The sequence below is a fragment of the Paraburkholderia sp. SARCC-3016 genome (assembly GCF_031119615.1).
Lineage (GTDB): Bacteria > Pseudomonadota > Gammaproteobacteria > Burkholderiales > Burkholderiaceae > Paraburkholderia.
In genome coordinates this window covers 1-41,659 of record NZ_JAVHZD010000048.1, presented here as the reverse complement: position 1 = coordinate 41,659, position 41,659 = coordinate 1, and the positions used below count along the sequence as shown (strand labels likewise).

General features: G+C 62.6%; 43 protein-coding genes and 2 pseudogenes. 20 read left to right on the top strand and 25 right to left on the bottom strand.

Annotated elements, in window-relative coordinates:
• Both QYH69_RS32905 and QYH69_RS32900 read left to right on the top strand, forming a co-directional pair.
• Window positions 1–133 (top strand): annotated as a pseudogene (locus tag QYH69_RS32905) (electron transfer flavoprotein subunit alpha/FixB family protein); the annotation flags it as partial.
• Window positions 134–436: 303 nt separating this feature from the next.
• A complete protein-coding gene (locus QYH69_RS32900; RefSeq protein WP_308835853.1) occupies window positions 437–3,010 on the top strand; it encodes a hypothetical protein in 2,574 nt (857 codons plus the stop codon).
• Between the two features lie 108 nt (window positions 3,011–3,118).
• Here the strand turns inward: QYH69_RS32900 and QYH69_RS32895 are convergent, their stop codons facing one another.
• The 6 genes from QYH69_RS32895 to QYH69_RS32870 all read right to left on the bottom strand — a co-directional run bounded on the left by QYH69_RS32895 (window position 3,119) and on the right by QYH69_RS32870 (window position 10,306).
• On the bottom strand, window positions 3,119–4,522 hold the full coding sequence (locus QYH69_RS32895) for an MFS transporter (RefSeq protein WP_308835852.1): 1,404 nt from the start codon (window positions 4,520–4,522) through the stop codon (window positions 3,119–3,121).
• A gap of 171 nt (window positions 4,523–4,693) precedes the next feature.
• Window positions 4,694–5,518: a CoA ester lyase gene (locus tag QYH69_RS32890; RefSeq protein ID WP_308835851.1), complete on the bottom strand. Its 825-nt coding sequence runs from the start codon at window positions 5,516–5,518 to the stop codon at window positions 4,694–4,696.
• Window positions 5,515–6,957, bottom strand: coding sequence for an MmgE/PrpD family protein (locus tag QYH69_RS32885; RefSeq protein ID WP_308835850.1), 1,443 nt, complete (start codon window positions 6,955–6,957; stop codon window positions 5,515–5,517). Before QYH69_RS32885 ends, QYH69_RS32890 begins: the two co-directional genes overlap by 4 nt.
• Window positions 6,958–7,026: 69 nt before the next feature.
• Window positions 7,027–8,205, bottom strand: coding sequence for a CaiB/BaiF CoA-transferase family protein (locus tag QYH69_RS32880; protein WP_308835849.1), 1,179 nt, complete (start codon window positions 8,203–8,205; stop codon window positions 7,027–7,029).
• Window positions 8,206–8,215: 10 nt separating this feature from the next.
• Window positions 8,216–9,379 carry an acyl-CoA dehydrogenase family protein gene (locus tag QYH69_RS32875; protein WP_308835848.1) on the bottom strand — a complete coding sequence of 388 codons (1,164 nt, stop codon included), beginning with the start codon at window positions 9,377–9,379 and terminating at the stop codon, window positions 8,216–8,218.
• Window positions 9,380–9,463: 84 nt separating this feature from the next.
• Window positions 9,464–10,306: a MaoC family dehydratase N-terminal domain-containing protein gene (locus QYH69_RS32870; protein WP_308835847.1), complete on the bottom strand. Its 843-nt coding sequence runs from the start codon at window positions 10,304–10,306 to the stop codon at window positions 9,464–9,466.
• Between the two features lie 316 nt (window positions 10,307–10,622).
• Between QYH69_RS32870 and QYH69_RS32865 the strand changes: the two genes are divergently transcribed.
• Complete coding sequence (locus QYH69_RS32865; protein WP_308835846.1) at window positions 10,623–11,783, top strand: DNA glycosylase AlkZ-like family protein; 1,161 nt, start codon at window positions 10,623–10,625, stop codon at window positions 11,781–11,783.
• Window positions 11,784–11,985: 202 nt separating this feature from the next.
• Window positions 11,986–12,900: a LysR family transcriptional regulator gene (locus QYH69_RS32860; protein WP_308835845.1), complete on the top strand. Its 915-nt coding sequence runs from the start codon at window positions 11,986–11,988 to the stop codon at window positions 12,898–12,900.
• Window positions 12,901–12,907: 7 nt separating this feature from the next.
• Here QYH69_RS32860 and QYH69_RS32855 read toward each other — a convergent pair whose 3' ends face one another.
• Both QYH69_RS32855 and QYH69_RS32850 read right to left on the bottom strand, forming a co-directional pair.
• Complete coding sequence (locus QYH69_RS32855; protein WP_308835844.1) at window positions 12,908–13,672, bottom strand: hypothetical protein; 765 nt, start codon at window positions 13,670–13,672, stop codon at window positions 12,908–12,910.
• Window positions 13,673–13,932: 260 nt separating this feature from the next.
• Window positions 13,933–14,058, bottom strand: coding sequence for a hypothetical protein (locus QYH69_RS32850; protein ID WP_269668047.1), 126 nt, complete (start codon window positions 14,056–14,058; stop codon window positions 13,933–13,935).
• A gap of 310 nt (window positions 14,059–14,368) precedes the next feature.
• On the opposite strand from QYH69_RS32850, the gene QYH69_RS32845 reads away from it, so the two are divergent.
• Window positions 14,369–14,881, top strand: a complete 513-nt coding sequence (locus QYH69_RS32845; RefSeq protein ID WP_308835843.1) for a VirK family protein — start codon at window positions 14,369–14,371, stop codon at window positions 14,879–14,881.
• Between the two features lie 69 nt (window positions 14,882–14,950).
• On the opposite strand, the gene QYH69_RS32840 is transcribed toward QYH69_RS32845, so the two are convergent.
• Complete coding sequence (locus tag QYH69_RS32840) at window positions 14,951–15,973, bottom strand: zinc-binding alcohol dehydrogenase family protein (RefSeq protein WP_308835842.1); 1,023 nt, start codon at window positions 15,971–15,973, stop codon at window positions 14,951–14,953.
• A gap of 119 nt (window positions 15,974–16,092) precedes the next feature.
• Entirely contained in the window at window positions 16,093–16,518 is a 426-nt protein-coding gene (locus tag QYH69_RS32835) for a hypothetical protein (RefSeq protein WP_308835841.1), read from the bottom strand.
• A 252-nt stretch (window positions 16,519–16,770) separates the two neighbouring features.
• Here QYH69_RS32835 and QYH69_RS32830 point away from each other — a divergent pair, with 252 nt between their 5' ends.
• The 3 genes from QYH69_RS32830 (at window position 16,771) to QYH69_RS32820 (ending at window position 19,339) form a co-directional block, all read left to right on the top strand.
• Complete coding sequence (locus QYH69_RS32830) at window positions 16,771–18,135, top strand: FAD-dependent monooxygenase (protein WP_308835840.1); 1,365 nt, start codon at window positions 16,771–16,773, stop codon at window positions 18,133–18,135.
• A gap of 401 nt (window positions 18,136–18,536) precedes the next feature.
• Complete coding sequence (locus QYH69_RS32825) at window positions 18,537–18,872, top strand: DUF4148 domain-containing protein (protein ID WP_308835839.1); 336 nt, start codon at window positions 18,537–18,539, stop codon at window positions 18,870–18,872.
• An 83-nt stretch (window positions 18,873–18,955) separates the two neighbouring features.
• Entirely contained in the window at window positions 18,956–19,339 is a 384-nt protein-coding gene (locus tag QYH69_RS32820; RefSeq protein WP_308835838.1) for a DUF4148 domain-containing protein, read from the top strand.
• A gap of 97 nt (window positions 19,340–19,436) precedes the next feature.
• Here the strand turns inward: QYH69_RS32820 and QYH69_RS32815 are convergent, their stop codons facing one another.
• The 3 genes from QYH69_RS32815 to QYH69_RS32805 form a co-directional block, all read right to left on the bottom strand.
• Window positions 19,437–20,756 (bottom strand): HAMP domain-containing sensor histidine kinase, encoded by a 1,320-nt coding sequence (locus tag QYH69_RS32815; protein ID WP_308835837.1) that lies wholly within the window; start codon window positions 20,754–20,756, stop codon window positions 19,437–19,439.
• Complete coding sequence (locus QYH69_RS32810) at window positions 20,753–21,493, bottom strand: response regulator transcription factor (RefSeq protein ID WP_308835836.1); 741 nt, start codon at window positions 21,491–21,493, stop codon at window positions 20,753–20,755. The genes QYH69_RS32815 and QYH69_RS32810 overlap by 4 nt, the downstream gene beginning before the upstream one ends.
• Window positions 21,494–21,629: 136 nt before the next feature.
• Window positions 21,630–21,938, bottom strand: coding sequence for a type I-B CRISPR-associated protein Cas8b1/Cst1 (locus tag QYH69_RS32805; protein ID WP_308835835.1), 309 nt, complete (start codon window positions 21,936–21,938; stop codon window positions 21,630–21,632).
• A 252-nt stretch (window positions 21,939–22,190) separates the two neighbouring features.
• Here QYH69_RS32805 and QYH69_RS32800 point away from each other — a divergent pair, with 252 nt between their 5' ends.
• From QYH69_RS32800 to QYH69_RS32790, 3 genes are all read left to right on the top strand, one after another.
• Window positions 22,191–23,213, top strand: a complete 1,023-nt coding sequence (locus tag QYH69_RS32800) for an LLM class flavin-dependent oxidoreductase (RefSeq protein WP_308835834.1) — start codon at window positions 22,191–22,193, stop codon at window positions 23,211–23,213.
• Window positions 23,214–23,317: 104 nt separating this feature from the next.
• A complete protein-coding gene (locus QYH69_RS32795; RefSeq protein ID WP_308835833.1) occupies window positions 23,318–23,698 on the top strand; it encodes a tautomerase family protein in 381 nt (126 codons plus the stop codon).
• 63 nt (window positions 23,699–23,761) lie between these two features.
• Complete coding sequence (locus QYH69_RS32790) at window positions 23,762–24,352, top strand: TetR family transcriptional regulator (protein ID WP_308835832.1); 591 nt, start codon at window positions 23,762–23,764, stop codon at window positions 24,350–24,352.
• 25 nt (window positions 24,353–24,377) lie between these two features.
• Here QYH69_RS32790 and QYH69_RS32785 read toward each other — a convergent pair whose 3' ends face one another.
• Window positions 24,378–25,616: an MFS transporter gene (locus tag QYH69_RS32785; RefSeq protein WP_308835831.1), complete on the bottom strand. Its 1,239-nt coding sequence runs from the start codon at window positions 25,614–25,616 to the stop codon at window positions 24,378–24,380.
• Between the two features lie 245 nt (window positions 25,617–25,861).
• On the opposite strand from QYH69_RS32785, the gene QYH69_RS32780 reads away from it, so the two are divergent.
• On the top strand, window positions 25,862–26,125 hold the full coding sequence (locus tag QYH69_RS32780) for a hypothetical protein (protein ID WP_308835830.1): 264 nt from the start codon (window positions 25,862–25,864) through the stop codon (window positions 26,123–26,125).
• 41 nt (window positions 26,126–26,166) lie between these two features.
• Here QYH69_RS32780 and QYH69_RS32775 read toward each other — a convergent pair whose 3' ends face one another.
• The 3 genes from QYH69_RS32775 to QYH69_RS32765 all read right to left on the bottom strand — a co-directional run bounded on the left by QYH69_RS32775 (window position 26,167) and on the right by QYH69_RS32765 (window position 28,233).
• Window positions 26,167–26,334 carry a hypothetical protein gene (locus QYH69_RS32775; RefSeq protein WP_308835829.1) on the bottom strand — a complete coding sequence of 56 codons (168 nt, stop codon included), beginning with the start codon at window positions 26,332–26,334 and terminating at the stop codon, window positions 26,167–26,169.
• A 181-nt stretch (window positions 26,335–26,515) separates the two neighbouring features.
• Window positions 26,516–26,902 (bottom strand): DUF427 domain-containing protein, encoded by a 387-nt coding sequence (locus tag QYH69_RS32770; RefSeq protein ID WP_308835828.1) that lies wholly within the window; start codon window positions 26,900–26,902, stop codon window positions 26,516–26,518.
• 143 nt (window positions 26,903–27,045) lie between these two features.
• On the bottom strand, window positions 27,046–28,233 hold the full coding sequence (locus tag QYH69_RS32765) for an MFS transporter (RefSeq protein WP_308835827.1): 1,188 nt from the start codon (window positions 28,231–28,233) through the stop codon (window positions 27,046–27,048).
• 292 nt (window positions 28,234–28,525) lie between these two features.
• Between QYH69_RS32765 and QYH69_RS32760 the strand changes: the two genes are divergently transcribed.
• Both QYH69_RS32760 and QYH69_RS32755 read left to right on the top strand, forming a co-directional pair.
• Entirely contained in the window at window positions 28,526–29,530 is a 1,005-nt protein-coding gene (locus QYH69_RS32760) for a ferritin-like domain-containing protein (RefSeq protein WP_308835826.1), read from the top strand.
• Window positions 29,531–29,685: 155 nt separating this feature from the next.
• Window positions 29,686–30,753: a lysylphosphatidylglycerol synthase domain-containing protein gene (locus tag QYH69_RS32755; RefSeq protein WP_308835854.1), complete on the top strand. Its 1,068-nt coding sequence runs from the start codon at window positions 29,686–29,688 to the stop codon at window positions 30,751–30,753.
• Window positions 30,754–30,841: 88 nt separating this feature from the next.
• On the opposite strand, the gene QYH69_RS32750 is transcribed toward QYH69_RS32755, so the two are convergent.
• The 5 genes from QYH69_RS32750 to QYH69_RS32730 all read right to left on the bottom strand — a co-directional run bounded on the left by QYH69_RS32750 (window position 30,842) and on the right by QYH69_RS32730 (window position 34,713).
• Complete coding sequence (locus QYH69_RS32750) at window positions 30,842–31,606, bottom strand: IclR family transcriptional regulator (protein WP_308835825.1); 765 nt, start codon at window positions 31,604–31,606, stop codon at window positions 30,842–30,844.
• Between the two features lie 74 nt (window positions 31,607–31,680).
• Window positions 31,681–32,433: an amino acid ABC transporter ATP-binding protein gene (locus tag QYH69_RS32745; protein ID WP_308835824.1), complete on the bottom strand. Its 753-nt coding sequence runs from the start codon at window positions 32,431–32,433 to the stop codon at window positions 31,681–31,683.
• Window positions 32,430–33,080: an amino acid ABC transporter permease gene (locus tag QYH69_RS32740; protein WP_308835823.1), complete on the bottom strand. Its 651-nt coding sequence runs from the start codon at window positions 33,078–33,080 to the stop codon at window positions 32,430–32,432. Before QYH69_RS32740 ends, QYH69_RS32745 begins: the two co-directional genes overlap by 4 nt.
• A gap of 48 nt (window positions 33,081–33,128) precedes the next feature.
• Complete coding sequence (locus tag QYH69_RS32735) at window positions 33,129–33,845, bottom strand: amino acid ABC transporter permease (protein WP_308835822.1); 717 nt, start codon at window positions 33,843–33,845, stop codon at window positions 33,129–33,131.
• A gap of 31 nt (window positions 33,846–33,876) precedes the next feature.
• Window positions 33,877–34,713 carry a transporter substrate-binding domain-containing protein gene (locus QYH69_RS32730; RefSeq protein WP_308835821.1) on the bottom strand — a complete coding sequence of 279 codons (837 nt, stop codon included), beginning with the start codon at window positions 34,711–34,713 and terminating at the stop codon, window positions 33,877–33,879.
• Window positions 34,714–34,735: 22 nt separating this feature from the next.
• Between QYH69_RS32730 and QYH69_RS32725 the strand changes: the two genes are divergently transcribed.
• From QYH69_RS32725 to QYH69_RS32715, 3 genes are all read left to right on the top strand, one after another.
• On the top strand, window positions 34,736–35,029 hold the full coding sequence (locus QYH69_RS32725; RefSeq protein WP_308835820.1) for a hypothetical protein: 294 nt from the start codon (window positions 34,736–34,738) through the stop codon (window positions 35,027–35,029).
• A gap of 62 nt (window positions 35,030–35,091) precedes the next feature.
• A complete protein-coding gene (locus QYH69_RS32720) occupies window positions 35,092–36,057 on the top strand; it encodes a helix-turn-helix domain-containing protein (RefSeq protein WP_308835819.1) in 966 nt (321 codons plus the stop codon).
• 132 nt (window positions 36,058–36,189) lie between these two features.
• The gene (locus QYH69_RS32715) at window positions 36,190–36,801 is read left to right on the top strand and encodes an isochorismatase family protein (protein ID WP_308835818.1); all 612 of its coding nucleotides are present in this window, start codon (window positions 36,190–36,192) and stop codon (window positions 36,799–36,801) included.
• A 6-nt stretch (window positions 36,802–36,807) separates the two neighbouring features.
• Here the strand turns inward: QYH69_RS32715 and QYH69_RS32710 are convergent, their stop codons facing one another.
• A complete protein-coding gene (locus QYH69_RS32710; protein WP_308835817.1) occupies window positions 36,808–37,509 on the bottom strand; it encodes an SDR family NAD(P)-dependent oxidoreductase in 702 nt (233 codons plus the stop codon).
• 235 nt (window positions 37,510–37,744) lie between these two features.
• On the opposite strand from QYH69_RS32710, the gene QYH69_RS32705 reads away from it, so the two are divergent.
• Both QYH69_RS32705 and QYH69_RS32700 read left to right on the top strand, forming a co-directional pair.
• On the top strand, window positions 37,745–38,518 hold the full coding sequence (locus QYH69_RS32705; protein ID WP_308835816.1) for an alpha/beta fold hydrolase: 774 nt from the start codon (window positions 37,745–37,747) through the stop codon (window positions 38,516–38,518).
• A 102-nt stretch (window positions 38,519–38,620) separates the two neighbouring features.
• A pseudogene (locus QYH69_RS32700) lies at window positions 38,621–38,725 on the top strand (3-ketoacyl-ACP reductase); the annotation flags it as partial.
• Between the two features lie 141 nt (window positions 38,726–38,866).
• Here QYH69_RS32700 and QYH69_RS32695 read toward each other — a convergent pair.
• Window positions 38,867–39,760, bottom strand: coding sequence for an amidohydrolase family protein (locus QYH69_RS32695; RefSeq protein ID WP_308835815.1), 894 nt, complete (start codon window positions 39,758–39,760; stop codon window positions 38,867–38,869).
• Entirely contained in the window at window positions 39,761–40,996 is a 1,236-nt protein-coding gene (locus QYH69_RS32690; RefSeq protein WP_374992549.1) for an MFS transporter, read from the bottom strand. It lies immediately after the preceding gene.
• A 416-nt stretch (window positions 40,997–41,412) separates the two neighbouring features.
• On the opposite strand from QYH69_RS32690, the gene QYH69_RS32685 reads away from it, so the two are divergent.
• Window positions 41,413–41,595: a hypothetical protein gene (locus tag QYH69_RS32685; RefSeq protein ID WP_308835813.1), complete on the top strand. Its 183-nt coding sequence runs from the start codon at window positions 41,413–41,415 to the stop codon at window positions 41,593–41,595.
• Window positions 41,596–41,659: the final 64 nt, after the last annotated feature.

The following is a 41,659-nucleotide window of genomic DNA, read 5'->3' as shown; positions in this document are numbered from 1 at the left end:
GGGCATGAAGGACTCGAAGGTGATCGTCGCGATCAACAAGGATCCCGAAGCGCCGATCTTCAGCGTCGCCGATTACGCGCTCGAAGCCGATCTGTTCAACGCGGTGCCCGAACTGGTCGGCGCGCTCGGCTAATCCGAACAACCGCACGCACGCCTCGAAGGTCGGGTACGCGTCCTGATCGTCGGGGCATTTCTGCGCCGCCTTGGCTTATCACACGCGAGTTCGCCGCTGCCACGACAACGCGTTAACACTTTCTGAACGTCTCCCGAACTGCCCTGCGATTTTTTTCATTTTGCTTTCTATAATCGTTCGTACCTGAACCCGGACGCATCGAGAATTGATCGTTATCTAGATATTTAGGCATCCATATTTGATCAATGGGACCGATGCCCTACAGGTGCAGGTACGCAATCACACGATGTTCCTGGAGGCATTATGAAAATCGAATGCGATGTAGTCGTCGCTCAGGGTGCTGGGCAGTGGTACGGTCAGATGGTCGTGTCCAATCTTCGCTATGAAGATGGGAGCCCGGTGCAGGTCAACCAGTATCTGTCGATGTCGTTCAGTTCGCCGGCTGCAATCGGCGACACCGATGTTTACCCAAGTTTTGCGGGTTCATGGGTTGCCACGACCGTCAACGCCGAATCGACACAGCTCGATGCGAACCTGTTCTCTATCTTGTTGAAACTCGATTTCGACGAACCGCATCTGATGAACGCCGGCGACCAGATCAATATCGGCGTGAACGGCGATCTGACGCAGAACACCGATGCCTGGCTCGATTCGTTCGTCATTGCAGCAGACCAGTCGCCGGATATAAACGGCAGCGCGTCGATCTCGTGCGCGGCGGCACCGGACCCGGCCCTCGCCGTTGTCGCGCCGGTCATCCAGTTCAGGCGCGGCAGCGCAACCACCTCCACCGCACTGCAGTACGGCGGTACGGTCGATCAGACGCTCGGGCAAGGCGACTACACGATTCAGGCAGACAGTGTCGCCACCGCGGATCAGACCGTGATTGCACCGCTGGTTGTTTCGCCGGACCAGATGTCGATCGTTGCGAACGCAACCGTACCCGTGAGCGTGTCGTTCGGTGAGCTGCAACGCTCGGGCGCGCTCGATATCGCCATCGGCGCAATAAGCGGCCTCGAGACTGAAACGTTGAACGTCACCGTCGTCGAGGCCACCAGCGGGAAAACGCTTGCCGCATTTTCGAGCCAAACCAGTTCGACCACACAGGTGCGCTTGCTTCCGCCTTCCGGCACCGCACGCGTAACAATCGACGATGTGTCGCTGAACAACGTCCGCTACAGCTTCACCGACGTCGAAGTCGTGCTCGCAAACCAGTTGCAGACAGTGCAGATAAGCGATTCGCTGGTCCAGCGAACGCCCGTCGACACGAGCGGATTCGTCGTCGTATCGATCGATGTGACCGCCGACGCGACCTTGCCCGAGCAAATCACCTTGCGGCTGTCCGGCGCCGGCATGGCTTATACGCAGACGGTCGCCGTCGAAACGCAGCTCACGCGATTCAGCGTACCCGTGAAACCCGACACCTATACTGCTTCGTCGACGGACTTTCTGTCCGGCAGCATCGTCTATGCAGTCGAGACACCACCCGAGCTGGCCGTCGGCGGCGCGAGCCCGGCGACGCTCGAAGTGTCGATCGAAGCATCGGCCAATCTCCTCGTCCCGGGGTTTCCATCCTATCTGTCGTTCGGCGGCTGTGCGGACCTCACGCCGTCCAATCAGGCCGATTTCGCGAGCGCGCGCGCGTGCTCCGTCTTCAAGTACGCCGGCAACGACGGCGCCGGCGACGCTAACACCTATCTCACCGAAGACACTGCAACAAGCACGACGATCAAACTCGCGCGTGCCGTCGAAACGCAGCTGGGCGGCCAGCCCGTTCTGCCGGTCATGATTTCGTATACGTGCAATCTGTCGCTCGGCAACACCTCGGGCATGCTTGCCAATGCCGACCAACATGCGCACAGCTTCGCGAATCTGATCCTTTCGCTGAATACGGCGAACCTGACGATCGACAGCGCGCATCCGGTGCCGGCGGGCTTTATCGTCAACCCCGATTTTCTGGGCGCCTGCCAGCAGGGCGGGTTCGAACCGGAATACAACATGCCGGTGCGCGCGCCGTTGCAGACCGCGCTCGATCACTGGTCGGTCAGCGCGACGATTCCATCGGGCATAACCGAAGACATCAAAGGCTATATCGCCGCCGTGAACTGGCTCGTGTACACGGTCGCGCCGAAGATCGTGTTCGGCTGGCAGATCAACCTGTGGGGCGTCGGCAGGTCCGAATGGATCTACGACGAAAGCGATCCGCTTACCTATGCGCAGCAGACCGCGACTTACGTCGATAACCTTGGCGTTTACAGCAACGACTGGAAGCCGCATTTCCTCGCTATCGACCGCTACGAAGCCGACGATTTCACACAGCGTGCTTACGTGAACGGCTATTGCTACGGCCCTCGCGAATGGAACCGCTACTTCGATTTCTGCAAAGGAATCAGCCGCGCACTCAAGCTGCCGGTGATGCCGTGGCAGATTCCCGCGAGCCGCACGCCGAATACGAACGACGCCGTCGCTGCCGATTTCGACAGCCAGCATTGGGGCACCGGCGGCAGCTGCCTGATGGGCGATCCGGAAATTGGCTCGGACTACCGCAATGTGCATCCGACCATCCTCGCGCTGCAGTTTCCGTCGGCCTTTCAGGCGGAAATGGGTGCGACGGCGCAAGATATGTTCATTCGTTCCGAGCCGTTCGACATCAGCCTCCCGGCGTACACCGATTTTCCGCTACGCGGCATCTTCGCGGTATTGCTCGGCGGCGGCTCGACCACGGGAATCATCTCGACGGTCGGTAATCCCGAATCATGGACACGCGACAAGCTGAACGCGTACATGAATAACCCGGTCCGATTCGGCAGCGACAGCGACAGTGCCGAATGCAGCGCGCCGCGCCGCAAATACAGGCGCAAAACCGTCGGCGCTTATTGAGTTGGGCCGCGGGTCCACGTCGCGCACTCCAGATTCCCGATGCCGATCGGCTTTGGAGTGCGCCTTGGGCTTGCCGCTGCGCATTGCATCCTTGAAGGACGGGCCGCGCTAGGCCTGCGTCGAGCGGTTGACCACCGCATCGATGCGACTTCCCGTCGCGCCCCCGTTCGGCACGATCTCCGGCGCGATTGCTTCGAGCGTCTGCTGGCTCGTTTCGACACGCAGCACGAGAATCGCGACGCTCATGAGTACGAGCACCGCGCTGACCATCGACACCACACCGGTCACGCCGAAATGCGTGTACAGCACGATCGCGACATACGGCGTGCTCATCGACGCAGCGCGCCCGCATGTTCCCGCCACACCGGTGCCGCGCAGCCGGTGCGTGGTTGGGAACAGCTCCGGGATGTAACCGAAAAGCCCCAGCGTGCAGACCGTATAGATCGCCGTCACGAGCGCGAAGCCGACCACCGAAATCGCCGCCGGGTCGCGCATCTGCACGTACACGTAGCCGAGCACGACCGTCAGCACGGAAAACAGCACGAGCCCGTTACGCCGCCCAAGACGGTCCGCGATAAAGTAGCCGACCACCGCACCGGCGGGCGCGCCGAACGACATCAGCAACACAAAGCCGAGCGACTGCACGATGGTCAGGCCTTCCTTCACGAAGAAGGTCGGCAGCCACGCAACGAAGCCGTACAGCGACATATTGATCGCCATACACGTGAGCGCCGCGACCAGCGTGCGGCCGATCACGCCGCGCTCGAACAGCGCCGAAAACGGTGCGCGCGTTGCTTCATGATTGAACACATGCGCGACCGGCGGCAGTTGCCCGACCTTCGCCGCGACTTCGCGCTCGATTGCGGCGACCGTCGCCTCCGCTTCGTCGAGACGCCCAACCGTCTCGAGCCAGCGCGGCGATTCGGGCATGCGGTGACGCAGCACCCAGACGATCACCGCGCCGACGCCCGCGATCGCAAACATATAGCGCCAGCCGAGATGCGGAATCACCCAGTAGCCGATCGCGGTCGCGCCGAGCAGTCCCGAGTTCGTGATCAGCGCGAGCAACGAAATCCAGCGGCCGCGCGTACCGGGCGGCACGAATTCGCTGAGCGTGCCCGCCGCCACGACGAGTTCGGCACCGAGGCCGATGCCCATCAGAAGCCGCAGGAAAATAAGCCAGTAGATATTCGGCGCAAACGCAGCCGCAATCGACGCGAGCCCGAAAATCGCCAGATTCGCCTGATACGAATAGCGCCGGCCGAAGCGGTCGCCGAGGTAACCGGACAAGCCGGCGCCGATCATCATGCCGAGAAAAGTCGCCGAAATAAAAAACGAGCCGACGTGCAGATCGGTAAACCCGCTCTTCACCATCGCGGCCAATGCGCCGTTCGCGAGGTAGATATCGAAAGCGTCGAGGAAGGCGCCCGCTCCGATCAGGAACAGGATCTTCCAGTGAAACGACGTAATGGGCAGGCGATCGAGGCGAGCGCCCGAATTGACGATAGCCAAATCCGTCTCCGTTATGGTTGTGGTCGAAATCGTTCGCCGTGCTTCTCAACGAGCACTTGCATGCATCGGGCGAACGACGATGCGTTTTGCGCTACATGGAAAGATTGCCGCCTGAGCAGCAGCCACGCAATTTGCTTTTTTCAAAGGCCGCGTTCAGCAAAACCGAATGCATTATTCGGCGCGGCGCGGGGTGGCCGCGATCCGTTGCGCCTTCAGAATGACAGGCATGTCGACCATCCGGCCATCGACTGCGACCGCGGCGCCGCCGCTCGCTTCGACGGCACGCAGCACGCGCTTCGCCCAGTCGTACTCGGCTTCGCTCCATGCGTAGGCGCGGTGCACCGCGGCAAGCTGCTTCGGGTGAATGCACAGCTTGCCGCCGAAACCGAGACGCCGGCCGCGGCGCGCGTCGGCTTCGACCGACTCCGCATCGTCGATGGCCGTCGACACGCCGTCGACCGGAGCCGCCAGACCCGCCACGCGCGACGCGAGCACGATGCCCGAGCGGAATGCGGCGAGCTCGTCTTCGTTCGCTTCCATACCGAGGTCAAGCTGAAAATCGAGCGTGCCGAACATCAGCCGGTCGACCGCGACGCCGCCGCACACTTCATCGAGCCGCGCATAACCGCGCGCCGATTCGATGATCGGCGACACGGTCAGCGTCCGATGCGCGCACTTGCGGATCGCCGCAATCGGCTCGCGATCCTCGGCCTTCGGCAAAATCAGGCCCGCCACGGCCGGGTGCGCGGCGAGCGCCGCGATGTCGTCGGCGAACCATTCGGTTTGCGCACCGTTGATGCGCACATAGTGCGGTACGTCAGCCGGCGCTGCCGCATCGAGTCCGTTCACGACCGCATCGCGCGCCAGGGCTTTTTCGGCGGGCTGCACCGCATCTTCGAGATCGAAGATCACCGCATCGGCGCCCGCATTGCGCGCCTTGATGAACCGTTCGGGCCGGTTGCCCGGCACGAACAGATACGAACACGGCGCGCTCATGCTGCGGCCGCCGTCGGGTTGGCGCGGTTCGTCCGGCCGCTTTCGATAGCATGCGCGACGAGATTCCCGACGCGCTTTTCGTCGACTATTCGCCACGCGTCGTCAAGCAGCGTGTCGACATCCGCCTCAGCCAGCGCACCGGAAAACTTCACCAGTTGCCTGAGCTTCGTCGCAATCTCATCGCGCGACAGCGTATTGCCGGGGTCGCCTTTCGGCTCGTCGACGCGCCCGTGCAGCACGCGCCCATCGGTCAGGTACACGCTGACCTTGCCGATCCAGCGTTCCGGGTAGGCGCCGTCCACCTCTTCGTCGTAGACCATCTCGACCTTGCCGCGAAAGGCAACGACCGGGTCCGCCAGAAAGTATTGTTCGAACTCGTTGACGCCCGCATAACCGTAATGGCTGACGATCGCGAGCACGGTACCCATATTGAACTTCGCCTGATGCACGGTCTGCGGCTTGACGACCGCGCCGAGCACATCGATCGCGCCCTGGTGCACATGCGCGACGACGCGTTCGATCTGTTGCGGCTCGAGCCTGTTGCTGACAACGACGTCGAGCAACGCATCCGCGGCCGGATGCGTATGGCGGCACGCGGCGTGATATTTGAACGACGTTTCGACGGTCGCCCAGCGTTCGCCGAGGCGGTCGACTAGCTTCGCCGGATCGGCATCGGTCGACATGCCCGCCGCCATGCCTTTTGCGCCTTCGAGAATCTGCCTCGCGCCTTTGAAGCCGTCTGCTGCGAGCTGCGCGGCCATCAGACCGTTCGCGGCGGCCATCGCGGTATGCAACTGCTTCGAATCGGCGGCATCGCGCAGGAATTCCCACAGGCCCGCGGCCTGCGTGCCCGCGGAACCGAACGCGTCGAGCATCGCAGCCGGCGACAGTTTGAGCAGACGCCCCGCGGTTGCCGCGGCCGCCACCGTGCCCGCCGTGCCCGTCGTATGAAACACCTTGTAGTGCGAGCGGCCGAGAAATTCGCCGATGCGGATGCCGACCTCGTAACCGGCCACCGCGGCCGTGATCATCTCGCGGCCCGATGCGCCAAGCTGCTGCGCCAGCGCGAGCGCGACCGGAAACACGACCGCGGCCGGGTGAAACACGGAGCCGTTATGCACATCGTCCTGTTCGACGAAATGCGAGGCCGCGCCGTTGACCATCGCCGCAAAGAACGGCGACGTGCGGCTGCCGTCGATCAGCACTTCGGCGGGACCGTCCGACGGCCCCGTCGCGCGGGCAAACTTCGCGATGCTTTCGACGGGTCGCGCGCCCTTGCCGGCCAGTGCGGAGCCGAGCCAGTCGACGTAAAGATTGACGGTGCGCTCGATCACGTCGCGCGGAATGCGCTCGAATGCGAGCGTCGCGGCGAAGCTCGCGAGCGCTTCGCTCTGGTTGGTCGGGCCGCCGGCCGCGGCGGTGGACGAAGTGGCAGTCATGGTGTGTCTCCGGTACCCAGTGTCTGATGTGCGACGTTCAGTGTTCGCGGGCAACGCGCCCGGCGAGAATCAAACCGCTTTCGCGCTGCGCAGCATGGCGATGCGCGCCGCGTCGTAACCGAGCTCGCGCAAGATTGCATCGGTGTGCTCGCCGAGCGCGGGCACCGCGTCCATGCGCGGCGCGAAGTTTTCACCGAGTCCCGGCGGCAGCAGCGCCGACACGACGCCCGCGGGCGTGCGCACCGAGGTCCAGCGTTCGCGCGCCTTCAATTGCGGATGCGCCCACACGTCATGCATCGAGTTCATCTGCGCGTTCGCAATGCCGGCCTTGTCGAGCCGCTCCATGACCTGTGCCGCACTCATGCCCGAAAACGCCTGCACGATGATGTCGCGCAGCACATCGCGCGCCGCGCTGCGTTTCGAGTTCGACGAAAAGCGCTCGTCGGTGGCGAGTTCCGGCTGGCCGAGCACGTCGTCGCAAAAGAGCCGCCATTCGCGTTCGTTTTGCAGGCCCATCATCACCGTGCGTCCATCGCCGGCCACGAAAGGCCCGTACGGATAGATCGTCGCGTGCGAGGCGCCCGACAAGGCCGGCGGCGTTTGCCCCTCGAACGCGTAATACATCGGGTAACCCATCCACTCGACCATGCTTTCGAGCATCGACACGTCGATGCGGCAGCCTTTGCCGATACGGCCGCGCAACAGCAGCGCGCTCAGAATATTCGTGTACGCGTACATGCCGGCCGCGATATCGGCGATCGAGCAGCCCGCTTTCGCGGGCGCGTCGGGCGAGCCCGTCACCGACAGAAAGCCGGCTTCGCTTTGGATCAGCAGGTCGTATGCCTTCTTGTCGCGATACGGACCATCGTCGCCGTACCCCGAGATATTGCAGACGATGAGCCGCGGATGTTCGGCCGACAGCGTCTCGTAGCCGAGGCCCAGGCGCTCGGCCGCGCCCGGCGCGAGGTTTTGCACGAGCACGTCCGCATCGGCGAGCAAGGCAGCGAGAATCGCTGCCGCTTCCGGATTCTTCACGTCGAGCGTGAGGCTTTCCTTCGAGCGGTTGGTCCACACGAAATGCGACGACATGCCGTTCACGCGCTCGTCGTAGCCGCGCGCGAAATCGCCGGCGCCGGGACGCTCCACCTTGATCACGCGCGCGCCGAGATCCGCGAGCTGGCGCGTGCAGAACGGCGCGGCAATCGCATGTTCGAGCGTCACCACCTTGATGCCGTCGAGAGGTCGCATGATAGGTTCCTTAGAACGAGCGAGGCAGGCCGAGAATATGCTCGGCCACGTACGACAGGATCAGGTTCGTCGAAATCGGCGCGACCTGATACAGGCGCGTCTCGCGGAATTTGCGCTCGACGTCGTACTCCGATGCGAAACCGAATCCGCCGTGGAATTGCAGGCATGCGTTCGCCGCTTCCCACGATGCATCGGCGGCCAGCAGCTTCGCCATATTCGCCTGCGCGCCGCAAGGCTCGTTTGCATCGAAGCGGCGCGCCGCCTCGAAACGCATGAGACTCGCCGCTTCGACATTGACGAACGAACGCGCGATCGGAAACTGCACGCCCTGGTTCTGCCCGATCGGGCGGCCGAACACGATGCGTTCTTTCGCGTACTGCGAAACCTTGTCGACGAACCAGTAGCCGTCGCCGATACATTCGGCCGCGATCAGCGTGCGCTCCGCATTGAGCCCGTCGAGGATGTACCTGAAGCCCTTGCCTTCCTCGCCGATCAGGTTTTCCGCGGGAATTTCGAGGTTGTCGAAAAACAGTTCGTTGGTCTCGTGATTGACCATATTCATGATCGGCTGCACGGACAGCCCATGACCAATCGCTTCGCGCAGATCGACGATAAAGATCGACATCCCTTCCGATTTGCGCTGCACATCCGCTAGCGGCGTCGTGCGCGCGAGCAGGATCATCAGGTCCGAATGCTGCACGCGCGAAATCCACACTTTCTGGCCGTTCACCACGTAACGGTCGCCGCGACGGACCGCGGTCGTCTTGATCTTCGTCGTATCGGTGCCGGTGGTCGGCTCGGTCACGCCCATCGATTGCAGCCGCAGTTCGCCGTTGGCGATCTTCGGCAGATAGCGTTCCTTCTGTTCCTGCGATCCGTGCCGCAGCAGCGTGCCCATGTTGTACATCTGGCCATGACACGCACCGGAATTGCCGCCCGCGCGGTTGATCTCTTCCATGATCACCGAGGCTTCCGTAAGGCCGAGACCCGAGCCGCCGTACTCCTGCGGAATCAGCGCGGCGAGCCAGCCGGCTTTCGTCAGCGCGTCGACGAAGGCTTCGGGGTAGCCGCGCACTTCGTCGATCTTGCGAAAGTATTCGGCCGGGAATTGCGCGCACAGGTCGCGGACCGCTTCGCGGATGTCGGTGAAAGAATCTGAATGAGTGGTCTGCATGATGGATCGGGTCGATCGGTTTTTTGCGTGGAACGTCGATGGGTCGATGGGTCGATGGGTCGGCGGGTCGGAAAAGCCGCGCGCTCAGGCAAGCTGCGCGGTCGCGCGCATCGTCAGGTAGCCTTCGTGATCCTTCGCCCAGAGCTCGACGGTCTTGCCGTCCGCGGACGGCACGCCGCACACCTTGAACGGACGGTTCGCGAAGGTCGGACGCTGCGCGCGGAATTCGAAGCGGCGCACCACGGCGCCGGGCGCTTCGCGATGCACGAGGTCGATCAGAAAAGTGGCGATCAGCGGACCATGCACGATGAGGTCCGGATACCCCTCTTCCTGGGTGACATACGGGTAGTCGTAGTGAATGCGATGGCCATTGAACGTCAGCGCCGAGTAGCGGAACAGCATGACGGGGTCGGGCCGGATCTCGCGGCTCCAGAGTTCGCCGCCGGGCGCCCGCTCGGGTTCCTTGCCGGCTTCGGACGGCGACGGCGGATCGCGATAGACGATGTCGTGCTGTTCCTCGATTGCAAGGCGCCCCGCCTGCGTGATGCGATGCGCAACGGTCACGAATACGAGCCGGCCGGTGCGGCCGGTTTTTTCATGCACTTTTTCGATCGTCGAGGTGCGCGTCGCGGTGCCGCCGACTTCGAGCGGCGCGTGGAACGTCAGGCGCCCGCCGGCCCACATGCGCCGCGGCAGCGCCACCGGCGGCAGAAACCCGCCGCGCTTCGGATGGCCGTCGGGGCCGACTTCCGAAAGCGGCGCGACCGGCAGAAAGTACAGCCAGTGCCATAGCGGCGGCACGGTGCTGGAAGCCACGTCGCGCTCGAGCGTCGCTGCAAGCGCGGTGACAGGAAACGCGGACACATGGTCGTCGTGGGATTCGCTGCGGCCCACCCAGGCGTCCAACGAGGGGGTCGATTCTGGCATCGAGGTGTCTCCGGCCGATATGCTGGTTTGGCGACCACTATGCACCGCGCGGCCGGCTTTACGAAGTTGTTATTTCTTAAGGTCGCGTTCGGATTTTGTTAATACGGGCTGCACGGGTGACAGCTGGTTCGTGCGCTTACGTCATCCGGTCGACATCGACGCGGCCCGGGGCGGCAACGATCGCGAAGTTCGTCCGCATCGACATCGCTCCGCAGCGGCTCGATCGACCTGTTCAGCTTACGCGCGCCAGCGGTGTTTCGCCTAAAATCGGCATACCCGAATAAATCGATCCAACCCGGATCGCCCACCAACGATCATGCCGCGCACGTCTGCTACGCCCGCCTCCGCCTCGCTCACGCAAGCCGAAGCCCGGCGCGTCTGGCTGCGCGCGCAGAGGCTCGATACGGCGGAACCGTTCGGCGCCGACGCAAGCGCCACGCTCGCGGCAATCGAACATCTGGGCTATGTGCAGATCGATACGATCAACGTGATCGAGCGCTGCCATCATCACATCCTGTGGAGCCGCATTCCCGCCTATCGGCGCGAGCATCTGCGGCAGGCGCAAAGCGTCGACAAGACCGTGTTCGAATACTGGACGCACGCGCTTTCGTATGTGCCGACGCGCGACCTCAAGTACTATCTCGCGGACATGAAGCTGCATCAGATCGCGCCGAAATCCTGGTTCGATTCGGTCACGCCCTCCGACCTGCGCAAGGTCATCGCGCGCATCCGCAAGAAAGGCGCGTTGTCGATCCGCGATATCGACGACGACATCCCGGTCGAAAAAGATCACCCGTGGGCCAGCCGCAAGCCCTCGAAGCGCGCGCTGCAACTCGCGTTCTATACGGGCAAGCTGACCATCAGCGAGCGCTCGGGCATGCTGAAAACCTACGAGCTGATGGAGCGGCATTTCAATTGGGAACGGCCGCCGAGGCGCGCGACGGAAAAGGAGACCACCGATTATCTGCTCGAGCGCGCGCTGCGCTCGCAAGGCGTCGTGAGCCTCGACTCCGTCTGTCATCTGAACGCGAAGCGCAAGCCGCTCGTGCGCGCGGCCATTGATTTGCGCGTGCGCGACGGGCTGCTCGTGCCCGTCGCGATAGAAGGCGCAGGCAAGCTCGAGCATTGGGCGACGCCGCAAACGCTGGCCGGGATTCCCGCGCACGTGGAAGGCGTGCATATCCTGTCGCCGTTCGATCCGCTGATCATCCAGCGCAAGCGGCTCAATCTGTTATTTGGCTACGACCACCGCTTCGAAGCGTATGTGCCGAAAGAAAAGCGCGTGTACGGCTACTTTGCGCTGCCCGTGCTCGTCGACGACGAGATCGTCGCGGCGATCGACCTGAAAGCCGACCGCGAGCGCCGCGCGCTGCAGATCCAGCAATGGAACTGGATCGGCGCGCGCAGGCGGCAGCCGCTGAAGGCCGCGATCGAAAGCAGGCTGCACGCGTTCGAGCAATTCCAGTTTGCGTCGTGAGCCGGGTGGCCGCGCGTCAACGCATCGGCTCGATCCGCGGCCATCGGCGCAATGCACGATATCGTCGACGCAGCACGGTGTCCGGCCGACGCGCGATTCACGACTGGCGCGGCGTTCGCGGCCGCCAGCGGCGCGACGGCGGGCAAGTGGTAAGCTCGGCTACCCGGTGTGCAAAGCGTCCTCGTCCCACAGCCCACTCTTCATGCAACGACAATTCGACGACCTCCTGCTGGGCAGCATCGAACTCTTTTGCCTTGCCGCCGAACTGGGCAGCTTCACGCTCGCCGCGACGGCCGCGAGCGTCACGCCGGCGGCTGTCAGCCGTTCGATCGCACGGCTCGAGGAACGGCTCGGCGTGCGGCTTTTCGTGCGCACGACGCGGCAGATCCGCTTGACCGACGCAGGCCGCCACTACTTCGAACAGTGCCGGTCCGCGCTGAGTCAGCTCGTCGACGCCGAGCGCGAAGTGACCGGCCAGCAGACGACCCCGAGCGGCCTGTTGCGCATCAGCATGCCGACGCCGTATGGCCATTACCGCGTACTGCCGATCCTCGCCGAGTTTCGCGAGCGCTTTCCGGATGTGCAGGTCGAATCGCACCTGTCCAATCGCAACATCGACTTCGCCGACGAAGCGTTCGACCTCGCGATTCGCGGCCGCGCGCCCGTCGATTCGAGCCTGATCGCGCGCAAGCTCGAAGACGCGGAACTCGTGATCGTCGCTTCGCCCGCATATCTGAAACGCGCAGGCACGCCGCAATCGATCGACGAACTGCAGAGGCACGACTGCATCGCGTTCGAGCTGCCGAGCAGCGGCCGCCCGGTGCCGTGGATTTTCAACGACAACGGCGAAGAGCTCGAACTCGTACCGCACGGCGGCTACGGCGCATCGGGCGATGTGCTGGCCGGCACGACACTCGCGCGCCACGATGCGGGGCTGTTTCAGACGTACCGGTTCGTCGTCGAAGACGATTTGCGCGCGGGACGGCTCGTCGAAGTGCTCAAAGATAAGGGCGGGCGCTCGCGGCCGTTCATCCTGCTGTACCCGCACGCGCGGCATCTGTCCTCGCGCGTGCGCGCGCTCGTCGACTTTCTCGTCGAGAAGCTCGCGGTGCGTTAGCCCCCTTCTACTTCGTCAGACTAAGCTTCGTGGTGAGCACGGTGCCGTCGCTGACGTCGATCAGCCACACTTCATCGACCTCTGCATGCAAGGTCGAGATGCGCGTGGTGATGTCGGTCGGTTCCTCGTCGGTCGGATCCTGATGCGCGTGCACGTCGGTCATATACGGCGGCACGAGGTGGCACCGTATAGCCACGGCGAAATCGCCGTTCGCCGCATTGAACGCCGTTTGCGAAAGTCGCAGCCGGCCGTGCGCGGTGGTCCGCTTGCCCGACGTCGCCAGGTCGATGCGGTCGATGTGCTGCACGTAGCCTTTTGCTTTCGCGTCGGGCGCGATGACGAGGCGCCGACCGCTTTTCCCCGTGACTGTTTTCTTCAGCACAATGTAGCCGGGCCGGTCGTCGTCGGCGAGCGGTACGTCCACCGTCAGCAAACGCGTCTTCGCCCGGTAAAGAATGCCGAGCGGCGCGTCCACGACGAATACGAAACGGCGCTGTGCGGGGTCGGCGCTCGACGCGGCCGCGCCATGCGCCGCCGCGCCGTGCGGAATCGCGGCAACGAGATCGTGCAGACGGCTGCGCAGCGTACGCTTGCCGCCGTCTTCCGGCTTGTCGGCGAGCGCCGCGCGCACGGCCGCCGGGTCGTCGCTATGGAACGGCATGGCGGACGTGTCCGGCGTCTGTTGCGCAACCGCGCTGCTCGCATGCAGAAACAGCGTCAGCGCAAGCACCGCGACGCCGGCCGATAGCCGGAAATGGATCACCGTTTGCAATGCGTCCCCCGCTTTGATTGGATAGTTATGACAGAAAAGGCGCCAGGCACGTTTGATCGGCCATGCGATGCGCGGCGCCATATGCCGCAGGCCCCTCGCGCAGCGCACAGTCTATTGGAAGCGTAGCGCATTTGCAGCCGGGAGTGAGGCGGCTCGACGCCGCGACGCCGCACCAGCCAGCGATCGCAATCGACGAGCTCCGGCAGCCCCGCGTGCGCTGCGCGCCATGCGCAAGCGCCGGCAAACCCGCCGTCACCGCTTTACTGAATGCAGATCTCGCTTAGCGCGACGGTGCGCCGGTAGACATTCTTGTTGAGCCACGGCACGAACGTGTACTCGTCATACGCGTTGCTTCCGACATAAATCCAATGATGCAAGACATTCATGACAGCTCCCGAATCCGGCGGGCCTATAAACGGACCGATCGGCACGCCCGATGAACCAAGCTTAGACATCCTCTGCGAAGTCGACCATTGTCGGTGAGTCTCGTGCAGTCGTTCATCTGCATACGCAACGCATACTCGCGTATAGGCTGTTCATGCGATGGTTGCGCGTTCCGCGGCATGCGGTCGGGTAGGAATAAACCTGCGGGTACGGGTGTTCAACGAAGTCGAACGCGCAGTTCGACCCCACAGTTCGACCCCACAGTTCGACTCTACAGTTCGACTCACTTCACTCTCTCGCGAGGACGTAACGATGAACGGTCGTCAAACGGCTGCACGACGAAATCTGAACAACAATCGATCCGCAGCACGCGCACGCATCGCAGGTACTGCGCTGATCGTGGCGCTGGCCGCGGCATTCGGCCAGAACGCCAGCGCCGCCCCCGCCGACGGCGCGCTCGCCAATTACGCGGCGCTCGAGCAGACGCTGATGGACGGCCACAGTGTCGTGAACGTGCGGCTCGATATGAGCCGCTGCACGTCGACCGAAGGCGGCAAGCCCGGCCCGGCGATTCGCGGCGGCGTAAGCATCAATTCGTTTCTGATTCCGGACGGACGGTTTATCGCGTTTATCGACGAACACCGAACGCTCGACCCGAAAAATCATCCGGCCACCGAATACGTGCGCTACCACGTGACGCCGGACAACACCGTCACCATCGATACCGCGTTTGCCGCAAACGGCGCCGACACCGCAACCTCGCGCGGCTCGTATCGATGCACGATCAACGAAGGAATCCGCTTCATCGCGACGGCAACGCGTTGATCCGGCGCATACCGGTTACGCCGCTTCGTTGCATATGCAACGAAGCGGGAATTGAATATGACAGGCGCGTTACTGCCCAAAGCCTTCGAGCACGATCTTGCCCTTTGCACGATGGCTTTCGAGCAATTGATGCGCACGCCGCAGATTCTCGGCGTTGATCTTGCCGAAATGCTCGCCGGTGGTCGTTTTCAGCATGCCGCTATCGACCATCTCGGCCACCTTGTTCAGAATCTCGTGCTGGCGGATTACGTCGGGCGTGTCGAAGATCGACCGCGTGTACATGAGCTCCCAATGCAGCGACGCACTCTTGCGCTTGAGCAGCCGCACGTCGATCATCTCCGGATCGTCGATCAGGCCGAAATGGCCTTGCGGGGCGAGCGCCTCGACGATCTGCGCGAAGTGCTGGTCCGTATGCGTGAGCGACGCGACGTATTTCGCCTCGTGCACGCCGACGCGGGCCAGCTCGGCGGCAAGCGGCTTCGCATGATCGATTACGTGATGCGCGCCGAGGTCCTTCACCCATCGCTGCGTTTCGGGGCGCGAAGCAGTGCCGATGACGGTAAGGCCCGTGAGTTTGCGCGCGAGCTGCACCATGATCGAGCCCACGCCGCCCGCCGCGCCGATAATCAGCAGCGCGCCGCCGGCACCCGCGTCGGCAAGCGTCGGCACGCGCAACCGGTCGAACAGCATTTCCCAGGCGGTAACCGCGGTCAGCGGCAGCGATGCGGCGGCCGCGAAATCGATACTGTCCGGCATGCGCCCGACAATACGCTCGTCGACCGCATGCAGTTCGCTGTTCGTGCCCGGCCGCATGAGCGTACCCGCGTACCAGACGCGATCGCCGGGCTTGAACAGCGTCACCTTCGAACCGACACTGCGCACGACGCCTGCCGCATCCCAGCCGAGCACGACCGGCACGTTGCCTTCGGCCTTGCGGCTCTTGCGCACTTTCGTGTCGACCGGATTCACCGATACCGCGCGTACCTCGACGATCAGATCGCGCTCGCCCGCTTTCGGCTCGGGCAAGTCGATATCGATCAGCGCCTTCGGATCCGAAATCGCGAGGGGGTCGTAGTAACCGACAGCTTTCATCTTCTGTTTCTCCGGAATTCAGGGGGATTTCGCCGAACGCGCATGCCTTTCCAGCCGCGCAGGCTCGGGCGCCCGGCACGCGCGTGAGGATTGTTGCACGGCTTGAGAAATGCCGCCGGTCAGCGCCCGGCCGAGGGCGGTTGGGGATTGTTGGCCGGATTCGTGTCGAACCGCGCGATGCTTCTGATTGCTTCGCGATCGACGAGCCCCGATAGTTGCGCCTCCAGCGAATCGGCAACCTGCTGGTCGTAGATCGCTTCGTCGCCGACATAGACGGTAAAAGTTTCGAGGTATTTCGCTTTCTTTTCCGGATTTTCGATCGTGTCGCGCGTCCACTCGTAGAGCGGGTACTTTTCGGGACCGAAACGCTGCGCTTCCTCGACATATTCGGCAAATGCGTCGTACTGACACATCATCGACGCACCGTGCCGCTTCAGCACATCATGAAGCGCGGCATGCGCCGCGCACGAAGGGTCGCCGCGCAGCGCCGCGGCAAGGGACGCCGAAACGCTCACCCTCAGTTGAAACTTCCAGATACCTTCCATTTTCGCTCGTGCTCCTACCCGACCCCAACGGCATCACAATCACGATGTAAGGAAACCATTCTATCCGAGCTATCGGATCGTCATCGACGGCAACCGTTCACCGGCTCATGCAAAGGTGCGGCCGCCAATATATAGGATGGCGTACCGTATACCGTTAAACGCGCCGCGGAATAAGCGCCTCGCGCCAGGTGTTACTGGTTCGGCAGATCGGTCCATCGTACCGCCGGTCGGCTATTCAATGACGGAGCCTGCATGAACAAACGCTTTGCAGAACAACGCGCGATCGTGATCGGCGCCGGTATCGGCGGCCTCGCCGCCGCCGCCGCGCTGGCCAACCACTTCGGCCAGGTCGTCGTGCTCGAGCGCGACGAGTTGCCCGCCGACGCGCGCCCGAGGCCTGGCGCCGCCCAGACCCGGCATCTACATGTTCTGTTGTCGGGTGGCGCAGCGGCGCTTGCCGAACTGTTTCCGGGGTTTCTTACGCAGCTTGTCGCCGTTGGCGCGCAAAGGGCGGATGTGGGCGCCGATGCGCACTTCGAACTGGCCGGCGCGCCGAAATTGCCGCGCCGCGAACTGAACATTTACACCTGGCAATTGTCGAGGCCGCTGCTCGAAGCGGTGCTTCGCGAACAGTTGCGCAAACGCGAAAACGTCCAGCTGCGCGAACTGAGCCGCGTCATCGGCATCGTTGCGGACGAGAACAATCGGGCGGCCGGCGTACGCTTCGAATCGCGCGAAGGCAAACACGACGAACTGAACTCGACACTCGTTATCGATGCAAGCGGCCGCGGCGTGCCGACGCTCGATTTCCTCAAGGCGACGGGCCGCCCGACGCCCGCGGAAACCGCGGTCAGCGCCGATCTGACTTACGGCACGACGGTCTACTCGTTTCCGGCCGGCGCGGAACCGGACTTCAAACAGGCGTGGGTGCACGGCGAGGCGCCGGAACACGGCCGCGCCGGCTTCCTCGTGAAACGCGAGAACGGTCTATGGGACGCGGTGCTGGCCGGCCGCCTCGGCGACGTGCCGCCCACCGAAGACAACGCCTACCTCGCATTCGCCGACAGCCTGCCCAGCGAGGCCATCGGCACCGCTTTGCGCCGAGGCCGTCGCGAAGCGCCGATCGTGCGCTTCGGCTATGCGCAGAGCCGCTGGCGGCATTTCGCCGATGTCGCCGGCTTTCCGGCCGGCTTGCTGCCGCTCGGCGATGCCGTCTGCAGTACGAATCCCGTGTTCGGCCAGGGCATGACGGTTGCCGCAACAGAGGCGGTCATACTGCATCGCCTGCTCGCCAAGGCAGAGGGCAATTCCGACTCGCTCGAATCGATCGGACCGGCATATCTGAAAGAGATGGAAGAACTCGTGAAAGCGCCGTGGTCGGGAACGACCGCGCTCGATCTCGCTTATCCGCAAACAAAGGGCGAACGGCCGGCCGACATGCAGCAACGAAGCGAATATCAGGTGGGGGTCATGAAGCTTGCCGCGGTCGACCCTGACGTTCACCGGCTGATGGTCGAAGTCCGGCATCTGGTGAAACCGGCGCATCTGCTGCATGCGCCCAATCTCCAGCAACGCGTGCGGGCGCTGTTGCAGCACCCGGCGGCTCCTTCCTCATAGGCCGGCCGCCCCGGCAGGCGGGCCTGCCCTGCCCTGGCAACCCCGATTTGAAAGCAGTCTTGCGCCCGTTGGCCGAATCAGCCGGAATCGGCCGACAGGCGCGCGCGGCGCCCGCTTTTGCCCCGCTTCACGTCCCTCTGGGCGCCTTTCTCCGCTTCAAATGCGTTTCGCCGAAAAAAAGTTGGAATAAAGAAAGGTTTGGTCCTGTTCGTCACTATGTAGCACGCAGTCAAGCTCGCGAACACAGTCGGGAATAAATTCAGACGATACGGTGTTTTGCAACTCGTAGCATCCAGCGACAAACACGGCGGGTGCACGGGAATAACCGGAATAAAACGCGAAGCAGCAATGTTTGCCCAGATGAACCGGAAACTTCTTTTCACTCTATTTAGGATATCCAAATGAACACGAAAACGCTTATCGGCCTTTCCCTCGTAGCTCTTACGTCGTTCGGCATTGTCAACAGCGCATCGGCCGGCGAAAAGACGCGTGCTGAAGTGCGCGCCGAACTGATCCAGGCCGAGAACAACGGTTCGCGCTTCGTTACCGAGGCGTCGTATCCGGACGTGAGCCCGATCTTCGCGCAACAGGTCGCGCAAATGCAGCAACGCAACGGTAGCGTTGGCGGCGTCGCCGCGGGCACGAGCCAGTCGGGTCAGCGCGTCGCCATGACGCCGATGGGTTCGTCGAACTGCGTTGGCCCGAACAGCTTCTGCAATGTGTACGCCGGCAGCTGATCGAATCGCGCCCGCACCGGCTTGAATCTGCGGCACGACACCCGCGCCGCGCCTTAACGACTCGCTTGACACTGGACACCATCATGAAAACGATCGCCACTCTTCTGGTCACGGCTGCTGCGCTTACCGCTCCTGTACTGAGCTTTGCGCAAAGCGCCGATCACGGGCTGACCCGCGCGCAGGTGCGCGCCGAACTCGTGCAGCTCGAACAGGCCGGCTACAATCCGCAAACCGCGGCCGACGCGACCTACCCGCAGGACATTCAGCTTGCCGAAGCAAAGATCGCGGCCCGGAACGGCGCAACGAATGCGGCACGTGCGGCCGATTCCGCGCAAATGACGAATGACGCTGTCGGCGGCACGCCCAGCTACGGTTCGTCGCAATCCGGCAAGCCGATGATGCACTCAGGGGCGACGACCTCGTGTGTCGGTCCGACCAGCTTCTGCAATATCTACTTCGGCAGTTGATGAGCGCCGCTCGCCCGGTGTGAGCCGCATGGCACGGCCACACTGAAGCCATCGCAGTCAGGGCTTACGGCTCGACCCCGCCACAGGACAATCGCTTCTAGAAGGGCTTTTCGAGCACCAGCCGCGCTTCGAGCCCGCCGCCTGCACGGTTCTTCAATTCCAGCGTCGCATTCATTGCCAGTGCGAGTTGTTTCGCAATGGCGAGCCCGAGTCCGCTGCCGCCGGTGCGCCGATGCCCCGACGCGTCGCCGCGGTAAAACGGCTGGAACACCGCTTCGAGTTGATCGTGCGAGATACCGGGTCCGCGATCGAGCACGCTGATCGAAATCTGCCTGTCGTTCGACATATCGGTTCTCAACTCCCCCGCGCCAGAAAACTTGACCGCGTTATCGAGCAGGTTCGCGAGAATACGGCGCAACGCAACCGGACGCGTCACGATCGGCACGCCGATCGAGCCCGACAGCGTCACTTTCGCCCCCGCATCTTCATAGTCGGACACGAGGCTTTCGAGCAGCGCATCGGGGTCGATACGGCGCGGCACTTCGGCCGCGCCGTGCAGCGTCCGACCATAAGCGACGCCTTCGCGCACGAGCGTCTCCATTTCCTCGAGATCCTGCTGGAATTTGATCCGCTCCGCTTCGTCGTCGAGCAGATCGGTGCGGATACGCATGCGCGTAATCGGCGTCTGCAAGTCGTGCGAAATCGCCGCGAGAATCTGAATGCGCTCTTTCATGTACCGGCGGATCCGTTCCTGCATCGCATTGAACGCCTTGGCGGCGCGCGCGACTTCGGCCGGTCCGTCTTCCGCAAGACGCGTGGCGGTCATGTCCGGGCCCAGCGTCTCGGCCGCCCTCGCGAGCTGGTCGAGCGGGCGCGTCGCGAGACTCAGCGCGAACCACGCGCAAATGCCGATCACAAGAAGCTCGAGCGCGAGCACGACGAGCAGCCAGTACGACAACGGCATCCACGCGACAGGACGGATATCGATGGTCAGCGGCGCACCGTCGCTCAATTGCAGATGCGCCTGCAGGTGTTCCTTCGTGTCGGGCACCTCGTTGACCGCGATCGTAAAGCGCCGCCCGATGCCGCGTTCGATTGCCGCGCCGATCTCTTCGGAAAGCTTCGCATTGGGCGGCGCGCCGCCGACGCCAGGCCCGAGCACGAAGCTGTAGTTACGGCGCGCAAGCCGCGGCAACCATTCCGGGCGCTCGGCAGCGGGCACGCGATCGAGCAACGCGACCGCGGTCGACACTTCTCGCTCGAAGTTGTCGATCATCAACGAGGTCTGCGCGTCATTGCGCTCGGACACCGTTGCCCAGAACGCAAGAAGCTGGGCGACGACAAGGCCCGCGAAAAAGATCAGCGTCAGGCGCACGAACAGCGTGCGCGGCCCTCTGAACAGACTCGACAGGTTCACTGATTGCCTTCCTGCGGCGTCACCGCAGCCGAGAACACATAGCCTTCATTGCGCAGTGTCTTGATGTAGCGCGGGTCTTTCGCCCCGTCCTTGAGCCGCTGACGAAGGCGGCTCACGAGCAGGTCGATCGACCTGTCGAACGGCTCGGTCTGCCGGCCCTGTGTGAACGTGAGCAACTGATCGCGCGTCAGTACGCGCTGCGGATGGTCGACGAACACGCGCAACAATCGATATTCAGCACCGCTTAGCGCGACCATCGTGCCTTCGCTATCGAGCAGATGGCGGCCGATCGTATCGAGCTTCCAGTCGCCGAACACAAGGAACTGCGGCGACTCTCTATGCTCGAAGCCCGGCGGGGCCATCCGTGTGCGGCGCAAAATGGCCCGAATACGCGCGAGCAGTTCGCGAACCGCAAACGGCTTCACGAGATAATCGTCCGCACCGACTTCGAGACCGACCACGCGATCCGTTTCATCGCCGAGCGCGGTCAGCATCAGGATCGGGATCGTGCGCCACTGCCCGGCCCGCAGGCTGCGGCACAGATCAAGCCCGTTTTCTCCGGGCAACGTCACATCCAGCACGATGATGTCCGGCGGCTCGTCCGCGAGCGCGACCCACATTTCGCGGCCGCCCGAAGCCCGCGTGGTCCTGACGCCGTTTTTCTGCAAATAGCTGCCAATCAGTTCGCGAATCTCACGGTCATCGTCGACGATCAGCACGTGCTCGACTTTTTCCATCTAGCCGCCCCTTTCCGGTTGCGCCGCGTCGTCTCCGTTTCGGAGCAGGCACACGCGCAGTTCAAAGGGCGAGCCAGTTCGGCCAGCGTCAAGCTGAAGATAAGGCACAGCGACGCGGAAAACCGCAACAGGCGTTTCATGCGTCACCGGCCACGCTGAAACTGGCACTGTCACTGACGGTCGCATCACGCGCATAAGAATCTACTCCGTACAGACAGGCGATATTGGCGCGCCATAAACCCTGGCCCATCCGCGTTCGATGAAACGGATCGACGCCGCAATGACGGCGGAAAAAACGCTCCGCCACGCGCGGATTGAAAGGGCGGAGCGCAAGGTCGTCGCCACCGCTGATTATACGGAGATCGCCTTGTTTGAAAGCCGGCGTCATTAATGCGCCGCTACGCTGGCGCGGGCTGCAATTGCAGCGGTAAGCAGCTGTCGTCATTTCGGACTCCATGGGTCGATCGCAGTTTCGCATGGCGCGCGCGCCATCGGATGTCGCCAGGTGTCGCAACATAGCCGATTTGTATCCGAATGTATCGGCCCCGTGCCGGACCGCTGTTCACCGCAGCGATGTCCGCCGCTCTTCGATTCGCCTCGCCGCACGGCCAGTTCGCACACGCGCACGCTCCGGCTGGACATGGCAGCTACAGTCTTTCGGATCAAATAATCCGAAGCGACTCTGTGGAGACACGCGATGCCCAATCCCCTCCCCTTCTCGGTCCTCGATTTTGCGCCGATCCGCTCGGGCGAGACGGCGGCTCACGCGCTGCGGCAGACAGTCGATATGGCGCGCCTCGCAGAAACGCTCGGCTTTGCGCGCTATTGGGTGGCCGAGCATCACGGTGTTCAAACGGTGGCGAGCGCGGCGACTTCGGTGGTGATCGGACATATCGCCGGGCTTACATCGACGATACGCGTCGGCTCGGGCGGCATCATGCTGCCCAATCACACGCCGTTTGTGATCGCCGAACAGTTCGGCACGCTCGAATCGCTGTACCCTGGCCGCATCGACCTCGGTGTCGGCCGCGCATCGGGCAGCGCCGACGAAGTTGCAAAGGTGTTGCGCTCGACTCAGGAAGCACGCGATCGCTTTCCCGACGATCTGCGCGAGCTGCAATCGTTCTTTCGCGAGCCCGAGCCGGGAAGCAAGGTACGCGCCGTTCCCGGCGCCGGACTCGACGTGCCGATCTGGGTGCTCGCGTCGTCGCCGTATTCCGCGCAGCAAGGCGCGCGACTGGGTCTGCCGCTTGCGTTCGCCACGCATATCGGCCCCGATGCACGCGACGCGGCGATTGCGGCATACCGGTCCGCGTTCGAGCCGTCAGCCGTGCTCGACAAACCGTATGTGATCGTGGCCGGCGTCGTAACCGCGGCGCCAACCGACGAGGAAGCGCGGTATCTGTTTTCTTCGATGCAGCAACTTTCGCTGCGCCGCATGCGCGGCACGCCGTTCGTGCAGTTGCAACCGCCCATATCCGATTTCGACGCGCTGCCGACCGGCGACGAGCGTTCGCGACTCGATGCCGCCCTGCGCGCGGCCATCACGGGCGGCCCTCGGCAAGTCGAGCAGAAACTGCTCGCCCTGATCGAAGAGACCGGCGCAGATGAAGTCATGGCGCTTTCGTTTATCTACGATCTCGACGCGCGCCGGCGCTCGCTTGAAATTCTCGGCAAGGCACGCGACGAGATAAACACGCGCCGGCGCTCCCTTCAATAAATTACACTCGACATTTATTGTATAAATTATGTTCGTAATCTATGATGTGAACCGCAGCCTGTGTCTTGCGGGTGCAAGGCGCCACTCACATCAAGGAATTCATCATGCCGCTCGTACGCATCGACCTTGCCGAAGGGCAATCTCCGGAATATCGCAGCGCCATTACCGAAGAAGTCTACAAAGCGATGACTACCACGCTGAACGTGCCGGCCAACGACCGCTTCATGGTGGTCAGCGAACACAAGCCGGGCGATTTCGTGGCCGACCCGACCTATCTGGGCATCGAACGGTCCGCCCAATGCGTGATCGTGCAGATCACGCTCAACGCGGGGCGCGACGTCGACAAGAAGCGTACGTTCTACAAAGCGCTCGCGGACGGGTTGCATGCGCGTATCGGCCTCAGGCGCGAAGACCTGTTTGTCAGTCTTGTCGAAGTTGCGAAGGAAAACTGGTCGTTCGGTAACGGTCTCGCTCAATATACGTAGTTGTCGCATACGCGCCCGCACAGTCTGAGTTATGCTCTGCGCACCCTTTCTGGAGAAATCCCCATGCCGCGCGTATCCCGCGAACAAGCCGATAAGAACCGTGCCGTCATCGAAGCGGCATCCGCGCGTCTGTTCAAGGAGCATGGACTCAACGGCGTGTCGGTGGCCGACATCATGGGGGCCGCGGGCCTCACGCACGGCGGGTTCTATGGCCATTTCGAATCGAAGGACGAACTGGCTGCCATCGCCTGCGCGCATGCGTTCGAAGAATCGGTTTCGCGGTGGCGTTCGTTAACCAGGGCCGATGCCGACGAACAGGCGCTTGTCGATGCGCTTGCGAAGCATTATCTGAGCCCTGCGCAACGCGATCGGCCGGGGCTCTCCTGCGCGGCCGCGGGGCTCGCGGCCGACGTCGGCCGCGAGAGCGTCGACAAGCCGATTCGCAGCGTCTACCTTCGCGGTCTGCGCTCGATGATCGACGTGCTGATTTCGTTCTCGAGCATGCGCCGCTCGAAGAAGGTCCGGCAGCGCGCGATCGCACGGCTGTCGATGCTGATCGGCGCGCTGACGCTCGCACGCGCGGTCAGCGACGATCCGCTGTCCGACGAAATTCTCGCGTCGGCACGCGAAGCGCTGCACGGCAACCTCGTGTGAATCGCGATGCGTCCGCGGTGCGCAATTACGCGGCCGGCGATTCGCGCTTCACGAAGTGTTCACGATCGGTCACGAAATAGACTAGCGCCGCCACCGGAAAAACAAGGCCGACGAGCGACGTCAGCGGCCAGCCGCCCTGTGCATACGACCAGCCGCCCAACGCGGAACCGAGCGCACTGCCCGCAAAAAACGTCGTCATATAGATGCCGTTGACCCGCGATCTGAATTGCGGCCCCAACGAAAAAATCGCGCGCTGCCCAAGCGACATATTCGACGACACGCCGAAGTCGAGCACGATACCGGCGACGACGAGCCACGTCAGCGACAGCGGCGCGCCCGGCGGCACCATACGCGCAAGCAGCAAGGCGACGATCACGGCCAGCAATGCAATCGCGGTGGCAGGCCGTGTCCAGCCACGATCTGCGAGACTGCCCGATACAGTCGCGGCAATCGCGCCCGACACGCCCACCAGCGCGAACCACGCGATACCGCCTTGCGAAAGCCTGAACGCAGGCCCCGCGAGCAGCAACGGCGTGGTTGTCCAGAAAAGGCTGAACGCCGCCCCGAGGCAACCGGTATAGAACGAGCGGCGCCTGACGACCCGTTGCGTCAGCAACAAATGCCACATCGACGCCAGCAGTTCGACATAGCGCAGCTTCGACAGCGGCTCGCGCGGCGGCAGCACGATCGCAAGCAGCACCATCAGGGCGGCCATCAGCGCCGCCGACAGAAAGAAAATGGCATGCCACGACGACGAGACCTGCGTAACGAAGCTTGACGCGGGGCGCGCCAGCATGATGCCGAGCAGCACCCCGCTCGTCACATTGCCGACCACGCGCCCGCGTATGCGCTCGGGCGCAAGATGCGCCGCATAGGGCACAAGCACGTGGACCGCGACACTGCCCAATCCAACCAGGCACGCAGCAACCAGAAACACTGCAGCATGCTGCGACAACGCGGCGCCGAGAAGCCCGAGCGCCGCAAAGCCCAACAACGTCAGCGCAAGGCGCCGGCTTTCGATCAGATCGCCGAGCGGAACGACGAACAACATGCCGACACCGGTGCCGATCTGGGTCATCGTCACGATAAAACCGGTCGCGCCCTTTGCGACGTCGAGCGAGGTGCCGATCAATCCGGCGAGAGGCTGTGCATAGTAGATATTGCCGGCGGTCAGGCCGCATGCAAAAGCGAGCAGCAGTACGAGCCCCGGCGATACGCGCTCGCTTGCGGCAGGCAGCCCTGGCCGGTCGATGTTGTTGGTCATGGACGGATCTTTAATAGGAAGTTCGCGTTTCCGAAATAGACGGAATGCGATGCACAAGCAAAGAGCGACGCATTCGACGCAGCCGCATCGACAACAAAACAATCCCGCGCCGGCAGTTATTCCCGCTAGCCATGCCACGGTCGCGCGCTGGCGGCGCCCTTTGCATCGCGCTAGACTGACAAGCAGCGTGCAACGAATACGACACGTTTCATGAACGTGACCGCACATTCGATGGAGATTGACCGATGGATCACACGAAGCTGACCGCGCACTTTCCGACGATCGATGTGGAACTGACCCGGCGCGACCTGCCCGAAAAAAACGGCGAGGTCGTGACGATTCATATCACCGCCACCCCGTCGTTCGACGCTGCCGCACGATCGCTGCTGCAGCCGGGTCTATTTGCATTCGCCGGTCCACTGATGTTCTGGACGGAGATGATGCGCGTCTGGCAGCCGTGGTTGCCGGCCGCGTTCGCGCGAGCGCTACCGTCGCCCAAGCCGGACTGAAGCGCTTGATGAAGTACTGAAAAGGTGCCTGTCGTCAACGCCTAGCGGTCGCGGCCGCGAATCCTCTTCGCCGCGGTAATCACCGCGATGCCTGCCATGATCACCGCAACGATCGCGACCGTGTGCTGCGACACATGCAGGGTGACGAGCGCCCATGCGATGCCGGCAATCAGAATCAGCCATCCCACGAGATAAACGACCAGCGTCATCGAAGGCTCCGTTCGGGTATCGGAAAGCGGACATTGAGCTTATAAGGCAGTTGCCCTAAGCGCCCAGCCAAGCTTTCTTTTCGAAAGCAAATTCGATACCCGCCCGGAAACACCGCACGTACGGCGCGCGATCACGCGCCTTTGAAGACCTTAAGCGGACGCTCGCCGAAATGCCGGAAGATCAGCCCGGCTGGATCTGTATCGCGTCGACACGGTCCGGATAGAACGCGAGATGACCTTTGATCGCGCTCACCGCGTCGTAAGGATTTTCGTATGTCCAGACCGCATTGAGCGACCGGTCGCCGCCGGCGGTAATACTGTAGTAAGTGCATTCGCCCTTGTACGGGCAATAGGTTGCATGCGAAGTGCGCTCGAGTTGCGCCATATCCGCATCTTCGCGCGGAATATAGAGCACTTCCGGATACGACGCCTCGCGCAGCACGAGTGCGTTTCTCGTATCGGCAATCACCTTGCCGGCCACCACAACCACGATATGCGACGGGCTTTTCGTTACCGTGATCGGATGATCGGGCCCGGGAATTTTCACCGTCTTCACCGTATTCTGCATATGCGACCTCATCGAATGGCGGAGCATAACGCGATGGCCTGATACGGCCAGGCCGCGACCAGCGGCCATCATATGCCGATCCGAAAACCTGCGTCCGTGTAAGGTCTTCCCGCCATGTGCAGCGCGGTAACCGCCTTGCGAGGTCACCCTTTCGTTTCATCGCGCCCGGCCAGCAGCGGGCGCGTGCTGCGATCGGCGATCAGTTGCACGAGCACCGATGCGAACGAGAACGCGAGCCCTGTCGCGCAGACACCGGCCCAGCCCCAGACACTCCAGGCGAACGTGCCCACTGCGGTACCCAGTGCGCCGCCCGCAAAACGAATCGTCATATAAAGCGTATTGATTCGGTTCATCGCACCCGCGCTGATGCCCATATTGCGCGACATGTTCGCGACGTGTCCGATCTGCACGCCGAAGTCGAGCACGATCACACCGGCAACGAGCCCCGTAATCGACCCGCCGACCAGCGCGAACACGCCATACGCGATAACCATCGCCATGCTGCCGGCGAGCACGACGCCGCGCGCATCGCCACGATCGGTCCATTTTCCCGACACTGTCGACGCACTCGCCCCGACCACGCCGACAAGGCCGAACAGACCGGCCGTCGCGCTGCCGTAGCGCGCATCGATCGCATGCAGGTGAAACGCAAGCGTGGTCCAGAACGCGCTGAAGGCGGCGAATTGCAGCGCGGCGATGGCCGAGGTATGGCGGATCAGCGGCGCTTCGCGCAGCAGCGTCCAGAGCGAGCCCATCAGGCTTTTCCAACTGCCCGGGAAAGCCGGCTCGGTGCGCGGCACGATCGCGAGCAGCATGAGGACGACGCCGACCATCGCCGCCGCGGCGATGCCGTATACCGCACGCCAGCCGTACGATTCGGCCAGCAAGCCGGACACGGTGCGCGACAGCAGAATGCCGCACAGCAAACCGAACATCACCGTGCCGACAGCCCTGCCGCGCTGCTGTGGTCCGGCCAGTTGCGCAGCCAGCGGCGTCAGCAGTTGCGGCGTCACGCTCGTCAGGCTCGTCACGAAGCTCGCCACGACGAGCCATGCGAGCGTCGGCGCAAAAGCGGTAGCAACCAGCGCCAGCGCCGCGGCGAGCAGCGTGACCGTGAACAGCGTCGTGCGCCGCATCATGTCGCCAAGCGGAACGAAGAGCAGCAGGCCAAGCGCATAGCCCGTCTGTGCGGCGACCGACGCGGAACCGGCCGCGCGCTCGGTCACATTGAACGTATGCGCGAAATCGACGAGCAAGGGCTGGTTGTAATAGTTGTTTGCGACGACGACGCCTGCGGCCAGCGCCATCGCCCAATAAACCGATCGATTCATTCGTGGAAGTCCCTCTACGTGTCGGAATGTGCGCTGATGGCCGAATGCCGGATAGCGGACCGCTGACGGCGTCGCGCAACATGATCTGTTCGCAAGAACGTTACGCAATGTGCCGCGATTCGTCTGATTACGCAATCGGCAGTGCAAACACCGCACAAAGCGAGCCGGACTCGCGGCACGCTCGTGGTGCAAGATGCAAAACCCGTCCTACCATGGATCATGTGGCACGCACGGGTGGTTATTGGAGATTGGGGTGACTGCGGACAATCCATTCACGCAGGGGGTCACGAGCATGGAACCTCAGCTTCTCGACGATCCGGTCCTCGACCCGTTCGATGCGGCGCAACTGGTGCCGGGATTTCGTCCACCGCGCCAAAGCGGCGCGCTCGACGCGGCGGCACTCGAGGCCGCGACGCACAGGTCCGTTCAATGGCGAAGCGCAATCGATGGCCCGCTCGTGCCCGGCGGCAACACACACAAGCGCGAGATGTGCCGCATGTTTCGCGAGACCTTCAATCCGTACCGCCCTGCCGTACTCGATTGGCCGCGACTCGATGCGGCCACGCTCGAACGCCTGACGTCGCTGCCGACCTGGGACATCGCCGTGCAGACCGAAGGCAAGGCACGGCTGCGCATGGCCGCTTACGCGAGTACCGTCGAAGATGCCGAGGTGCGCGCGGCGCTCGCGCTCAACGCATGGGAAGAAAGCCGCCATAAGGAAGTGCTGTCGCGCATGGTAAGCGCATACGGTATTGAGCTCGCCCGCGAAATACCGTACGCATACCCGAGCGACCCCGAATGGGCGTATCTGGTCACGGGCTACAGCGAATGCATCGACAGCTTTTTCGCATTTGGACTGTTCGAGGTGGCGCGGCGCTCCGGTTTTTTCCCGCCCGAACTGATCGATACGTTCGAACCCGTGATGCAGGAAGAATGCAGACATATCCTGCTGTTCGCGAACTGGGTCGCGTGGCACCGGGCCAATCTGAATGTGCGGCAACGCATTTGCTTCGAGCTGAAAGTGGCTGCGGCCTGGGTGTTTCTCGGCTGGGAACGTATCGGCCTCGCACGCTCGCTCGATGCGGACGGTAACGAACAGAGCGTCGATAACAACTTCACGGTCACGGGTGCACAATCGATGTCGGCGGAGCATATCAGCGCGCGCGAACTGATGCTGCTGTGCCTGAAAGAAAACGATCGTCGCTTTTCCGGCTACGACGAACGCCTGCTGCGCCCGCGGACCATGCCGGCACTCACGCGCTTTGCATTGCGTTTCATCCGCAAGCGCAAGTCGTAAAACGCGCGAGCGGATGCGCGCGTCTCACCCACCACACGAGGCGAACGATGCGATTACCCCGCCTGGTGCGCACCGATTCAGATGGCCGTGCGTCGCCGCGGCCGCGCGGTCCGCTGCACCGCCGCTTTCGCATCGCGATGCCGGGCGGCCGCGCGATGCGATACTTTGGCCGCATCGCCGCCGCAGCGGGATTACTGATTGCCTTGTGGCTCGTATCGAATGACGACCCCGAGGCGGTGATGTCGCTTGTGCGCACGGCGGCGGCCGGCCTTGTCGTCGCCGCACTCGCGCACGTGCTGCATATGCTCGCGAACGCGCGCGCATGGCAAACGCTGATGCTCGATCCACCGGTGCCGCGTTACCGCACATTGCTGGGTCTGATCTGGATTCGCGAATCGATCAATGGCCTGTTGCCCGTGGCGCGAATCGGCGGCGATCTGATCGCGTTCCGGCTGCTTCTTAAGAGCGGCTTTCCAACGTCGGCATGCGCAGCCAGTCTGATCGTCGACATGCAACTGACCGTCATCAGCCAGCTGCTATTTGCCGCAGTCGGCATCGCCTATCTGTTCGAGCACGTGCACTCCGACGCGTTGCGCACTGTCGGCAACCTTGCGTGGGGCATCGTGCTGATCGCGCCCGCGTTCGCGATATTTGCTGCGATCCAGCACGCGCGTCCGTTCGAACGGATGATGCGCGCGCTCGATCGCATTGCGAGCGGCAAGCTCGCGCAGTTAGTCGGCAAATCCGCCGATATCGACGAAACGATCAAGGGCATCTGGCGTCGACGCGCCATCATCTTGCGCTATCTGTTTGTCTGGCAGCCGCTGCAGGCAATCGGCACATCGCTTCAGATCTGGCTTGCGCTTTACTTCTTCGACACGCCTGTTAGCTTTGCAGAGGCGTTCGTCATCGATTCGCTGGTTCAGGTGGCCGCCAGCGCCGCGTTCTTCGTGCCGGCCGCACTCGGCGTGCAGGAAGGCGGCTTTCTGCTGATCGGCGGCATGCTCGGCCTTGAACCGGCGACCTGTCTCGCGCTTGCCGGTGCGCGACGGGTGCGCGATTTCGTGATCTTCGTGCCCGGCATGCTTGCATGGCAAATCGCGGAATCGCGCATCGCAGGCTCGGGTTCAACCGCAAGCACGCGTCACGCCGGTAACGCCGTTTCAATCGCCGCTAAAGCAGGCGCCGATGCAAGCACCGATGCAGACGGCCTGGAACCTTGACAGGGCTGACATTGATGGCTCATGGACTTTGCATTGCCGCACCGAAGAAAAGACTCCTGCGCCTTCGCAGCAGCTTTCGCTTCCAGCCTTATCGCGCGTACGTTTGCGACAACGCTTTAGCCGAGCGAATCAGATCGTCGAGCATTGCGGCACGCTTGGCCGCGTCCGTGTCGCGTCCGGTCATGAAGCAGAGCGCGGCCACCGCATGGCCCATGCGGTCGCGAATCGGCGCGGCCATGCAGCAGCGGAACGTCTGCGACAAGCCTTCGGTGCAACAGTAGCCCAGTTGAGCTGCGCGCTCGACATCATGCAGAAAATCGTCGAAGACGATGCGCGTGCCGTTGTCGAGTACGAAATCTTCGTCCGGAATCAGTGCACGAATTTCCGCGGCGCTCAGATGCGCGAGCAGCAGCCGGCCGGTTGCGGTCCACGGAATCGGCACCCTGACGCCAATATCGGAGCTGATATTGAACGGGCGCGCGCTGTTTTCCGACAGCACCACCGTGTACTTGTTGCCTTCGAGCATGCAGAGCTGCGCGGTCTCGTCGTGAACTTTCACGAGCGAAAGAATGGTTTGATGCGCGCGGCTGATCAGATCGTTATGCACCGCATAGTCGGCGCCGTAGTAATGCATCTCGCGGCCGAAAAACACGCTGCCGTCCGGCCGCGTTTCAAGCCAGCCCGCCTCGGTCAGGATCGTCACGAGTTCGTAGACGCTCGAGCGCGGTGCGCCGGTCGATTCGATCAGTTCACGCATCGTGAGCGGACGCCTCGCGTCATGCAACTGCCTCAGCAACGCAACCACGCGATCGACACCTCGCGCCCGTGTCGATTCGCTGGAAGATGCGCTCACGGCAGCACCGGACGATGCGGGCGCCGCGTGTGCGCCGCCATCGCGGCGTCCGGACTTCGAGTTCAGATTTGCTCTCAATGGTCGAGCACCCGATGCAGGAACTGGCGCGTGCGCTCGTTGGCCGGGTTGACGAACATCTGCTCGGGCACGCCCTGCTCCGCGATCACGCCTTTGTCCATGAACACGACGCGGTCCGCGGTCTTGCGCGCAAAGCCCATTTCATGCGTGACGACGACCATCGTCATGCCGTCGCGCGCGAGGCCGCGCATCACTTCCGTGACCTCGCCGACAAGTTCGGGATCGAGCGCGGAGGTCGCTTCGTCGAAGAACATGATGCCGGGCTCGACCGCCAGCGCGCGCGCGATTGCGACGCGCTGTTGCTGGCCACCCGACAACTGGCTCGGATAATGCTCCGCCCGATCGGCAAGGCCCACGCGATCGAGCGTTTCCATCGCGCGCCTGCGCGCATCGGCCGGACTCATTTTGCGCGCCTTGATCAGCGCGAGCGTAACGTTGCCGAGCGCACTCTTATGCGGAAACAGATTGAACTGCTGAAACACCATGCCGACATGTCCACGAATTTCCCTCGCGCGCCGCGCATCGTGCAACGGCACGTTGTTGACCCACACTTCACCGGCATCGGCTGTTTCGAGCCCGCTCATGATGCGCAGCACCGTGCTCTTGCCGGAACCCGATGCGCCGATCAGCACGAGTACCTCACCGGCTTTCACGTCGAGATTCACATCGCGCAGCACCTGCGTGGCGCCAAACGACTTGCTGACGCCGGACAGATTGATCGCCGGCCTGCCCTGCGCGTTCGTGGTCATGACAGCACGCTCCTTCTCCGATCGTGACGGCGCACCCACTGCGACAGCGGAAAGCACACGATGAAATACAGCACGGCGACCAGCCCGTAAATCTCGACGGGCTTGCCTACGCGGTCGACAATCGCCTGACCGCCATGCATCAGTTCCGACATGCCGATCATGCTGACAATCGACGTATCCTTGATCAGCGACAGATACTGACCGATCAGCGGCGGCAGCACGATGCGGCCGGTTTGCGGCAGCACCACCGAAAAAAACGTCTGCAGCTTGCTCAGGCCGAGAATTTGCGAGACTTCCCATTGCCCCTTCGGCACCGCCTCGATACCGGAGCGAAATACCTCGGCAATATAGGCGCCCTGGTACACGCTCAAGCCGACCGCGCCCGCCGCGAAGACGTCGATCGCGTAACCGAAGTACGACACGCCGAAATAGATGAAAAGCAGCGTGATCAGCACCGGCGAGCCGCGAAAGAGCTCGGTATAGAGCTTTGCGATATAGCGCGTGCCGGGCGGCCCGAAGGTGCGCAACACGGCGGCGAACAGCCCGATCAGCGTTCCGCCGATAATCGACGCCACCGATAGCAGCAAGGTGGCCCACAATCCTTGCAGCAGGATCGACAGGCTGTTCAATAGCAGTTCGCTCGACATGGTCGGTCTCTTGCGCCTGAATGCTCAAATACGCGATTGCACGGGTGCTCAGGTGCGGTCCACCTGGCGCGCGAAGAAAAACGCCCGCCGCGTGCGCTTTTTCATTTCGAGCGGCGGATGAAACACGCGTGCACCGATCTGCGCCGCAATCCACGAAAGCGCATTGCTAAGGATCAGATAAATGACAAGCGCAATGGTGAACGTCTGCACATAGAGCAACGTGCGCGAATTGATCACCGTCGCGGTGCCGCTTAGCTCCGGCAGAGCGATCGCCGACAGCAGCGATGTGCCGAGCAGCAGCTGGATCAGGTTGTTGACGATCGCCGGATAGACGGCACGCGCCGCTTGCGGCAACACGACGTCGACGAAGATTTGCGAGCGCTGCATGCCAAGAATCGATGCCGCTTCGAGTTGCCCGCGCGGCACCGACTGAATGCCCGCACGAAACACTTCCGCAAGATAGGCACCGACATTCACACCGAGCGCGATCACGCCCGCCGTGTACGCATCGAGCCGGATGCCCAGCGTTGGCAAACCGAAGAACACGATAAAAATCTGCAGCAGCACCGGCGTATTGCGGATCGCCTCGATATAGATGCTCGCGATCCAGCGCAGCACCATCACGCGCGCCGAACCCGCAAGCGCGGTCAGAAGGCCGAGCGCGATCGAAAGCACAAACGCAAGCAGCGTGACCTGCAGCGTCAGCCACGCCGCGCGAACGAAATCGTTCGCGTAACCGGCGAGGGTCATCCATTGGTAGCTCATCGCTTCTCCGTGCGCCGCAGCGGCAAAAGGCCTAGAACTGCGGGTTCAGCGGATAGTGCGGATTGACGCCGAACCATTTCTTGTACAACTGCTGGTTCAGCTTCGACGCGTTGATCTGGAACAGGAACAGGTTCAGATAATCGAGCCACACCTGATCGCCTTGCTTGACACCGAAGCCGTTGTATTCGAGCGGCACGAGTGCTTCGTCGGTTACCGTCAGCTCGGGGTCGAGCTTCGCCTGATACGCGAGGAAGTTGTTGTCCTCGATCATCGCGTCGGCCTGGCCTTGCTTGACTGCGAGAATCGCCGCCTGCGAGCTGTCGTATTCCTGAATCTTGACCTGTATGTTCAGAGAACGTACTTCGTCGCCGTTCGTCGAGCCTTTGACGGTGGCAATCGTGCGATTCGACATGTCCTTGATCGACTTGATGCCGCTGCTTTTCTTCACGAGCAGCGCTTCGCTCGCCACCACATACGGATTGGTGAACGAGATTTCCTTCGCGCGTTCGAGGTTTCGCGTGAAATTGCAGAACACGACGTCGACCTTGCTGGTCTGCAGGTTCGGAATGCGGTTCGCGCTGGTCGTATTGACCATTTCGAGCTTCACGCCCATCTGCTTGGCGAGTTCTTTCGCGAGATCGACGTCATAGCCGTCGGGCGCGCCGGACTGATCGTAGAAACCGAACGGCGCAAAGCTCAGGCAGTCGCCGACGCGTAGCGATCCGCGCTGCAAAACCTGTTTGAGCGTCGAGTCGCCCGCGCCCGCGCTCTGCGCGGGTGTGTCGACTTTCGTGCAGGCGGCGAGCGCCAGCACTGCGGCAACAGCGGACAGGCAGAGAAATCTTGCGCTGGCTTGGGCGAGTCTCATTGTTGGCGTCCCCGATCGGAAGATGGAAATATTCAACGATGCGCAGTCCGATATATCGGAATCGAGTCCGATACGACAGATGGCAGCGAGTGTTTCATGGACAGAAATTCCGCGCAACCGGGAAAACGCGGGGTTCGGCGGCCGGCACCTCGTCGGGCATTCATTTCATTTCAATTCTTTCTTCTTCAAATCGAAATGGCTTTCTTCGATATATCCGTATGCAAGTGAAACGTTTGAAATAGCAGCATTGAAAATCAGATTATTTATTGCATATATTCGCGCGCTTGAATTACCGGGTATTCACGGCAGGCTATAAGCCGTTTCAGAGACACGCTGTGATAGGATCAAAAGCAATCATTTGTCGTTTGGGGACGGTGCGTGTCTCACACCATTGCGGTCATCGCATTCCACGGAGTCAGTGCATTTCACCTGTCCGTACCTTCTATCGTATTCGGCGACAACCTGCTCAAGCTTGGCGTGCCCCGCTACGAAGTCGTTCTCTGCGCCGAAAAACCCGGCCCGATACCGACGATGTCCGGCTTCGATATTGACGTCCGGCAAGATCTCACCGTGCTCGCAAGCGCGGACACGGTCATCATGCCGGCCTGGCGCAATACGGAAGAGCGTCCCTCGGGCGCGTTGCTCGACGCACTGCGCGCGGCGCACGCGCGAGGCAGCCGGATGGTCGGGTTGTGCCTCGGCTCATTCGTGCTCGCACACGCCGGTTTACTCGACGGACGTAAAGCGTCCACGCATTGGGCGTGGGCCGAAGAATTCGAAGCAGCGTTCGCACAGGTGCAACTCGATCGGGATGCGCTTTATATCGAGGACGGCAACATTCTGACCTCCGCCGGAACTGCGGCGGCAATCGACTGCTGCCTGCACCTCGTGCGTCGCGATCACGGCGCCGACATCGCGAATCAGGTCGCACGGCGGCTCGTGGTCGCGCCTCATCGACACGGCGGCCAGGCGCAATATATCGAAAAGCCGCTACCGGAATCCGACGACCGCGATCCGTTGTCATCGACCCTCACGTGGGCGCTCACCCATCTCGACGCGCCTCACAACCTCGAGAGTCTCGCAGCCCATGCCAGCATGAGCGTGCGCACTTTCACCCGGCACTTTCGCAAGAAGACCGGCACGACATTGACTCGATGGCTGCTTAATCATCGTCTCCAGCGGGCCCAGCGCCTGCTCGAAACCGGCAACTGTTCGATCGACGTCGTTGCCGAAACCGCGGGCTTCAAGTCGACTGTCACGTTCCGCCAACACTTTACGCAGGCGTTCTCCATTCCGCCCGCGGCATACCGGAAACAGTTCCAGTCCCAGCAGCTTCTGTCCTGAAAGCGGCGCGAGATCGATTCGCAACAATGGTGGATTGGCCGAATTTCATCGCATCGTGTCGCGGGAGCCACTTTTCGTCTGGGCGGATTTTCCGAACAATGACCATCTATTCCGACGACAGGAGATGACACCATGCGAAATCCGACCATTCGAACGCTCGCCGGATCCGCCGCGCCCCGCACGCTCGATGCGGCACGAACGGCACTGCTCGTAATCGACTTCCAGAACGAATACTTCCACGGCAAGCTGCCGATCCCCGACGGCCCGAAGGCGCTCGCGAATACGCTGCGTCTGATCGAACGCGCGGACGCCGACGGCATCGAAGTGTTCCACGTTCAGCATGTGGCGCCCGCGGCCAATCCGGTGTTCGCCGACGGTAGCGCGAGTTCGCAGATTCACGCCGGGATCCGGCCCGCGGCTCACCATCAGCTCGTCAGAAAAACGTCGGTCAGCGTATTTCCGACCACCGACATCGACACGCGCCTCAAACGGAAGCAAATCGACACGCTGATTATCACCGGCCTGATGACGCATGCGTGCGTCGCGGGTGCCGCGCGTGACGCCGTGCCGCTCGGCTACAAGGTGATCGTGGTCGACGACGCATCGGCCACGCGCGATATCGACGCCGGCAACGGAGAAACGATCTCGCATCGTGCGTTGCATCGCGCGGCGCTTACGTCGATCGAGGATACGTTTGGCGATGTCATGACGACGGATGCGATATTGGGGTTGCTTGCCAAGTGAGCTGATCTAGACGCGCCCTGCAACCGGAATCAACGCCCCGGTCACGCATTGCGCGTCCTGCGACAACAGAAACGCAATCACGCCCGCGATCTGCTCGGGCGTGACCCACCGTGCGAAATCGGCCTCGGGCATATCGGCGCGGTTTTGCGGCGTGTCGATAATCGAAGGCAGGATCGCATTGACGGTGACGCCCTTGTCCTTCAACTCGTCGGCGAGCGCTTCGGTCAAGCGCATCACCGCGGATTTCGACGCTGTATACGCGCCCATACCGGTGCCGGCCTTCAACGCGGCCAAAGCGCCGAGGTTGACGATGCGTCCAGCGCCGCCGGCAGTCAGCTGCGCAAGCGCTGCTTTCGATGCGTTGAGCGCCGTTTTTACATTCACATCGAACAGCTGCTCCCAACTGTGCGCGCTGCCGTCGGCAATCGTCTCCCAGCGGAATCCGCCGGCCACATTGACAAGCGCATTAAGCGCACCGAAGCGCCCAACGATCGTTGCAACCGCAACTTCCGCTGCTTGCGGATCGGTGAGGTCGAGGTGCTCGACGACACATGCGTGCGCCAGTTCGGCCGGCAGCGTAGCCGGCGCCGCGCCGCGGCCGATCAGCGCGACTTGCGCGCCGCGCTGCGCCAGCACACGCGCCGTGACGAGGCCAAGCGCTCCGAATGCGCCCGTCACGGCAACAATGGTTCCTTGCAGGGTGTTCATAAGCGTAACCTCCTTAGCGAAGCGCTGCGACGCGCAATCGGCCCACCGTGGTATCCGTCAAGGCAAGCGACTGAGCATCATAACGCCGTGCAAGGAGCGCGCGTCGCAAAGCGGGCGCCTTGCACCTATCGCAGTTGCCGCTGCAGTGATTACTATACGAAGCGACATCGGCGAAACGGACCCGCGCCGATCGCCCCCGTCCGCCAGAACAACTGTCGAAGAACGGAGACTCGCAATGAGCACCGCCCTCCCGTCATCCCATACACAGCCCGAACCTGAACGGAGTCACACGTTTGTGCTGATCCACGGCGCATCGCATGGCGGCTGGTGCTGGCGATTCATCGCCGACGCACTGCGCGCGAAAGGGCATCGGGTCTTTACCCCGACGCTGACAGGCCAGGGCGAACATCGCCATCTGCTGAGCGCGGTGACTTCGCTCGACGTGCCGATCACCGACATCGAAAACCTGCTCGAAGCGGAAGAACTGGAAGACGTCGTGCTCGTCGGCCACAGTTACGGCGGGCTCGTCGCTTCGGGTGTAGCCGACCGCCGCCCCGGCGCCCTGCGCTCACTCGTGTTTCTCGACAGTCTGCTGGTCGAAAGCGGCAGGACCCCGATGGATATCCTGCCGCGCCATATCGTCGAAGAACGGATGGCCAGGATCAAGGAGAGCGGCCGGCCGCTCGAAATGCAGCCGCCGACGCTTAGCGCAATGGGCATACCCGACGATCATCCACGCGCCGCGTGGGTTCGCCGCCGCGTGACACCGCATCCGCTCGCCACCTACCGCACGCCGCTTACGCTGCGCAACCCGATCGGCAACGGCCTGCCTTGCACCTATGTGCATTGCACGCAGCCCTCGTACGACGCGCTCGCCCCGGTCCGCGAATGGGTCCGTTCGCTGGAGGGCTGGCGTTGGGAAGAGCTTGCGTCCGGCCATGACGCGATGGTGCTGGACCCCGATCTGCTTGCCGGTCTGCTCGCAAGACTGGCCTTGCGCACCGCGTAGCCTGACAGGCTCGGCCTTGCCTCGCGCCCGTCACATGCTTTGCAAAGGATGACCAAATCAGATCGATCCATTCGACAGCGCATTAAAGCAAGGAGAATTCAGATGGCCGAAACTTCCAGTCGTGTAGCAATCGTGACAGGCGCATCGGGCGGCATCGGCGGCGCGACCGCCGTACGCCTCGCACGTGACGGTTTCGATATCGCCGTCACCTAGCGGGCAAACGGCGGCTTCGCCTAAACAACGGTGCCGTCGGCGCGGTGCGCCGTCGCATGCACGAAAACGCAACGTTCGGGCGCTTCGCGAAACTTGCCGCTGCGCCGCAGTATGGAAACGCGGCAACTGGCGCGGTTACGGTTTGAAACCATACAACGAGTGCGCGTTGGTTGTGAGTATCTGTTCGCGCAGCGTCGCATCGGGCACCCATAGCGCGAGGGTATCGAGCAACTGGCTAACCGTAGGCATCGTGTTCCACTGCGCAACGTGCGGCCAGTCAGAGCCCCACACGCAACGCTTCGGCGCTGCATCGGCAAGCGCCTGTGCATACGCGATCGTGTCGCGATACGGCGGCTCCTGCGCGCTTAACCGGTACGCGCCCGACAGCTTGACCCATGCGCCATCGCGCACGAGCCCGACAAGTCGCTGAAATCCATCGGACCGCACACCGGTCGAAGTCGGCAAATGACCCATATGGTCGACGACGATCGGCGAGCGCATTCTGGCGAGCCGCGGCCCGAGTTCGGTCAGATCGCGCGCATCGAGCAGAAACTGGATGTGCCACCCCCAATCGCGGGCAAGCGCATCGTATTCATCGAGTTGCGCGAACGAAATACCGCCGCCGCCGAATAGTACATTGATCCGCATGCCAACTGCGCCGGCGTCGACCATCGCCTGATAATCGGCATCCGCAAGTCCGAGTGTGGGTACGACCACGCCTTTTAGCCGCTCGCGATTCGCACACATGGTCTCGAGCATGAGCGTGTTGTCCTGACCGTGCACGCTGACCTGAATCAACACGCCATAGGTCGAACCGGTCTCGTCGAGCATGCGCAAATACGCGTCGGCCGGCGCAGGTGAGGGCGTGTAGGCACGATCGGGCATCCACGGATAGCGTGGCGGCTCGCCGATCACATGCGCATGCGTGTCCACCGCGTGTGCAGGCATCGTAAAGGCGGTCGGCCCGCTTTGCTGCGCGGGCGGCGCCGGGCATAGCGGCGCGCGGCCGTCGGTATCGGCTGCAGTCACTTAGATATCCTCCAGGGCAATGCCGCGAGTTTCAGGCAGGAACATGATGCTCGCGAGCATCAGCGCATAAGCGAACACCGCGAGGGTCGCAATCGCGGTTGCGAGCCCAAAATGCTTCGAGAACACCCCGACGAGCGTCGGAAAAATTGCTCCCATGCCGCGGCCGAAGTTGTAGCAGAACCCCTGCCCCGAGCCGCGCAAACGCGTCGGGTAGAGTTCGGTGAGAAACGGACCGACGCCGGCGAGATATCCGCTGGCGAAAAAGCCGAGCGGAAAGCCGAGCCATAGCATCACGTTGTTGCCGATCGCGAGCTGCGTATAAGCAAGCACCGAGACGATCGCGACAATCGCGAACGACACAAACAACGTCTTGCGACCGAAGCGGTCGGAAATCCACGCGCCGGTCAGATAGCCTGCGATACTTCCCGCGATCAGAAAGCCCAGATAGCCCGTCGAATTGATCACGCTCAAATGACGCTCGGTTTTCAGGAACGTCGGTATCCACGTCGAGATCGCGTAATAGCCGCCCTGGCAGCCCATCACGAAGATCGCCCCGAGCACCGTCGTGCGCAATTGCGGCCCACGGAAGATTTCGAATAACGAAGGCGCCCTGGCGCTTTTCGCCGCGGCGGTTGCGATAGTTTCCTCGCCGCGCGCCCGCGCAGCGATGCGCGGTTCCTGCACATAGCGCCGCGCAAAGAGCAGCAGCACGGCGGGCACGGCGCCTGCGGCAAACATCGCGCGCCACGCGAAATGCGGCGGCAGCAGCGAAAACATGATTGCCTGCAACAACGCAGCAGCACCCCAACCGACACCCCACGCGGATTGCACCGAACCGACCGCGCGGCCGCGATAGGCCGGACGAATCGTTTCGCCTATCAGCACCGCGCCAGCGGCCCATTCGCCGCCGAAGCCAAAACCGAGCAGTCCCCGCGCGATCATCAACTGATCGAAGTTCTGTGCCAGCGCACAAAGCAAACTGAAAAGACAGAACCAGCCAACCGTAAGCTGCAGTGTCAGCACGCGGCCGATCCGATCGGCCAGATACCCGGCAAGCCATCCGCCGATTGCCGATGTCAGCAGCGTGACCGTTACGGCAAGCCCCGCGATGCTCGCTTCGACGTGCCACAACGTCGTGATCGTGCCGATAACCAGCGGATACACCATGAAATCGAGCGCGTCGAGGCCCCAACCGAAGAAGCAGGTCCAGAATGTGCGCCGCTCGGGCGGGGTCATCTGGCGGTAAAAGGCGGCAAGACCGGTGTCGTCGCCGGTGAGCGTTGCGCGCTGGGCGCGACCGTTTTCGGCGGCCGCATCGTGCCGTCTGCTTTGAAACTGCGCCATCCGCTTGTCTCCTTTGTTCCCCGCTTGGGAAAGCGCGACGCTCATCACCGCTTCATCGCTGCAGCAGCAATTCGCTCTCCAAGGGCCGAGTTGCGTATGTCCATCAGCTGTCTTATTGTATGACGACCCGAGTCTGCGGACGTATATCGATCTTGTCAATTATTTTTGCCGGCAACTCATGGCCGCAACCCAGGCCGCAACCCAGGCCGCAACCAAGCCGCAACTTAGGCGCAATCCGGGCGCAATGAAACGCAGCACAGCATGCGCCAATCGCACCCGTCGCGCTCATTCAACCAGGAGCCGATCCAATGACCACCGCTTCGGTCAATATCGCCGTACTCGACGACTATCAACAGGTCGCCCCCGCCCTCGCCGATTGGGCAAGCCTGCAACCTCGCGCAAACACTGTGTTCTTTCACGATCACATTGCCGATCGCGACGCGCTCGCCGCACGCCTCGCTCCGTTCGATGCAGTCGTAGTCGGATCGTAGCCATGTCGTTCTGTGAGCCAAGGAGTTGGTAGAATGTTTTGTCTTCCTAAGACCGCTTGGCTTC

Excerpts from the sequence above, each read along its gene's own strand:
- QYH69_RS32745 (WP_308835824.1), bottom strand. The coding sequence starts at position 32,433 with ATGACCACGAACGCGCAGGGCAGGCCGGCGATCAATCTGTCCGGCGTC.
- QYH69_RS32735 (WP_308835822.1), bottom strand. The coding sequence starts at position 33,845 with ATGAGCTACCAATGGATGACCCTCGCCGGTTACGCGAACGATTTCGTT.
- QYH69_RS32780 (WP_308835830.1), top strand. The coding sequence starts at position 25,862 with ATGGATCACACGAAGCTGACCGCGCACTTTCCGACGATCGATGTGGAA.
- QYH69_RS32760 (WP_308835826.1), top strand. The coding sequence starts at position 28,526 with ATGGAACCTCAGCTTCTCGACGATCCGGTCCTCGACCCGTTCGATGCG.
- QYH69_RS32870 (WP_308835847.1), bottom strand. The coding sequence starts at position 10,306 with ATGCCAGAATCGACCCCCTCGTTGGACGCCTGGGTGGGCCGCAGCGAA.
- QYH69_RS32705 (WP_308835816.1), top strand. The coding sequence starts at position 37,745 with ATGAGCACCGCCCTCCCGTCATCCCATACACAGCCCGAACCTGAACGG.
- QYH69_RS32715 (WP_308835818.1), top strand. The coding sequence starts at position 36,190 with ATGCGAAATCCGACCATTCGAACGCTCGCCGGATCCGCCGCGCCCCGC.
- QYH69_RS32790 (WP_308835832.1), top strand. The coding sequence starts at position 23,762 with ATGCCGCGCGTATCCCGCGAACAAGCCGATAAGAACCGTGCCGTCATC.
- QYH69_RS32865 (WP_308835846.1), top strand. The coding sequence starts at position 10,623 with ATGCCGCGCACGTCTGCTACGCCCGCCTCCGCCTCGCTCACGCAAGCC.
- QYH69_RS32860 (WP_308835845.1), top strand. The coding sequence starts at position 11,986 with ATGCAACGACAATTCGACGACCTCCTGCTGGGCAGCATCGAACTCTTT.
- QYH69_RS32810 (WP_308835836.1), bottom strand. The coding sequence starts at position 21,493 with ATGGAAAAAGTCGAGCACGTGCTGATCGTCGACGATGACCGTGAGATT.
- QYH69_RS32880 (WP_308835849.1), bottom strand. The coding sequence starts at position 8,205 with ATGCGACCTCTCGACGGCATCAAGGTGGTGACGCTCGAACATGCGATT.
- QYH69_RS32690 (WP_374992549.1), bottom strand. The coding sequence starts at position 40,996 with ATGACCCCGCCCGAGCGGCGCACATTCTGGACCTGCTTCTTCGGTTGG.
- QYH69_RS32845 (WP_308835843.1), top strand. The coding sequence starts at position 14,369 with ATGAACGGTCGTCAAACGGCTGCACGACGAAATCTGAACAACAATCGA.
- QYH69_RS32765 (WP_308835827.1), bottom strand. The coding sequence starts at position 28,233 with ATGAATCGATCGGTTTATTGGGCGATGGCGCTGGCCGCAGGCGTCGTC.
- QYH69_RS32795 (WP_308835833.1), top strand. The coding sequence starts at position 23,318 with ATGCCGCTCGTACGCATCGACCTTGCCGAAGGGCAATCTCCGGAATAT.
- QYH69_RS32885 (WP_308835850.1), bottom strand. The coding sequence starts at position 6,957 with ATGACTGCCACTTCGTCCACCGCCGCGGCCGGCGGCCCGACCAACCAG.
- QYH69_RS32785 (WP_308835831.1), bottom strand. The coding sequence starts at position 25,616 with ATGACCAACAACATCGACCGGCCAGGGCTGCCTGCCGCAAGCGAGCGC.
- QYH69_RS32840 (WP_308835842.1), bottom strand. The coding sequence starts at position 15,973 with ATGAAAGCTGTCGGTTACTACGACCCCCTCGCGATTTCGGATCCGAAG.
- QYH69_RS32805 (WP_308835835.1), bottom strand. The coding sequence starts at position 21,938 with ATGACGACAGCTGCTTACCGCTGCAATTGCAGCCCGCGCCAGCGTAGC.
- QYH69_RS32875 (WP_308835848.1), bottom strand. The coding sequence starts at position 9,379 with ATGCAGACCACTCATTCAGATTCTTTCACCGACATCCGCGAAGCGGTC.
- QYH69_RS32730 (WP_308835821.1), bottom strand. The coding sequence starts at position 34,713 with ATGAGACTCGCCCAAGCCAGCGCAAGATTTCTCTGCCTGTCCGCTGTT.
- QYH69_RS32755 (WP_308835854.1), top strand. The coding sequence starts at position 29,686 with ATGCGATACTTTGGCCGCATCGCCGCCGCAGCGGGATTACTGATTGCC.
- QYH69_RS32830 (WP_308835840.1), top strand. The coding sequence starts at position 16,771 with ATGAACAAACGCTTTGCAGAACAACGCGCGATCGTGATCGGCGCCGGT.
- QYH69_RS32685 (WP_308835813.1), top strand. The coding sequence starts at position 41,413 with ATGACCACCGCTTCGGTCAATATCGCCGTACTCGACGACTATCAACAG.
- QYH69_RS32725 (WP_308835820.1), top strand. The coding sequence starts at position 34,736 with ATGGAAATATTCAACGATGCGCAGTCCGATATATCGGAATCGAGTCCG.
- QYH69_RS32740 (WP_308835823.1), bottom strand. The coding sequence starts at position 33,080 with ATGTCGAGCGAACTGCTATTGAACAGCCTGTCGATCCTGCTGCAAGGA.
- QYH69_RS32900 (WP_308835853.1), top strand. The coding sequence starts at position 437 with ATGAAAATCGAATGCGATGTAGTCGTCGCTCAGGGTGCTGGGCAGTGG.
- QYH69_RS32890 (WP_308835851.1), bottom strand. The coding sequence starts at position 5,518 with ATGAGCGCGCCGTGTTCGTATCTGTTCGTGCCGGGCAACCGGCCCGAA.
- QYH69_RS32710 (WP_308835817.1), bottom strand. The coding sequence starts at position 37,509 with ATGAACACCCTGCAAGGAACCATTGTTGCCGTGACGGGCGCATTCGGA.
- QYH69_RS32800 (WP_308835834.1), top strand. The coding sequence starts at position 22,191 with ATGCCCAATCCCCTCCCCTTCTCGGTCCTCGATTTTGCGCCGATCCGC.
- QYH69_RS32825 (WP_308835839.1), top strand. The coding sequence starts at position 18,537 with ATGAACACGAAAACGCTTATCGGCCTTTCCCTCGTAGCTCTTACGTCG.
- QYH69_RS32835 (WP_308835841.1), bottom strand. The coding sequence starts at position 16,518 with ATGGAAGGTATCTGGAAGTTTCAACTGAGGGTGAGCGTTTCGGCGTCC.
- QYH69_RS32850 (WP_269668047.1), bottom strand. The coding sequence starts at position 14,058 with ATGAATGTCTTGCATCATTGGATTTATGTCGGAAGCAACGCGTATGAC.
- QYH69_RS32770 (WP_308835828.1), bottom strand. The coding sequence starts at position 26,902 with ATGCAGAATACGGTGAAGACGGTGAAAATTCCCGGGCCCGATCATCCG.
- QYH69_RS32820 (WP_308835838.1), top strand. The coding sequence starts at position 18,956 with ATGAAAACGATCGCCACTCTTCTGGTCACGGCTGCTGCGCTTACCGCT.
- QYH69_RS32775 (WP_308835829.1), bottom strand. The coding sequence starts at position 26,334 with ATGACGCTGGTCGTTTATCTCGTGGGATGGCTGATTCTGATTGCCGGC.